A 57,671-nucleotide genomic window follows, 5' to 3' on the forward strand; every position below is an offset into this window, starting at 1 on the left:
TGGGCTCCCGTCAGTAGCTTACTCCAGAACACAAATCGCCGTAAGAGACAGAGACGCGCGACCATGTCGCCAATTGGCCCATCAGCGAAGTGACGGGACACTCATTGAGATCCGCTAGTGGGGGCATAGCGGACTGGATTTGCTCAGGTTGAGCTCTTCGCATTTTGACCCATCTGCGACATTACCCCTCCGGTACTCCTGCCAATCGCATGCCCTCATAAATGCGCTCACGTTTGGCGAGATAAGCTGGATTATCGGTCGACGGGCTGGCGCGGAAGCGGCGGATGCTGAAATTAGGTTGAAGCGCGAGCCCCGCTTGCGCAGCGGCCCGCGCGTCATCGAGTGCTCCAAGCAGTGCTAGGGCAGCGGAGAGCCCAAGATGCGCAAACGGATAATTTCGGTTGGCGTCGATGCTCCTGCGGAGCCAACAGACGGCTTCCCTATCGGCACTAAGTTGCAACTTAGCGAAACCGACATACTGCATCCACATGAAGGCATGAATGTCGCGGGGAGACAGGCGGAGTGCCTCTAAGACATGCGCCTCAGTGTCCCCGCCGCGACCGAGGAAAATCTTGGCTTGACCGATTAACCCGTGCGCATGGGCCAGATTTCGGTCCAACGCCAAAGCGTGTTGTAGTTCGTCAATGCCCTCGGACACGCGGTTCGTGAAAATTTTTGCTGTTCCCAAATGTAGGTGAGCCAAGGCGTGGTTCGGCGCGAGGGTCAGGACATGCATAACGGCCGCTTCCGCTATGGTAAGGTACTTTATCCGATTGTCGGTCATGTAGCCGGCACCAACAATGCCATCAACATGCGCTAAGCCCAGACGCGCTTCGATATTGCCGGGATCAAGCGTCAGGGCGCGCTCGAAAAAGTGGCGCGCCTGCAAGATATATTCGGGAGTCAACCCCATATTGAGCTTAGCTCTGCCCTGGAAGTACAACTCCATTGAATTGGGATGCGCCGAACGTTGTGCTCTCACGGCCTCGGCTGCGACGAGCTGCGCGTCTAAGGAGTTAGCTAGCCTAGATATGATCTCGTCCTGCATATCGAACAGATCGGTGACGGGTTTGTCAAAGCGGTCCGCCCATAAATGCGCGCCGGTTTCAGCGTCTACCAGCTGCACGTTGACGCGAAGTCGGCTTTCGTGGCGCTGTACGGAGCCTTCTAGCACATACCGGATGTTCAACTCGCGACCGATTTGCTTGAGGTCAGCCGCTTTGCCCTTGTAGGTGAATGCGGTGTGTCGCCCGATCACCAATGAGCCGCTGATCCGCGACAAGTCCGTAGTGAGGCTTTCCGTCACACCATCGACGAAATAGTCGTGCTCTGGGTCGCCGCTGAGGTTGGCGAAGGGCAACACAACGATGGAGAGGCGAGGCGGTGAAAGCGACCTTTGTGCCGAGCCGTCGTTCTGCGCCGCCGAACTAGCCGACGCAGTTTCGGGCCTCTGCCCTTCGTGCACTACGCCAACGAAGCGAAAGCCTTTGCGCGGCAACGTTTTGATTAGGCACTGCTTGTCACCATCGTCACCGATTGCGGCGCGAGCGGCATTCAAGCGGGTCGTCAACGCGGCATCTGAGACTATGCGTCCGTTCCAAACCGCGCTGATGACATCGTCCTTGCTGACGACGCGCTCCCTGTGCCGGATCAAATAGTCTAGTAGATCGAAGACCTGCGGCGTGATGGAAACAGGGATGGTCCCGCGATGTAGCTCGCGACGGTCAGTATCGAATGCGTACTCCTCGAAGAAATAGCGCATCTGACGATCCCTTAGGGCCTTCGATTTTCAGGCTTTAACGCCCTCGAACGCAAAGAATAAGCCGCTGGTAAGGAAAATGTAAGCCGGATGTCAGGCGCGGTGGCTCGTCGTACAGCATGTTCGTCCTATGAAAAGTAGACAGGACACACGGCAATGAGCACAGTCCAAGAGATCACCAAGTTGCAGCACAGAGCAACTACCGACCGGCCGGTCTATAGTCCGCTCGAAGCATATTGGAAGGCATTTCAGGAGTGGCGCAAACGCCGGAGGCTGCAAACGGAATTATGCCGCCTGACGGACCGCGAGCTGATGGATATTGGCACGACGCGAGGCGAGATTGACTACGTCGTGTCGAACAGAGATATCGACCCGCGAGGCATACGAGCCGAATGGGTCCAATACCTGCCAACAGTGGACGGCCAAATCCACCCACATTGGGACAAGCACCTCTCAGAAACACGCGTCAAACCTCGCTAGTGCAATGCGCGGAAACCATTGCGGTCTGCTACGCAAGCCGTTATGGCTGCTTCTGGCCCATCTGCGAAGTTGCGCTTCGTCTGCCGAAGGTCCGCAAATTGCGCCCGAGCGGAACGCATTTGCTCAACCTGAGTTCTTCGCATTTTTGACCCCAGCCGGACATCTATTCGGCGTCATAAAACCGACGACCGTCCCGCAACAACTTGTAAGAGGGTTACTTAGTCAGCAGCCTTGACCAACGCGAAGCCGCAAAAATCTGCTAGGCTTGAGAAATCTGGCGTTTGGCCCCTACGGGGGAGGCGATGGTGACGAACTCGGAAGTCTCCAGTGACCTACCGGACAAACCGGCATCCGATAGTGGCCCACTGAAGAAAACGGCATCTGACAACGAGCCACTGGACAAACCGGCATCGACTCTCAAGTTTAAGGGTCGCATCCGGGCGCGATTGCAGGTGATCGGCGGGGCGCTCGCTTCGATTGCCGCTATCGGCGCGATCGCGGGGGGCCTCGTCGGCTACTGGACTGTGTGGAAGACGCTCCGCACCGACGTGTTTCCGGACAAGCAAGAGACGCAGAGGCAGGCTGCGGCCCGGCCCGACATTGCCCCCCGCCTGTCACTGGTGGTCCTGCCGTTCGCAAACCTCAACAACGATCCGGAGCAGGACTATTTCGCCGACGGCATCACGACCGATCTGACGACCGACCTCGCGCAAATGCCCGGCGCGTTCGTTATCGGACGCGGAACGGCGTTTACATACAAGAACAAGCAGGTCGATTTCAGGACGCTCGGCAAGGACCTTGGCATCCGCTGGGCAGTCCAGGGCGCGGTGCGGCGCAACGCGGATCAGGTCCGGGTCAACGTATCACTTACGGATATCGCGAGCGGTCAGGACGTCTGGTCAGATCGTTTCGACGGCGATCGTACGAACCTCGCCGCCTTGCAGGACCAGATCACGGCACGGCTCGCCCGCTCGCTCAACCTTGAACTCATCCAAGCGGAGAGCCGCCGCAGCGAAGCGGACCGATCAAGGAACCCAGACGCTATGGACTTCAGCATGCGCGGCTGGGCAAAGTACTACGAGCCGCAGTCGAAGATACAAACTGCTCAGGCAATGGATCTATTCGATCGTGCGCTGCGGCTTGACCCAGACAATGTTGACGCCATGATCGGGAAAGCGCGGTGTTTAGCCGCTGGTGTGAACAATCAATGGTCTGCTTCCGTTGTTGAAGACAGAAAACAAGCGATCGACCTCGTTGACAGAGTTCTGTCCAAGAACTCGGCAAGCGCGAGTGCTCATACGACCAAGGGAAGCATTCTGCTATTTGGAGACCCTGAGGGGGCATTGGCTGAATACGATGCTGCGCTCGAAATTGATCAAAATAATCCGGCTGTCTACGCTGCAAAAGCAATTGCACTTATCGTCTCCGGGCGGGCGCGCGAAGCCTTCTCGCCTGCCCAGTTGGCTCTCCGTCTCAGTCCCAGAGATCCTTTTGCTTTCCTTTGGCGCTACTGGCTCTGCCATGGACACCTGCACCTGCACCAATATGGAGAGGCCATCGAGGAATGCAGGCGCTCGGTCAATCTGAACAACTTGTACTTCTACGCCTATGTCGATCTGACGTCGGCTTATGGTGCCACGGGGCAATTGGAGCAGGCACAGCAAAGCTTGACTGAATTGAACAAGCTCCGACCAGACTTTACGGTCCAGTGGTACCGTGATCTTGGTTACTCAATCTCAAGCAACCCGCAGTTTCGTCGGGAGTTCGATGGCATTGTCGATGGGCTGAGGAAGGGAGGCGTCCGGGAGCAATGAAGTGCTTGCTGACGCAGACGTCTCCCAATTTCCCTTCGCGACAAATTCCGGTCCACGTCTAGATGTCGGCCGTGAGGGGCAAACCGGACGCCATGTTGCTCCGGCCGAACCGACACCATTGACCCATAGGCGTCGTCAGCCTCCTGAGTTGCGAAAACGCGGCAACATTCCTGCTGTAACCGGCTTTATGGCCTCGTTAGATTAGAGCTTCCAAGAAACAGGAGCTAAGTATGTCACGTCTCGCGCGGATTGCACTTGCGCTCTTGCTGGCGACGGTGCAACTTCCGGCGGCATTTGCGCTGGATAGCGCACCAGCGACCATTTCTCAGGAGCTTGTGCCATTCTCGTCGGATGAGGGGCTTGCGCGGCTGACCCGCTCAACTGCCAAGGTAGACTTTCCGACCCTTGCCAATCAGTTCGAAGCCGAGTCGAACGGCGCGTTCTGTGGACCCGCGTCTGCCGCAATTGTGCTCAACGCCGTTCGAGGTCGGAGCCCTGATCTGCCGCGGGACCGGAGCCGATTACATTCAGAAGACCTTAAATACATTCCGAGCGCCTTCGATCCGACAATCCCTCGCTTCACACAGGACAACGTGATCACCAAAGGCCTGAAGACCCGCGCGCAAGTTCTCGGCGAACCGATGACGATCAATGGAAAACAGATCCAGGACTTCGGCTATCAGATCCGTCAGCTCGATGAGATGCTGAGAGCGAATGGTCTTACGACCCGGCTTGTCATCGTTGATGACAGCAAGCCCGAGCAGGATATTCGGACTGATTTGGTTGAAAACCTTAAGCGTCGGGGTGACTATGTGATCGTCGCCTACCAACGCAAGGCTGTGGGCCAACAGGGTCCCGGACATATCTCGCCGCTTGGCGCATACGACGCTGATTCCGACTCGTTCCTTGTCCTTGACGTCAATCCTGCCAGCGCTGGCTGGGTTTGGATGCCAACTGCGACCCTCGTTAAGGGTATGCGCACGTTCGATACGGTTGAGAATCGCGGGTATATTCTTGTTCAGACCCCTTGAGGCGTTCTTGACTTCGCGTCGATGAAACGGACACTTCCGCACATGGCCCGTGGGCCGGATGGGCAGCGGTAGACGTCCTCGTCAGGCAAGTAGGCGAAGTCCTGTTTGCCGAACCGGCCCTCCGCCTTGGCGTTCGACGTCATGGGCTTGGGCAAGGTGACTGCAACGCCAGCCTCTTCGCAGGCCAATATCTCCTGTCCGTCGAAGTAGCCTGTGCTTCGACATGGAATAAGGACCCCGTTTTCGGGGTGATCGGCATCCAATCGGGACCCCCGGGATAAGGGTCCACAGTGGCTTCCATCGAGTCATGGAAGCCGAGGTTGGGATGCTGGTGGTGGAGACGATTGGTAAGATCCGTCGCGCCTACTTTGTTGATGGTCGTTCGATCAAGGCGATCTGCCGCGAACTTGGAGTATCGCGGAAGGTGGTTCGCAAGGTCATTCGTTCTCAAGCGACGGAGTTCCGGTATGAGCGCGAGACGCAGCCGCTCCCGAAGATGGGTGCCTGGAGTGCCGAGCTTGACCGGTTGCTGGCAGGGAATGAGAGCAAGGCGGCGCGGGAACGGCTGACGCTGATCCGGCTATTCGAAGAGCTTCGCGGCCTGGGTTACGCCGGCGGCTATGATGCGGTTCGTCGATACGCACGACGGTGGAGCAAGGAACGCGGCACCTCGACAGCGTCGGCCTATGTGCCGCTCAGCTTTGCACCAGGCGAAGCCTACCAGTTCGACTGGAGCCACGAGGTCGTCCTGCTGAGCGGCACCACGGTGATGGTGAAGGCTGCTCATGTCCGGCTCTGTCACAGCCGCATGCTGTTCGTGCGGGCCTATCCGCGGGAAACGCAGGAGATGGTGTTCGACGCCCACGACCGGGCGTTCGCCCTGTTCAAAGGCACCTGCACCCGCGGCATCTACGACAACATGAAGACCGCCGTAGAGACGATCTTCGTCGGTAAAGGCCGTCTCTACAATCGCCGCTTCCTGCAGATGTGCAGCCACTATCTGGTCGATCCGGTCGCCTGTACGCCAGCGTCGGGCTGGGAGAAGGGGCAGGTCGAGAACCAGGTCGGGCTGGTCCGGGAACGCTTCTTCACGCCGCGGCTGCGGTTCAAAAACCTCGACGAGTTAAACGCCTGGCTGCTCGACAAGTGCATCGCCTACGCCAAGGCTCATCGCCATCCGGAACTGGCCGATCAGACGATCTGGGACGTGTTCGAAGCCGAACGCCCCAAACTCGTTCCCTATGCCGGCCGCTTCGACGGCTTCCATGCGGTGACGGCATCGGTCTCGAAGACCTGCCTGGTGCGCTTCGACAACAACAAGTACTCGGTCGCAGCCAGCGCAGTCGGACGACCGGTCGAGGTTCAAGCCTATGCCGATCGCATCGTGATCCGTCAGGATGGACGCATCGTTGCCGAGCACCCGCGATCCTTTGGCCGCGGCGCTACCGTCTACGACCCCTGGCATTATGTGCCGGTGCTTGCTCGCAAGCCCGGCGCCTTGCGCAATGGCGCTTCCTTCAAAGACTGGGTGCTGCCGGCTGCACTCGAGCGGATCCGGCGCAGGCTTGCCAGTACCGACGATGGCAATCGGCAGATGGTCGATATCCTCAACGCGGTGCTGACTGACGGTCTACCCGCGGTGGAAGCCGCCTGTGCCGAAGCCCTTGGTCACGGCGTCCACTCCGCCGACGTCGTGCTCAACATCCTGGCCCGGCAACGCGAACCCGCCCCACCGGCAAACATCATGACGCCGGCCGCACTGACGCTCCGCCATGCGCCGATCGCCGATTGTGCCCGCTACGACAACCTCCGGAGGACCATTTGATGGAACGAACCCAAATCTTCGACCTTATGGGCGAACTCAAGCTCTACGGCATGAAGGCCGCCTTCGACGAGATCATGGCGACTGCGGTCAAGCGCCAGCACGAACCCCAGCGCATTGTCGGCGACCTGCTCAACGCCGAGATCAACGAGAAGCAAGCCAGGTCGATCAAATACCAGCTCACCATTGCCAAGCTGCCGCTTGCCAAGGACATCGCCGACTTCCAGTTTGACGGCACGCCGATCAATCAGACGCTCGTCAATGATCTCGCTGGCGGCGGCTTCATCGCCCAGCAACGCAACGTCGTGCTGGTCGGCGGCACCGGCACGGGCAAAACCCACCTGGCCATTGCCATCGCCAGAAGTTGCATCCGCGATGGCTCCAGAGGACGCTTCTACAACGTCGTCGACCTCGTCAACCGGCTCGAGACCGAGACCCGCAACGGTCGGCAGGGACGGCTCGCCGAGCATCTGACCCGCATGGACTTCATCGTTCTCGACGAGCTGGGCTATCTGCCGTTCGCGCAATCCGGCGGTCAGCTCCTGTTCCATCTCATCAGCCGGCTCTACGAGCGCACCTCCATCATTGTCACCACCAATCTTGCGTTCGGCGAATGGCCCAGCGTGTTCGGCGATGCCAAAATGACCACCGCGCTACTCGACCGATTGACCCATCACTGCGACATCGTCGAGACCGGCAACGACAGCTGGCGATTCAAAAGCCGCGACGATGTTCAAACAACCCGCGCTCGCGCCGTCTCCGCAACCCCGACCAGCTCCGACGACCCGAGCGCTACCAGCAGAGCACGCCGATCAAAGGGGTCCCTTTTGGATGCCGATAGGGGGTCCCAGTCGAACGCCGATTGACAGTTTTGTGTATGGCCAAGTGAACAGCCATTGGGAGGTAGCATGTCACTGCGTTTTGGCAGGCGGCTTTCTATATTGCCTGGGGTTCGGCTGAATTTCAGTGGATCAGGCGTTTCCGCGACAATTGGGGTGCCGGGTGCGAGCATCACATTGGGCGGCAAAAATGGACCAACAGCCAATGTTGGCCTCCCGGGAACGGGGTTATCGTTCCGAGCCCCCCTAGGTTCACGTGATCCTAGAGCACAGAACGAACTTCTTCCGTCCCCACCCGTACGACTTCCGGGAGCGGGAGATCGAGCTCAATCGTTGCCGCTGCCTACACCGCCCCCTCTAAAGGACATTCAGTCGGGGGCGATTAGTTCTCTGACTACGACCTCGCTCGCAGAATTTCGCGACCTTATTTTTGAGGCAAGAGAACGCCGAGGATCAGCGGAACGCGAGCTCGCACGCACGATTGCTTCCTTGGCGGACGCAGAGCAAAGCGTGACCGATGCCCAATGCCGCCACGATCTTGCGGAGCAACGGATCGCCAGATTGGAAGCGTCCTTTTTCCGGAGCTTCAGGCGCGGCAGTATCGCCGCGTCAAAAACCGAACTCGTTCAGCTAAGCCGTAGGTGCGACGAGGCGAAAACCCGACTGATTGAGGCTGAAACGCAGAAACGGTTTGCCGAAGATGCTCGTGATGAACTCTGGCTGGACACAGAATTCCAGCTCTCCGGTCCCGCTCATGCCGCGTGGCAGCGGCTTTCAGACGCTTTCTCGACCTTAATGAAATCAGAGTGTGTATGGGACGTTAAAGCAGATAGGAGTAAACGCAGCGGCGAGGAGAGGTCATCGGCAACAAGGGTGGTCGACCGAAGGCCCGTCTCGCTCGTCCGGGCGGGGCTACCAATCATCCAATCCAAATACGAGGCTTTGCGTTGGCAGAATGCTAATGGCGGCGATCTCTTCGTCTACCCCGGCTTCCTCGTTGTGTTTCAGGACGAGAACACGTTCGCTCTGCTGGACCTCAATGAAGCCAAGACGACCCTAGTACCTCAAAAATTCCAAGAAACAGACATCAATCCGCATGACGCTAAACGGGTCGGCACGGCATGGAAGTACTCCAATCGCGATGGCACCCCCGACCGCCGCTATACCAACAACTCCGAGATACCCGTGCTGCTGTATGGCGAAATCCGCTGGCAGAGCGACAGCGGTCTATCGGAAGCATACATGTTTTCGAATGCCGAAGCTGCGGCCGCATTCGTAGACCAACTGGAGGAGTTTCGGCGATCGTTGCCGGTTGCCGATCCCGAGATGGACGAGATCTTTCGTCGGGTTGACTTTCAGACCAGCAACTTCTCCAAAGTCGAAGGCACCGCAAGGTGGGATTTCGATTGCAAATTTGTCTGCCGAGCGTGCGGCGGCAACGTCATCCGTTACGATGGCGATAATCCGTCGGACGCAACGATCGTAACATGTAAGAATTGCGGTCAAGCCCTGGGCAGCTATGGGCAACTGATGGCGGGGGCTAAATATGTAGGAACTCAACAGCTACCAAGAGGATAGACGTGAGCTGCAAGACTGCCCCTGCTAACCTGGACGCAGAGCGCCGCTATACACGCACTGTATCTCTTTGGCTGTCGTTACAATCTGCTGGCTAAAGTCGCAGGCCTTTTTCATGACGTACGTGTAGCCACTTGGGAAGCTGATAAGATCGCCCGATTTGCACTTCAAAGTTATTTCCCTGAGAAAGGTTTCGGGAGCAACGCGCTGACTAAGGGCACTGAGGCTGAGCCCAACGAGATCACAAATCCCACCGGGGGTGGAAGGGGCGGTCAAAGTAGAAGGAAGAGAAGGGGGAACGTTAGTCTGGCTAGACGGTGCAGGCCCGACCGTCTCTTTGACCTCGATCAGCCAGTCCGCCCTGGTCCAGGCGCCGTGCGCGTCCGGCGGCTTTATCACATAGACATAGCCATCCGGCGCCGTTCCCAGCACGTTGAGTCGGGTCCCCTGAGGCAGGGCGACGCAATTCTTCATATCCCTGATCTTCTGGAACGCGCTCTCCCTCAGTAGCGCATCCACCATCTGCGATGCCACCAGCTGGTCACAAAGCACGGCGACGTTGGTCGCCACCTGCATCGGCAGCATCTTGGTCTCGGCCGTGGCGGGTGACGTCAGCACTGTCATCAGGGGTAGCAATACTCTCTTCATATGAGCCTCCTAGGCGCCTCGGTCGATAGCATCCTGCAATACATGATCAAAAAAGCGCACCGGCCGCATTGTGCGTGAATAGCTCCCCGTCCCGTATGTAACGTGCCAGCATCGCGTCCGAAGCGTGCCGTGTCTGCGCCCTAATCTTCCAGGTTGGGACTTCGACCTGCGATGCGCTGGTCGCTAACCCCGCCCGCAGAGAATGCCCTGAGTATCCCAAGGGATCGAGCCCGGCCGCGCTGACGCGCTCGCGTACGATCTCGCCGACCGCTTCTCCGGACAGGCGGCATTGATGGACATGGCTAAACCGGTCCACCGGGCGAAAGATCGGCCCGTCACTGATGCCGGAGATCGCCAGCCAGGCTTCCAGGGCGGCGACAGGACACCACCGCCCACGAGCGTAGGGAATGCCCACCTTCTGCCCCCGAGCCTCTTGGTCGGTTTTCGACCTAAGCAGGTGCAGAATGACACCCTGGCGGACGTGCTCGACATCACCAACGTTCAGTCCAACCAGCTCAGACCTACGGAGAGCACCAGCAAACCCCACCAGGAGGAGAGCGCGATCCCGACGATCCTTCGGCTTCTCGCCGGTGGCCTCCAGCACCCGGATCAGTTCGTCGCGCAGCAGAGGCTTGGCTTGCCTTTGGGTGCAGCTGTGGGTTCGCTTGATGCCTCTCAGGGTCGCTCGGACGAGTGCGGAGTGAGTCGGGTTAGAAAGGCCCCTGACCTCGTGCGCCTTCGAGAGCGAGGCGAGGCGGCGCACCAGCGTGGCGACACTCAGCCTGCCAGCGTTCTGGGTGAGATACTCGGCCACGGTCTCCACCGAAGCAGGTATCGATCCGCCCCCGCGCTCAAATTCGCGCAGATCACTCTCGTACGCGCGGCGGCTATTTTCCGAGACGCTATTTTGAACGAAAAACTGGGTCTCTGAAGAAATTTCAGATGCGAGTGCAAGTAATTGCAGAGGCGGTTCAAAACCGTGAGTTTCGGCCATCGTAGGGCGCGATAAGTGGGTATTATCACGAGTTAGGCTGGTTGACGAAGTCGATGCCGTTGTCGATGTTGATGTCCCTGGCACGTTGTTCTCGTTAAGGTCAGCATTCATGGCTGCGGACCTCATTGAGCTTAGGTAAGTCGAGCCGCATCAACTTGAATATCTCAAGCGGTCCGTAACACTCTTCATCTGCCATTTGCCTCAGTAGCGTACCCGTGCTCCAGCAGAGGCGGCTTTTAACCAGACCGCCTTCGATCCGGAAAACAACATCGCCAAGAAAAGCGACCCAGTCTGACCCTGCGGGGCCTGACCCGGCACGCCATCAGCTGACGACGGCCACAGGAAGCGGCCGCGCTCCAGCCGCTTGGCGTAGAGCGACATGCCCAGTCCATCGTGCCAAAGGATCTTGATTAGCTTGGCGTTTTTGCCACGGAACACATAAAGGTCGCCGCCGTGCGGATCTCGCTTGAAGGCTTCCTGCACCAGCAAGGCGAGCGAGTTCATGCCGCGCCGCATATCGGTGTGGCCGGTCGCAATCCACATGCGAGCACGCGCCGCGTAGCGAGTGGTGCGGCGCGAGCGGGATTTGAGCGAAGCTTCCAGCTTCCAGAGCGGCGTGTCCTTCGGCCGGCGGATGGCGTCTAGAGGAAGGCTCGCGCGAGCCTTGCAGCGGGCGCACTCGACCTCTAGCCAGACAAATGCGATGTCGGAGTCGGACGCCCGAACGATCCTACCAGCATTCGAACCCACCTACTTAGCTTTCGGCTTAGCTCTCGATTTTGGACCGGACACCTTTGCGTTCGTAGTTCGAGCGGGACGGAGCTCGTCGCTCACGCGCTGCAAGAGAACTCGAGATAACTGTCCAAAATTGTCGAATCGCTCAATTCTGCCGGATGCACGTGATGCCTCTGAGAAGCAGAACCGCGCCCCCCGAAACGAAAGCGACGTTGAGGGCATTAGTATGTAATCCAGGATCGTTTCGTTATCTTCGGCGAGCCTAAGCCCCACAATCCATCCCGCCGGCCATCGTTGGCGATGATGCAGCTGCCATTTCGGTGGAATGTTGACGTATTTTCGGCAAGTGGCTACTCGAAAGCAGATGTTGACAGCACCATCGACTTGCAAACAGTCAGTCGGCAAACTGAGGGTGGCGCGCCGACCCGACTTCTTAAACGTCTCCTGAAGACGCGCTGCATTGCTCAGCTGAACTTCCATCATCCTCTTGCGCGTACCGAGCTTATCCCAGTAACTCTGATTTCCGACATAACCGATCATACGGTAGAGATTCCGTATGGGACCGAAGTGTCTTAGATATGTCGCTAGAGACGGCAGGCCCGGGGCAGCATCAATAATTGTCGCACTTAGTTTCCCCTTTTTCATCAGAAGTTTCCGAAGTCGGACGAGCATTTCTTCTTCCGATATGCGCACAAAGCGCTCATCCAAGGCCTTGTTGACGCGCTTGAAAACATCGCGGTCAATTATCGCGTTGATTGCGCCATCGCTTCTAACCCAAAGGTCTGTCGGATTTTTTGTTCTCTTGGCCCCGAGTTTTTCCGACTGACGATTGTATATGAGATTGCCGATATAGACTTCCTGCCGCAGAAGCTTGCCTATCGAGCCTTGGCACCAAGCCCCCCCCTTATTGGTCACGATTCCACGACTATTAAGCTCGCGCGCGATCGCTTCTTGGGGCTTCCCCCGAAGATACTCATCGAAGATCCATCGGACGACTTCGACCTTGTCCCTTGGTCCGGGAACTAGCTTTACTCGATCTGTCGACAGAAATTTATGTTCACCCGCTTGAAGAGTCCCTTTCGGCCGGCATTTGTCGTCCACAACTTGCCGTACCAACCCAAATGGCTCCCGGCCGCCCAGCCGGAAGCCTTTGCTTGCAATGCGCATCGATGCTGCGTGTACCCGCCCAGACAGCTCTCGGCTGAACTCGGCCGCCATAACTCTTTTTATATTTTTCATAATGCTGGAAAGCAGACTACCATCATTGACAAACTGCTCTGCACAATAAGCAACCCTTACTCCAGCCTTTCGACAAACGAACTCATAATGCGCGCTTTCATCGACGTCTTGGAAGCGTCCCCAGCGACTGACATCAAAGATCAGAAGATGACCGAAGTCCGCCTTATCAGTGCAGACGTCATTGATCAGTTCGGTAAGACCTCGCCGATTGTCGATCTTCAATCCGCTCTCGCCCTCGTCGCAATAAGTGCGGACGAGCGTTAGCTTGTGAAGTTCAGCATAGGTGGCGATTACCGCCGCTTGATTTTCGATTGAGTATTGTTGATGGTCTGTAGACATTCGGACATATTGTGCCGCACGGTACATCTTATGCGACTGGGGCAATCGTGTCCCATGTACGACGAGAGCTTGTGACATAGTGCTGCTCGCTGCAAAAGGCAGGAGAGGAGATAATAGCCGCAAGCTACGGTTCGTAGAAATGGGAACGAGCAAAAGGGACGGGTCAGGTATTCTGTCGTAAAGTCGCAAGAGATGCATGCGACAAGCTTTGCTGATGCCCGTATTGATCTGATAGGCCGCCAGTGCTTGTCCCAGTTCGAAGGCAAGCGGCGGCTTCTGAATGCGGAGCCGATGCTATGGCAATTGAAATAGATGCATCATCTGGAGTTCGAGGACGGGCATGCTCAGGCGAGCAAGTGCCGAAAGTAATCTATTTCGGCAACGCCAGAACGAAACTCCGTAGATCTAGACTAGTCACGTGAATCTAAAGTTCGCCACATAAAGGCTGCTGGGCCTTGTGGCAGAAGCGTTTGACGGAAGCCAAGATCTGGTCAGCAGACTTGGTCCATTTGAAGGGCCTCGGGACTTTGTTGTGCAGGTCGATGAAGGTACGGATATCGGCCTCGAGCTGCCTGACGGAAGTGTGAACACCTCGCTGGATTTGCTTTCTAGTGAGTTCAGCAAACCAGCGTTCGACCTGATTGATCCATGACGCCGAAGTCGGTGTAAAGTGGACATGGTAGTGCGGCCGTCGGGCGAGCCACGCCTTGATCTTGGGTGTCTTGTGGGTGGCGTAGTTGTCCATGACGATATGGACATCGAGTCCTTCAGGGATCTGATTGTCGACGAACAGCGGATCACTCGACAGCTTGAATGTCTGGCTCCGGTGAGGCTGCAGACCGAACGCCATCCACATTCGGCGGATCGTGGTGTGGGAATAGCCAGTTTCCTCAGCCATCGAGCGGATCGACCAGTGCGTCGCATCGGCCGGCGTCGTGCGCAACGTCCGCTCGATCACGGCAGCAACCTGATCGTCGTTGATGGTGCGAGGGCGGCCAGGGCGGGCCTAGTCAAGCAGGCCATCACAGCGGTCTTTCAAAAACCGGCGGTGCCATTTGCCAACGGTGTGTTCGTGCATGCCGAGTTCGGCCGCCACAGACTTGCTTGGCAGGCCGTCCGCACATCGCAGGATCGCGCGACACCGCTCAGACAACGACCGGGCGACACGGTGACGACGAACTTGCCCCTCCAAGTACGCCCGTTCCTGCGGACTCAGCACCAACGGCGCGATCGGCCGGCCCCGCACAACTGCATTCGCCACTAGCACTCTCCTCTGTAGAGATTCGAGCTATCAACTAATGTGATGAACTTGCGTTAGTTCTGTGCGTCAAGTTCAGCAAAATCGATCATGGGGTCCGGCCGAGCCATCCCCTTGGTGGGCCTGAGCATCGTCAGGCCGCCTGGCGTAGCGCCTCCTTCTTGTGCTCCTTCAAGAGATCCATGTTGAGATAGCGATGGTCCTCGAGCCAGGCCTCATGGCGCTCGACGGTCAGCGCCCGCACCAGCCTTAAACAGCTCTCGGCATTGGGGAAGATTCGCACCACATAGGTGCGCCGCCGGATCTCCTCGTTGAGGCGTTCGCGCATATTGGTCGACTATGTCGGAACAAGTCGATCCGCCTTCAGAGTTGGCCAAAATAGCCAGGCTCAACGGAGAGTTCCGCAAGAACTACGGAACGCTAGCCGGCCTGATGTCGATCGTCTGCTCAAGCCTAGGGGCTTGGCTGGTGAAAATGGGGGCTTGGCTGGCTCGGGATAGGTTGAGCATGAGTAAGGATTGATTCGCATATGCCTCAATTCAAGGTGCTCTCGTAAGGATATCGTTGAGATCAGGTCTCGCAAGATCGCAGAGTTTGGCATGGACCGCGCTGAGGGCGACTTTGCCAGAGGAACATTCCAGAGTCGTGCAGATGCTGCCCCGGCCGCAGAGAGCGGCGCAGTATGTCCGCATGTCGACCGATCACCAGCAGTATTCGACCGCCAACCAGGCAGACGTCATCGCTGCCTACGCGCGCGATCGCAATATAGATATCGTCCGCACCTATTCCGACGAGGGCCTCAGTGGCCTTGGCATCAACTGGCGCATCGGATTAAAGAGCCTCATTGCTGATGTCGAAAAGGGACAAGCCGATTTTGAATGCGTGCTCGTCTATGATGTCAGCCGGTGGGGGCGTTTCCAGGACGTCGACGAGAGCGCCTACTACGAATTCATTTGCAAGAGGGCCGGTATCACCGTGCACTACTGCGCCGATGAATTCGAGAACGATGGAAGTCTCACCTCGGTCATCCTCAAGAACGTCAAACGTGTCGGTGCCGCCGACTATAGCCGTCAGCTATCCAAAAAAGTCTTTCTCGGCCAATCCCGTATCGTCCAATTGGGCTTTTGGCGCGGCGGCATGCCCGGCTACGGGCTCCGCCGGCAACTGCACGATGCGACTGGTGCGGTTAGAACGATCCTCGAACAGGGGGAACGCAAATATCTCCAGACGGATCGCGTCAAAATCATCCACGGACCCGAGCAAGAGGTCGAGACCGTCCGTCGAATCTTCAAAGCATTTGTGTCCGAAGGCAAATACCTGGGGGAAATCGCCGGTGAGCTCAACGCGTCTCAAGTGCGTACAGGCGCGGGCCTTCGCTGGGACGGAACATCAATACGGAAGATTCTCGTCAACGAGACCTATACTGGAAGCCTTATCTTCAATCGCACCTCCTACAAGCTCCAGCAAAAGCGAGTCGAAAATCCCAGCAGCATGTGGATTCGGCACGATCAAGCATTTCCTCCGGTTGTTACCCAGAAGACGTTTGCAAAAGCGCAGGAAATGATGCGCGTCCGACGCGAGAAGATGTCCGATCGGGAGGCGATTGCCCGCCTAACCGCGCTTGGACGTGAAAAAGGACAGTTGTCGGTCGCCATCATGGCTTCTGCTGACGGCATTCTATCGGCTGAAACATACCGCCGCCGCTTCGGTTCCCTGGTCGCGGCGTTTGAGCTTGCCGGCTACCAACCAGAACTTCACCGGCGACGGATGTTGACGGCTACACAATATCGAGCGCGCTTGAAGCAGCTAGCGGCCGAGCTTGTCGACAGGATCAATGACCTTGGCGGCCGGGCCATGCTTGACCCAACTTGTAAGGGCATCAAAGTCAACGATGAATGTCGTATTGCTCTGGGATCGGCGCGCGCTCAGAACTCCGCACGCGGACAGGTCCGTTGGAGGGTTCATGCCAATCGAAATGTGCAGGCGGAACTGACGCTGATTGCCCGAATGGATGCGTCCAACGCAGAGATCAGGAACTACTATCTGCTTCCGACCGCCGACCTATCTCTTCCGAGCCTCAAAATCCTCAGGATGTCTAATTCGGTCTTCGCCAGGGCCTGTCGATACGACAGTCTTGAAGCATTCTGCCGGATGTGCGCTGGGGAACGGCAATGACGGGGCATCGGCATGAAACGTAGCCGGACCATCGTGCGTGTCCCGGTCGTAGCCGTCAAAGTGCCGAACTCACGTAAGAACGGCAAGAACCGTTCGGCGAAGCTCGTGCGAAGCATACGGAATGTGGGCCTGAAGAAGCCAATCACCGTGAGCCATCGCGGAAAGAGCAATTCGTACGAACTGGTTTGTGGCGAAGGCAGGTTGGATGCGTATTCACAGCTTCGCCAAGCGGAGATCCCCGCAATCGTCACTGATCTCTCGACCGAGGAATGCATCCTTATGAGCCTCGTTGAGAACATCGCGCGCCGCCGACATACCCCGGTGGAGCTTGTGAGTGACATCGGTCGACTGGCCAAGCACTACCGTGTGCCCGATATCGCGGCAAAACTCGATCTCGGCCAAGACTTTGTGAAGGCCATCATCTATCTGCTCAAGCACGGAGAAAATCGTCTCGTTAGCGCCGTCGAGCGTGGCATCGTTCCGCCGACCCTCGCGCTCGAAATCGCTAGAGCCAAGAACCCCGCAGTGCAAGGGGCACTCTTGGAATCGTACGTCAAGGACCGACATACAGCGCGACAGATCATCCTTATACGCCAGCTCGTCGAGCAAAGGCACCGCGCTACTAAGAGAGCCGAGGTTGCGACCGATCAGATGACCCCCGAGGCACTAGCGAGAACCTATCGCCAGGAGATGAATCGCCGACAACTCATTGAGCAAACCGCAAAGCTCGCACACGGGCGCCTCATCTTCATCATCGGTTCCCTGAAGAAACTGCTGGGCGAACGGATGTTCGCGTCGGTGTTGCGGGACCAGGGGCTGGACAAGCTGCCGCTCCCGATTTTGCGGCGGATGTCGGCAGGGCCCTCATGACAGACATCACAATCAAGTCGGCCTTTGAGGCCGATCTGCTAATGCTGCCGCTGAAAGCCCTTCTGCCTGTAAGACACATCACTGACGCCGTAAGAGCTTCGAGAAAATTCAAGACAATCGAACAGTCGGTCGCAGAAGTCGGAACGATCGAGCCGCTTGTCGTCTTCCATAATCCCGATCGGCAAGGCCGTTATCTGCTTCTCGACGGCCATCTGAGGCGAGACATCCTCCTTCGAAACGGTGTCAAAGAGACCGACTGCTTGCTGGCTACCGACGACGAAGCGTTCACCTATAACAAACGAGCGACGCGACTTGGAATCATCCAAGAGCACTTGCTCATCCTGAGAGCCATAGACCGCGGGGTCTCAGAACAGCGGATCGCGAAGGCCTTGGGCGTTGACGTTACCTTCATCAAGCAGCGTCGCAATCTCCTGCGCGGCATCTCTTCCAGAGTTGTCACACTTTTGAAAAACAAGCCCGTCAACCCGAACACGTTTAATGTCCTTCGCAAAATGAAGCCATCGCGGCAGGTTGAAGCATGCGAATTGATGATAGCCGCCTCGAACTACTCCCTGTCCTACGCCAGGGCGATCTTGGCAGGAAGCAGCAACGCAGAGAGGATCAAACCTGCACGGCAGAGCCGCCCGTCCATGGTTACATCAGCAGACCTCGCCCTCATGGACCGAGAACTCCAGGATGTTCGGAAGCAGCTTACGGCGGTCGAGGCATCCTACGGCCGGGACATGCTCGATCTCGTCGTTGCGGCGCGCTACGTCGCGGAATTGCTCAACAATCGGAAGATGGCTCGCTATCTCCACGACAATCACCCGGAGATTGCCCGGGAATTCCGCGCCATCGTCTCAGCAACCTTGCAAGAGGATGCTCCACCTAGCTGCGCCTGAGGTGCGATAAGCTGGAAGAATCGCCGCGAAATCGACGCCCTTCATTAGGGACGACAGCTAGTCAAAAATCGGACGGAACGCCCTTGGATCCCAACCGAAGTCCCGGACGGCGGGCGTGGCATCGAAGGTCATGTCCTTCATCATACGGATACCCATCGCGACATTTGAGCCGGGAAAGAGTGGCTTCGCTAGACCAAAGCCGGCACGCCACAGCCATGGCGGCACGGAGATTAGGCGTCGTGGCAGGTGCAATCCATCGAACACCCGACCGATCATTTCCCGATAGGAAAGGGTTTCAGCCCCCGGCAACGAATAGAACTTGTTCACGGTAACCTGGCTCGCGGCTGCAGCTATGGCCCCGATCGCAACATCTTCGGCGTGCACTGGCTGTCGCAGGCCCGGCGCGCCTCCGACAAGCGGCATGAATCCGAAACGGCGGATCAGCCGGGATAAAGGCGTGATATTGGTGTCACGGCCTTCGGCGTAGACCAGCGTGGGTCGCAGGATCGTCCAGCCAACGTGCCGTTGCTCGCAAACTGCAACGATCCTTCGCTCGGCCTCTGCCAGGTGGCGGATCATCTTCCGCTCCTCGTCGAGCTCGGTGTCCTGCTTTGTTAGCACGCTGGTAGAACTGAATGCGACAAGACGCTTCGCGCCAGAATTGAGAAGATAAGGAAGCGCGTCGGCGAGCAGGACGGCGTCGGCGGTGCAGTAGAGCGTGCTGAATACGGGAAGTACCAGCGTATCCGGCTTCAGCAAATCTGCACGGAGCCACTCCACGCCAGCTCTTTGCCGCTGCGATCGCGACAGTGCGAGGACGCGTTCGCCCCGGCGCACGAGGTGCTCGACAATGTAGCTGCCTACGACTCCCGTACCCCCGATAACTGCACTCGCGACCTGCTCGCTCTCCTCTCCGCCGTCCACTTCTCTTTCCACTTCGCCCAGGCAAAATTTCCGATCGCCGATCAAACGACTTTACAGTGATTACCGGCTCCGCACAACTTCCGGAAGAAGGCACGCCCTGATTCGATGCATCGGCTCAAGCTTGTTCTGATCTGGGCCTGTCGGGCTCTCCGCTCGTATCTGTCGCATATCTCTAATTTCATTCTAGATGCAAATACTCGCGTCGTTGCGCGCTGTATCACTCTAGCGTAAATCTCGCCGGTTATGCGGCAATCAGCGAGCAGGACCACCTTCTTAATAGAGACTGCGTCGGAGGAGAGTAGTGCAACATTGGACTGTGATGATGGCAGTCCGACGCTTGGTGGGTTACAGTTTGCCAGCAGCGTTTGCCATCAGCCTTGTCTTGTTTTAAGAGTGCACCCGCGACGGACGGGAATATTCTCGGTTCGCTTCCGTTGCGTTTTTTATTGCTTCGCATTCACTTCGTTGGCGCTCCTTCTGACCAAGCGGTTCGCTTTCTCGCTTGCACTCATCGTGGCCTTGGGGTCAGCCATCCTTGCGCCGTCGGCCACGAAGTACGACTACCTGCAAACCAAACTCGCTGCGCACGACCTCTACTTCCATTTGACCGACTGGGCTGAAATCGAGTTCTTTCTTGCTCACTACAGTAAGCTGGCAGTGGTCGCAGTTGTCGCCCTCTGTTTTGTTTTAGCTTTCCTGCATCCTGTTTGCGGGCGGTCACGCCGGAAGTTCTCCGGCCCGTTGTTTAGCTCCTAAACTCATGCCGCCTGCGATCCCCACACCGAGTACATATATCCATCCCTCGTGAAAATCGAACAAGTGCGAATTGACCAGCGAGCTTGCTAGATTCTGTACCACCACAAGCAATCCTACCCAGTTCGCGAATCCATCGCCGCGAAACAAGAACAGATGGGACAGCCACATTGCATACAATGCGATAATCCCGATCATGCCCCATTGCACCGCGACGTTGAGCGTCTGATTGTGCGGGTTTCGCGTGACTTCGATAGCAAGTCCAGTTTTTCCGATCGCGTCACGTTCAAACAATCCCTCAATCGAACCAGTCCCGTTGCCGAAAAACGGCGCGGACGCAAAAAAACTGAGTGACTTTCGCCAGTATTCCAGCCGTAGCCCCGTCGAGAACGGGAGATTCTGTTTGTGAGCTTCTTCTATTGGAATATTCTGCTCATAGAATTGGAATTCAATGGAGATGTCCTTAACTCGGCTCCGTAGATTCGGGGAGGTGAACCAGATCGCGACTGCTGTTATTGCAATGGCCGCGAACAACAGCATTGATTGGCGGTGCTCGAGATACTTTAATGCGAAAACGATGAGCAGTACCGGCACATAGATGAGTGCCGATCGCGCCGATACTACGAACGCCATGTTGGCGAGAAAGCCAAGCGCTAGGATGCCGCATGCAACGGCAGCAGCATAGCGGTGACGTTTGTACAAAATGGCGATGCAGGGCGCGATTGCTACCATGCACAACGCGAATTCCTGACTCTGATCAATATAGTTCTTTACCGGCACCCCGGCACTTGCTGTGGTTGCCAATTTCAGGGGGGGCACAAATAGCACGATCCATGACAGCCCCATCAGCAATGCGCAGGAGGCAAGAAACGCGATGAAGACCCAGGCGCCGCGCCGCGAATGCTGAAAGTGATAAAGCAGGAACGGTATCGCGAGCAACTTGGCAACCGGCTTAATGCCTAGAAGTCTTGCTTGCCATGGAACGTCGGCCCAAAGCGTCCCGAGCACCGCTGTCAAGAATATGGCCAGCGGCCATAGGCAAATTGGGCGGGAGAGCAGATGCAGGAATGTGGGTACATCACGTGTTGGCACCAACGGTACCTGCACGACAAACCAAAAGCCGAGTAGAATGTAAAATCCGGTCGTGGACCAAGGCAACATCGCTGCAGTTAGGACCGCGAGTAGATCGGCGTAAAAAATCCACGATTGTGGTTTGAGCCACGGAGTAAGCGGCGAGTGTTTGGAACCCCCTAGTGTGGTTCTCGCGGCCTCAGTCATGCTCGAAAACTGTCCAGTTGATAGTGGGATCGCCAAATCTTAGCTTGGACAGCCGTGGGTCGGCAATCAGCGCGTATGGCACCTAAGGCCCCAAGTCAGCCCCGACTAACCCGATCAACGCCGGGAAGCAAATTAAGATCAAGGCATCATCGCCTCCGGCTTAGGTCGTTATGATAAGCCGTAAAATGGGGAATGTCGCGCGAGATGAGGGCACGACAACATGTGGAGCCGAAAGTGATCAGAAGCAAGCGCACGACCGCTTCGCCTTGGTGATCGCGCGGGACGTGCACTTCTTCCCAGGAGCGCGGGTATACACCTACTACGCAATAGGTCAGCCGCACTATCTGACCGCACTGGCAGTCACGCGTGAGGAGCGGATTCTACTTGTTAGAAAATATCGGCCTGCGATCGAACGTTTCTCGCTCGAATTGCCAGCGGAGTTGCTCGAACAGACGAAGATCCAGCGGAAGCTATGAGCCGTGAAGTGTTGGAGGAGACCGGACATTCGAGTAGATCAATAGAGCTGATCGGTGTGATGACAAGCTGTAGCATGTATTCGTTCTTCATTCATGCCGGAGAACGTCTGGCAGACTTTGTCGAAGAGCCGGGTGTTTCAGTGCGCTCCGTTACTCCTACTGAACTGCGCGATCTGATTCACTCAGGGGAGTTCGCTGAGCAGATGCACCTTGGGATGTTGTCACTTGCAGCTTATAAAGGACTTATAAGAATCTAAAATCGGAACACCTAAAAGCAAACAGCTGCGCGTAACGGTGCGGCGAAAGAGCTCGTCGGAGCTAGGCTGGGTACTGATCTCGCATCACGATCGTCCTCGATGCGGATGATGTCGTCCTCGCCGAGGTAGCTCCCCGTCTGCACCTCGATCAGCTCGAGCTGGATCTCGCCCGGGTTCTCCAGCCGGTGCACCGCGCCGATCGGGATGTAGATCGATTCGTTCTCGTGCACGATCTTGATAAGCTCGTTGACCGTCACCTGAGCGGTGCCGCGCACCACGATCCAGTGCTCGGAGCGGTGATGGTGCTTCTGCAAGCTGAGCCGCCCGGCCCGGCTTGACGATGATGCGTTTGACCTGGTGGCGGTCGCCATTGTCGACCACCTGGTAGGGAATCCCAGGAGCGATGCACTTTGATGTGGCTCTCCGTCACCTCGGGCGCCGTTACCTGCAGCTAGCGACCAGCCGCTTCAGCCCATTTGGCGTCCTTCTGCAGCGACACCAGCACAGCGTCCTGGGTCGCGACCACGAAGAGATCGTCGACGTCTTCGAGCGCGACCGGCGCGGTCGGTCGCGACGCAACGATTGCGGGAGTCCTCGAACACCGCGATGCCTCGCGCCGCATGGCTCTGGCTGTCCTTGTTGGAAAGCTCCCGGACCTGGCGCCACGAGCCGATGTCGGACCAGTCGCAGGCCACCGGCACCACGCGCGCGCGGTCTTCTCCATTACTCCATAGGCGATCGAGATCGCCTTGGCCGCGCCGAACGTCGGCGGGTCGAGCTTGACGCAGCCGAGATCGCACGCGAACTTGGCAACCGACCGCTCGACCGAGACGACACTGTCCGCGTCGACATTGCGATACTCATCGAGCAGCACTGCGGCGCGGAACATGAAGCTGCCGCTGTTCCAGAGATAGCCGGCATCGATACGGCCGGCCGCAATTTCCGCATTTGGCTTCTCGACGAACTTGGCGACCGTCCGCACCTCGCCGGCGACCGTCTCGGCCGGACCGACGTAGCCAAATTAGCGAGTTGCTCCAGCACCATCAAGCGATGGGCCTCGTTGGTGATCACGATCGGCCGCTCGAACAGCACCGCATCCGAGATGCGAAGCAGCGTCTCCTGGAAGGTCGAGCGCGCTCCGAACAGCGACAGGAACTGCTTCGGATGCACCTCGCGCGAGGCGGACCATAGTCGAGTGCCAACACCGCCGCACATAACCAGGGGATTATTCGTTAGGTCGTCGATGCCTTCAGGTTCTGTCGTGATCACGATACTCGTTATGTCCGTTCAGCAAGAGTGCTGCGCCGACAACCGACATCATGCTCGCATCCGACAGATTTCACTCAGACGTCCGCTTAGCTTCGCCCAAAAATGATTGATAAGCGAGCTTGATGCCTTCCTCAAGCGGAGTGGTCGCACCCCAGCCGAGTTTTGCGAGCCGGCTGACATCGAGCAACTTGCGCGGCGTGCCGTCGGGTCGCGAGACGTCGTAGCTGATCTCGCCTGTGTAGCCGACGACGGCTGCCACCAGACGGGCAAATTCGGCGATCGTGATATCCTGGCCAGTGCCGATATTGACCAGCTCCTCGCTGGAATAGGTCTTCATCAGGTGAATGCAGGCGTCGGCGAGATCGTCAACATAGAGGAATTCCCGACGTGGCGTGCCGGTGCCCCATACCACCACCTTCCCGACACCCGAAGCCTTCGCCTCATGGAAGCGGCGGATCAGCGCGGCCACGACGTGGCTGTACTCGGGATGATAGTTGTCGCCGGGGCCGTAGAGATTAGTTGGCATCACATTGATAAAATCGGCGCCATACTGAGCGCGATAGGCTTCAACCATCTTGATGCCCGCAATCTTGGCGATCGCATACGGCTCGTTGGTCGGTTCGAGTGGACCACTAAGCATCGAATTCTCGCGCAGAGGTTGGGACGCGAGTCTTGGATAGATGCAGGACGAGCCGAGAAACATCAACTTCTCCGCGCCATAGAGATGTGCAGCGTGGATAACGTTCGCGGCAATCGCTATGTTGTCGTAAATGAATTCGGCCCGCAGCGTATTGTTGGCAGCGATGCCGCCGACCTTGGCCGCGGCAACAAAGACGCCTTGCGGTCTGCTCTCGTCGAACCAGCGGAATACGGCACCCTGATCGCGCAGATCGATTTCTCCGCGCGCAACCGTGAGCAACTTGACGTTCTCCGGCGCGAGTCTGCGCACCAGCGCCGCGCCGACCATCCCGCGATGCCCGGCAACGAAGATCCTCTTGCCCGCAAGCTCAAACGGCGTTTCTGCCATTGGCAACCTCTCGCTTGGCTGCGCCCAGATCGCTCGCCACCATCTCACGCACGAGCTGCGCAAAACTCCTCTTCGGCTGCCACCCAAGCTTTTGGCGGGCCTTGCTGGGATCCCCGATTAGAAGATCGACTTCGGTCGGCCGAAAATAGACCGGATCGATGCGTATTACCGTCTTGCCAGATTTCCTGTCGATGCCAGTTTCCTCGATACCCTTGCCGCGCCAGTCGATGCTGCGGCCGACTTCGGCGAAGGCCAGCTCGACGAACTCACGCACCGAGCGGGTCTCGCCGGTTGCCAGCACGAAGTCGTCGGGCGCATCCGCCTGAAGGATCCTGTGCATGCCCTCCACATAGTCCTGAGCGTGACCCCAGTCGCGCTTAGCCTCCAAATTTCCGAGGTACAGCGTATCTTCGAGGCCAACCTCAATGCGAGCGATGCCCCGCGTAATCTTGCGGGTCACGAAGGTCTCGCCGCGGATCGGGCTCTCATGGTTGAACAGGATGCCGTTGGAAGCGAACATACCGTAAGCTTCGCGGTAGTTCACCGTGATCCAGTAACCGTAGAGCTTGGCGACGCCATAGGGCGAGCGCGGGTAAAATGGCGTGGTCTCTTTTTGTGGCACCTCCTGCACTAGGCCGTACAGTTCCGAGGTTGACGCCTGATAGAAACGTGTCTCCTTCTCCAAGCCGAGGATCCGAATAGCCTCCAACAGCCGAAGTACGCCAACTGCGTCCGCGTTAGCAGTATATTCGGGACTTTCGAAGCTGACCCCGACATGGCTTTGTGCCGCGAGATTGTAGATCTCGGTCGGGCGGATCTGCTGCATCAGCCGGATCAGGTTGGTCGAATCGGTCATATCGCCGTAGTGCATCAGAAACGGGACATCGCCGACGTGTGGGTCCTGATAGAGGTGATCAACGCGCGCCGTATTGAACGAAGACGATCGCCGCTTGATGCCGTGTACGGTGTAGCCGAGGCCGAGCAGAAATTTGGCCAGATACGCTCCATCTTGCCCAGTTATCCCGGTAATTAGCGCAACTCTCCGTCTAGTATCCTGAACGGTCATGTTCTCTCCAACCAAAGCCAGCTCCGCCGTGGCGAAAGCACGGCCGATGGTCATCTCGATTCTCCGCCAGCTGACCGCAGCCGAAGACGTCCGCAGCACCGCAATAGTCCTTTTTGGTGGAACTAATCTCGCGTGGGTTGCCAGCATGCGGCCGAGCGAGGGCATACCATCCGTGTCCGTAATGTCTAGTGGTGCAGGAAACGGCACGTACGTTCGATCGAACTATCCCGAAAAATGAGCCAGCTCGAAAGACAGTGTTGAAATTGCTAGACAAATATGCGTATGGGTGTCCCCCGGAATAGGACGGCGTCACAATTTATGAGGGCCTCATGCCAGTCCAGTTCGTTAGTTGCATTGACATTATACCACGACCTGCCGACGTGGTACTGATTGGTCGCCGGGAAAAGCGTTGGGATTGGTCAAATGAAGGCCGGATCAGCAAGTAAACAAGGCTTCGCCGACGTTCGCTCGGTTGGTGCCAGGTATCCGTCCCGTGTGCTGTGGGAGCATGGACCACTTATCCGTCGACTTGCGGCGCGCGAGTTGCAATCGCGCTATCGCGCCAGCATGCTCGGGATCGCGTGGACGATCATCGTGCCGCTTGGAATGGTGCTGATGTATACTTTTGTGTTCGGCTCCATTCTCAAGATGCGCTGGTCTGGCATCGATGGGAGCATGGAGAACATGACCGCGTTCTTCCTTGCGGGCCTAATTGTGCATCAACTCTTCAGCGACTGCATAGCTCGAGCTCCCTCGCTGGTCTTAGAAAACAAAACATACGTCACCCGCGTTGTATTTCCGCTGGAGATACTGTCGCTTGTCACGGTCGCTGTGGCTTTGGTGGGTGCGATCGTCGGCCTCGTCCTTCTCCTCAGTTTCATGATGCTGACGTCCGGTATCCCGCCAGCAACGGCTCTGCTTTCGCCCCTGGTACTGCTTGGAATGACTCCCATGCTGCTTGGCCTAATCTGGATTATTTCCGCTCTCGGCGTCTTCGTGCGCGATCTCGGACAAATCATGCCCATCGTACTTAGCGTTCTGTTCTTCCTTGCGCCAGTCATCTATCCGAGATCCTCCGTCCCGGAGCCGCTCCAGGCTTTCGTCGTGTTTAATCCCATTACAATTCCGATCGAAATGATGCGTGCGCTCGTCTTCGGTCATCCGTTTCAGTGGGAGCTCGCTCCGGCCTATCTCGCGATTTCGTTGATCGTCTGCTGGGCCGGCTTCAGTCTGTTCTCGCGCCTTCGTAGGGCATTCGCCGATGTCCTCTGAGCCGATTATCAGCCTACGCGGCGTGGGCAAGTGCTACAATCTGTACGACAAGCCGACTGACCGGCTGAAGCAGATGCTGGCGAACCGCTTGCCCGGCGCTCGTAGGAAATTCTACCGTGAGCACTGGGCCTTGCGGGGCGTAAGCTTAGATATCGCGAGTGGAGAAACCGTCGGCATCATTGGCCAGAACGGGTCGGGAAAATCCACGCTACTGCAGCTGATTTGCGGCACGCTCATGCCGACCGAAGGAGAGGTTCGTGTGAAAGGTCGCATCGCGCCACTGCTCCAGCTGGGTGCCGGCTTCAATCCGGAATTCACCGGCCGTGAGAACGTGGCCCTCAACGCCGCCATCCTTGGCCTCAGCGCGGAGGAAATCGACGCCCGGTTCGATGATATTGTCGCTTTCGCCGACATTGGCGAGATGCTGGAACGGCCGGTTAAACTGTACTCCAGCGGCATGTACGCACGGCTGGCCTTCGCGGTCGCCATCAACGTTGATCCTGAGATTCTGATCGTCGACGAGGCGTTGGCAGTAGGCGACGAGGGATTTCAGGTTAAGTGCTATGGGCGCATCCGTCAGATACGCGACTCCGGGGCGACGGTCCTGTTCGTCAGCCATGCCCGCTCGACCATCGTCGAGCTTTGCGACCGAGCAGTTCTCCTTGATTCAGGCAAGAAGCTCCTGGAAGGTGAACCAAAGCCCGTGATGGCCGCCTATCAGAAATACCTTTTTGCTCCCGAACAAAAAAAGCCAATCATTCGCGCGGCTATCGAGCGTGGTGATAACGTCATGCCCGAGCAACGGCACGCGTCTCATCCCGTTTCGCTCAACAAATTGGCGGAGCCAAGCGAAGATGTTGCTGCCTATGATGTATCTCTCGTCGTTAACCACACGGAAGAGTGGCCGAGCCGAGGCGCCAGGATATCTAACGCATGTATCCGCAGCATGGACGGACGGAAGGTTAACGTTCTTGCTCCAGGTGCGACTTATATTTATGAATACACTGTCGAATTTCAGACTGATGCTTTCGGAGTCTCGTTTGGAATGCTGACCAAGACTTTGACGGGTCTGGAAATCGCCGGGATTGCCTCCCATCCGGCCGGCAGCACTATCGACGAAGTACGCACGGGAGAGCAGTTTCGGGTGAGATTCCATTTCAATACCGCACTCACCCCCGGAACCTATACGTTTAATGCTGGATGCTTCGGCCTTGTCGACGGCGCTGAGGTCTACCTTCATCGCCTGGTCGATGCTGTCGTCTTTCGTGTGATGCCTGCAAGGGATGGCCGCCGTATCAGCGGATATTTCGATATCTGGTCGACAGGAACCGCATGTACAGTCGAAGCTATTACCGAGAGTGTTGAAATGGTGGCCTCGTGACGCGTAGAGTCCGGACATTTGCGCGATCAAACGTTTGCGACCGATTTCTGCAAGGCATAACGCGCGTTGTAAGATCCTTGATCATCGGTTGAATGACACGACATGATGAGCCGCGCCCCCAATCCTTCGCTCCAGGTCGCTTTCCTCCTCGGTCTGCCGCGATCCGGCACGACGCTGCTTGCGCATCTACTTCAGCAACATCCGGATCTTCTGGCGCCGCCTGAGCCATGGTTGATGCTGGCGCTCGCCGCCCTCGGAGAGGTCGACCGTCGCCACCCCGCCGACGCGCGACTCGTTGGCATGGCGACCGGCGAGTTTTTCGACCGGATCGACCGCATAGCAGCTTGCCGCGCTCTAGCCGACGCGGCTTATAACCAATACCTTGCGACGGCTGGCAAGCGCTGCTTCATCGACAAGACGCCGCGCTACTGGATGGCGCTGAATTTCATCGACGCGCTTTATCCGGAAGCTTCGCAGATCATCTTGCTTCGCAACCCTTATTCTATCGCCGCATCGCTTAAATCGACGTGGCACATTTCGCTGCTGCCGGAAAGCTGTCCCGCCGCGCACGCCGCCTATCTAGCGGACCTGGTCCTCGGCCTACCCGTGCTCGCAGCACGGCTTGATCATCCAGAAACTCAAACAGTCCGCTACGAAGCGTTGGTGAGGCAGCCCGCCGAGGAGGTCCGGCGCCTGGTCGCCGCCCTAGGCTACGACCCGGACGGTATCAGATCGACGACGACGGACAATACGGGCTATCTCCGCTCTGGAAATTTCGGCGATCGGAAGATTCTTGACAAGAAGGCGGTCGACGATCGCTCGATCGACGCTTGGCGCAGCGAATTGACTGTTGCGGAAATGCAGTCCGTGACGGACATGGTCGGCACGGAGTTGCTGGTCGCACTCGGTTATGAGCAGGAATTACAGAACGCACAGGATGCAGGTGTTGTCGATAAAGGAAAGGACGCTACCAGGCGGCATCGCGAGGTATTTGAAGCATGGTGGAATGTGCGTGGCGGCGGAAAGGTGACCGCGGTTGGCAGCGAGCGACAAGCTGCCAGACAGATGGACTCAAAGAGTTACCTATCCGCGCGCGATTCATCCGTGTTGCGGGGCGCCAAGACATCTCTTAACCTGCCCTTAAACTTCCATGACGCGTTCGAACTAGCCGAAGTCACCGAGCTTAAGCGCAATCAACAGGCGCTGCTGGACGAGCGCGAGCATATCTTGGAAGTCAATCAACGGTTGGCAAGTGAACTGCGCGAAGTCGAGGCGGACCGCGCGGCCAAGTCTGAGGTAACTGACCGCCTGGCTTCTGAAATCGCCCAGCTTAAGCGCAACCACGAAGCATTGCAGAAAGAGCGCGAGGATGCCTTAGCGGTCAATCAACGGTTAGCGATCGAACTACACGCCGTTGATTTGGACCGCAAAGACAAATCGGCCGTCATCGACCGCCTGTCCGCCAAATTTACCGAGCTCGAACGCGACAGGGACGCCTTGCGGAAAGACCGCGAGCATCTTTTAGAGGTCAATCAAACGCTAGCGACCGAGCTAAGCACGATTGAGTCCGACCGCGCCGACAAATTGCGCAGCATTGATCGCCTGGCGAGCGAGCTGGAGGAAGTCGCTATGCGCGACGCGATCCAACGCCGAAAGCTTGCTGCCAAAGAACATGTAATCGAGTCAATTGCCGCTCGTGAACTTGAAAGGCAGGCCCTGCTCAAGGGGGGCGCAGACCTCTTATACCATTCGCGGCGTGGTCACACGCCACCAGGCTACGGCGATTTCTTTCCACCCGAAAACCCTGCGTCAGGTATGCATGTGGCAATCGACGCCCTCGAAATCGTTTTCGGCGTGTCGGGAGGGGTCGAGACCTACATGAAAATGCTGACCAACGCGCTGCTCAAGGGTGGTCGACGGGTTACGCTCATTTGTCTGCCAGACCAACTGCCGGCAATGCGAAAATTATTTCATGCGCGGGTCGGGTACTTCGTAATGCGCAAAAGTCGCGCTATCGGCTTAGCGATCGAAATTTCGAACCGCTTACTCGGTCAAGAAAGGCGATTGAGCGCTGCGAGCTCCATGGCTACCTTTTCACGGCTGCGCGATGACATCGGTGCAGACGTTCTCCACAGCCCTGTACAGATCTTTTCGAAACCTGACTTCCGGATTCCATCGGTTCTCAATCTACACGACCTCCAGCACCTTCACTTCCCAGAGAACTTCAATCCTTCGGATATCGAGGCGCGCAAACGGCTCTACGGGCTATCAGCCTCTCTTGCCGATGCGATCGTGGTTTCCTCCGACTTTGTTCGTAACGATCTCATCAACCGAATGGAGATCCCAGCGGCCAAGATCTTTACTGTTCCTGTGACCTGGGACCCGATGGTAATCGAGGGCCTTGAGAAGTTCAGTCCGCAGGATGCCATCGCACATTACAAATTGCCGCCGACGTACGTGATTTACCCGGCGCAGTTCTGGCCGCACAAAAACCACGCGCGACTGGTACAGGCGCTGAGGATTGTTCGCGACAAACGGCCCGGCACTGATCTGAAGCTTTTGTTCACTGGCTATCGCGGGCATTCAGGCTGGCCCACGGTAAGGGCAGCGATTCAGGAACTGGGACTAGAACCGGACGTCATTTGCCTCGATCACGTTCCTGTCGACCACCTTGCCGCTCTGTATAAAGGGGCACTCTATTGCGTGATGCCTTCTACTTTCGAGGCTTCGAGCTATCCCGTCATTGAGGCGCAGGTGCTTGGCGTGCCGGCAATGTGCTCGAACGTCACCTCGCTGCCGGAGCTCATGCGCAACGGTGCCGGTCTTCTATTTGATCCTTTTGACGTCGAGGACATCGCGGCCAAGATGATGCACTGGCTCGACGACACCCAAGATCGCCAGGCTCATGCCGAGCGTGGACGATTGAAAGCGTGCCAAGAACATAGCCTGGAAAGGTACATCGCGGGTCTCGCACGCGCCTACGATTACGCCCTTGCAGCGCGGAAATTGCCTGATAGGTCAGGGCTCTCAGAGCCCCCTCCTACAGAGCACCGATTTTGCGTAGCTTCCTAAGCGGGATGAATTCGGAAGTTGGGACTATCACATACGAAAAGAAGTTAACTAATGAAAATCCAATTTCAGGTTTCTAAACCGGTCTTGTGCGGCAACGAGAGACGATACGTAATCGATGCTCTCGATTCAGGCTGGATTTCAAGTAATGGAGCCTACCTGCCGAAATTCGAAAAAGCGATCGCGGAGACTCTGCGCGTCGACGAATGTCTCTCTACCAGCAACGGAACGACCGCACTTCACTTGGCATGCCTTTCATTGGGTTTGAAACCTGGCGACGAAGTGATCGTGCCCTCCCTCACTTACGTAGCTTCAGCAAACGCTATCGCCTATTGTGGAGCGAGGCCCATATTTGCCGATTGCGATCCATTGACCTGGAACGCAACTTCCGAATGTATCGCAAAAGTGTGGACGCCACGTACAGTTGGGGTCCTTGCCGTTCATCTGTATGGAATGCCGACTGACATAGATAAAATCGCCGAGCTGTGTCGTAGCCGAGGAGCATGGTTGCTCGAAGACTGCGCCGAAAGTCTTGGAGCGACGATCTTTGGTAAGCCCACCGGCAGTTTTGGGGACGCATCGACCTTCAGCTTCTACGGCAACAAGACCATCTCTACCGGCGAGGGCGGCGCCCTTTATGTGCAAGATCCCGAGCGCCGGCGTCACGCGCGCATGTTGCGTGGACAGGGTATGGACCTTAATCACCGATATTGGCATCCGATCCTTGGTTACAACTACCGAATGACCAATATCGCGGCCGCTATTGGCCTCGGCCAAATTGAAATGCTCGACTTCCATCTCGCTGAGCGCCGCCGGATCGCGGCATGCTACTTCAAACAGCTTCGTCCCCTCGAAGCTGAGGGCTTACTCAGACTGCCGACGCAAGTCGACGGTTATAGCAGCAGCTATTGGCTTTTCTCCGCCGTACTTACGGGCGGCGGCGACGAGCTGCGCGCCCGCATCATGAATCAGTTGGCAACTGAATATGGAATAGAAACACGCCCCTTCTTCGTGCCGATGCATCGCTTACCGATGTATTTTTCCGAGGAGTCGCTCCCAAAAACTGAGTTCCTGGCGACGCATGGCATGAATTTTCCGACCTATACAGGGTTGAGTGATGCCGATGTTGATGAGATTTGCGGCGCGATCGGGCACGTATTGCGAACGGTTTCGTAGCGGGCGTTCGGATCATACTAGATTTCGGTTGTCACATTAGTTGGCTCCGGCTCGCTGCTGTGGGGAGCCTTCTCCTTCATTCGAGTTAAGATGGATGGAACATCGCAATGAATGAGCTAGAGCGCAGTCTCGCTTTCGTTCCGACTGCAGCGCAGATCTCGCACGTCAGGAGCTTGCCGCGTGCGGAGCTACTCCGTTTCTCAGTCGTCGTGCCGTCGTTCAATCAGTGCAGCTTCCTTAGGCAAACCCTCGACAGCGTGCTCGCGCAGGACTACCCAAATATCGAGATTTTCGTGGCTGACGGCGGGTCAACCGACGGCTCAGTCGCGATCCTCGAAGAATACTCGAGCATTCACCCGCAATTGCTCCGTTACGATAGCCGTCCGGATGGCGGGCACCATCACGGCGTGAACAAGGGTATCGCTAATACGACGGGAGATATCATCGCGTGGATCAATTCCGATGACATCTATTTGCCCGGCGCGTTCTGGAAGGTAGCCACGTTCTTTTACTTCAACCGACTGGCTTTCGTGGTCTACGGTCGTAACCGGTACGTGGACCGCGACCTAAATCCTGTCATCGATTATCCGGTGGACTGGAGTCCGCTGCTTTCGGAACAGCGGCGGCGCATGATGCATTTCTGTTTGATCCCGCAACCATCACTATTTTTCAAACGGACGGCTGTAACGCTCTGCGGTGCTCTCAATTCCAAGATTCTCGACTACGAGCTCTGGATGCGTTGGCAAAAAGACCTGCCATTCTACTTCTGCGATGACTATTTTTCGCTGTCGCGGCTGCACGATGATGCGATCACGGCCAATGCCGACCGCGGGCTACTGCGAGGGATCTGCGAGGCTGTACATCAATACTACGGCATAGTTCCATTCAGTTGGACCTTCAAATACGCCTATACAGCCGAGCACGGAGCTGCCTGGACGCGTGGCGAGGCCCCATCACCTGGACGCAAGGTGCTGCTTATGGCCCACTGGTATTGGGTAATGATGAACCTCCGTTGGTTGCCACGCCTAGCCTTGCGATCAGCCCGTGGCCTTATGTCATGGGCGGCGCAGGCGCTGCGCATTGCCGCTTAGAAGGACGAACAATGGACAACCTGCCGACCCCGATCACCGTCGTCGTCCCGTCCTATAACCAAGGCCGGTTCATTGACGAGACGCTCGCGAGTCTGTTGGAGCAAGCCTACCCTGCCGTCGAGGTCCTTGTAATGGACGGAGGATCGAGCGATGACACGATCGAACGCCTCAAGCGCTACGGGGACCGCATTACGTGGGTCAGCGAAAAGGATCGTGGGCAATCGGATGCGATCGCAAAGGGGTTCGCGCGTGCGCGTCACGACTGGATCACTTGGCTGAACTCGGACGATATTCAGTGCAACCGCGCCCTATGGGCGATCAATGAGGTCGTGGCTCGCAATCCGACCGCTGAAGTCATCGTCGGACGGGGCCATTATATGGATGAAGATGGCGGCAACCCGCGTCCATACCCCACAATCTCCATCGGACGGGGAATCGACGTTGCCCAAGAAATGTTCGAGAAGGGTTATGTCGCCCAACCCTCGGTATTTTTCCGCAAGTCCAGTTATGCGCGCATTGGCGGCATCGATCCTTCGCTGCGCTTCTGTATGGACTATGATCTATGGACGCGCTTCGCGCTTGCCGGCTGCCGTTTCGTCGCGTGTGAAGAGGATATATCCGGAAACCGGTGGTACGCCAGCACAAAGACCGCCGGCCAAACGCTCGAGCTTCTCGCGGAGGTGGCGTCCAACCAGATCAAGCATTTTGGTCGAGTATCGCCGTACTTCGTCCAGGCAATCAGCGACAATCTATATCAGACCTTCCATGGAAATCATCACGGCGATAGCCATCATGTCCTCTATCGCTTGCTTTACTTTAAGACCATCTGGCTTTGGTTCAATGCCCGGCAGCCGCTTTACTGCCTGCGCGGGTTTTTCCTCGAAACGATTGCGAAATCCGGGCCCATTATCGGTGACAAGGTTACGGCCAGCGATCTCTTGCGCGGCCTGCGAAGGGTGATCACTCCACGGAGAGCAGCGCCATGACAGTGATATTGGAAGTGCTGCACCTAAAGCCGGATCATACTCTGTTGCTCACCGAACTCTTCTCGCGCATTGCTGCGGACCCGCTGAGCAACCGCTTTCATCCTCACCCGTTCACCGCAACCGAGGCTGACCGCATCTGCCACTATGGCGGGCGGGACAGATATTTGGCTTTGCGGATCGACGATCAGCTGTCCGCGTATTGTATGCTACGCGGCTGGGACGAAGGCTTCTCTGTCCCGAGCCTTGGAATTTATGTAGCGCCGGAACTCCGCGGGTCAGGTGCGGCACGGCTGATGATGCAGCACTTACATCTGACGGCTCGTCTGTCGGGCGCTGAGCGGATTCGGCTTAAAGTGTATGCCGACAACCTATCGGCTTATAAGCTTTACGCGTCACTCGGCTACTGCTTTTCTGATCCTGCCGATAACACGGGCCAGCTTGTCGGAATTTTTGATCTTTCGAGGTCGGCGTTGATGCGAAGTGGTACCGTGACCGGCCGAGACGGGTGCAGCAGCGTTCACACACTATTATCGGAGAGCGCGGTTGAAGACGATCCTTCGTCAGCTAACAGGCTATAGGTTAGGCCAGCTTGAGGCGTATAGGCCGCGGCCAATTAGCCTCACTCCAGCGGCACAAGCCCCTGCTTACAAAAGTCCGCTCAAATTTTCGCTCGTCACACCCGTGCGAAACCAAGCGAGCTTCATCGGGCAAACGATCGAGAGCGTGATCGAACAACAGTTCTCTCCCCTCGAGTATATCGTCATGGACGGTGGTTCGACGGATGGGACAACTGACGTAATCGAGCGCTACCGCAGTCATTTAACTCATTTCGAGAGCCGAAACGACGAAGGTCAGTCCGACGCGCTCAACAAGGGATTCGCCAAAGCATCAGGAGACATTTTTGGCTGGCTCAATGGTGATGACCTACTTCTCCCCGGCGCTATCGAGTATGTCGCTCGTTTTTTTCTATCGAATCCCGATGTAGACGTCGTCTATGGCGATCGGATCGTTATCAATGCTCATGGCGACGATGTCGGACGCTGGATGTTGCCTAGCCATTCTGACCAGATCTTGTCGTGGGTCGATTACATTCCTCAGGAGACACTATTCTGGCGGCGTAGCCTCTGGGAGCGAGCCGGTTCCTACGTCGACACTTCCTTTAGCTTTGCGATGGATTGGGAGCTGCTCGTACGATTTAGAGATCACGGCGCCCATTTCCGACACCTTCCCCACTATATCGGCGCTTTCCGCGTGCACTCTTTCCAGAAAACGAGCGCCGAGATGGACGGGGTGGGCATAGCGGAGATGAATAGAATACGCACCCGCTGCTTGGGCTACGTCCCGTCCAAGGCCGCGCTGAGAGTCGCAGTGACTCCCTACGTGCTTCGGCACCTTGCACGGGTATGGCGTTCGCGGGTGCTCCGAGTTGTTATGCGAAAAGACAGCTCGCGGTGAGCCGGTTGCGGTTGTGCACGCCAAGTTTCACGAACGCGAAAACTACATTGCGACGCTTGGCAGGTCTTAGTCGAGCGTCTCGTCCGGTCTACCTATCCTTTTGATTCGCAACGTTCCTGACCTTTGAGATCTGTCTGCTTCATTGAAAGCAAGCGCCGCTGCGATGGTGTCAATCTCTAATCATACTGTCGGCCTAACGTCTCCCCACTCTAGAGCGCGATTTGCTTTATCACATGCGCAACGACCTGGTCGGCCAGGTCCTGTGGACTGGTGTCGCGGGCCACCAGACGCAGTTCGGGATGTTCGGGCGGTTCATACGCCTGATCGACACCAGTGAAATTTCGGATCTCGCCGGCCATCGCGCGGCGATAAAGGCCCTTCGGGTCGCGCGCGATGCAGGTCTCGAGCGGCGTATCGACAAAGACCTCAATGAACATGCCTCCCGCGACCAGTTCGCGGACCATCCGACGCTCCGCGCGGAACGGCGAGATGAAAGAGCACAGCACGACTAGCCCCGCCTCGGTCATCAATTTGGCGACTTCGCCCACTCGCCGGATATTTTCCACGCGGTCGGGCTCGGTGAAGCCGAGATCCCTGTTTAGCGCCAGCCGAACATTATCCCCATCAAGCGTCGTCGTGTGAACGCCGAGAGCATGGAGCCGCGTCTCAACGAGATTGGCAATCGTGGACTTTCCCGCACCGGATAGACCAGTAAACCACAGCACCAGCGGCTTGTGACCCATCAGCTGTGATCGCTCCGCCCCAGTTACCGCGATATGCTGATGACGGATATTGCCAGCTCGCCACAACGCAAAGTCAATCATCCCGGCGGCGATCGTTTCATTCGTGTAACGGTCGATCAGGATGAAGGAGCCGGTATCGCGGTTCTCCCGGTAGGCATCGAACGCGATCTTGCGAGAGAGCGAGAGATTGCACACACCAATGTCGTTCAACGATAGCGTCTTTGCCGCGATTTTTGACAGCGTGTTGATGTCAATCCGGTGTTTGAGCGCGGTCACGGTTGCCGCGACTGCGCCGTGATTGATCTTCATCAGATATGAGCGGCCGGGCAGAAGCTTCTCCTCAGACATCCACACCAGATGCGCGGCCAAATGGTCCGCCACCTGAGCGCGCTGGTGCGGCTGGACCAACACATCACCGCGCGCGACGTCGATCTCATCTGACAGCGTCAGCGTGACGGCATCATCAGCCCCAGCGGCCTCGCATTCGCCTCCCGGACCAAGAATCTGCTTGACCCTGCTAGTTCCGCCAGAGGGCAATACCATCACCTCATCGCCGACGCGAATGCTACCGTTCGCTACGGTCCCGCCGAAGCCACGGAATTCCATATCGGGCCGGCTGATCAGTTGCACAGGCATGCGGAACGGCTGGTTCACCCGGTCGTCGTCCACCTCGATCTCTTCAAGATAGGGCAAGAGCGCCGGCCCGCGGTACCAGGCCATACTGGCGCTTGACGCCGAAACGTTGTCGCCATGCCTCGCTGAGACTGGGATCGCCCGGATGGTCCCGAATCCGAGATTTGCGGCAAACGTCCTAAAGTCGTCCTCAATACGTTTGAACTTCTCTTCGTCGAATGCCACAAGATCCATCTTGTTGACGGCCAGCACTAGGTGCCGCAGGCCAAGCATGTCAGCGATAATCGCATGACGCCGCGTCTGATCGAGCAACCCCTTGCGGGCGTCTACCAGCAGTAAGGCGAGATCGGCATTAGAGGCGCCCGTCGCCATGTTGCGAGTGTACTGCTCATGTCCTGGCGTGTCAGCGACGACGAAGGAGCGTCGCCTTGTGGAGAAATAGCGATACCCGACATCGATAGTTATGCCCTGCTCGCGCTCGGCTTCGAGACCATCCAAAAGCAGTGCAAAATCCATCGCGCCGGTGGTGCCGTGCTTCTTGGAGTCGCGCTCTAGCGCAGCAAGATGATCATCGAAGACGAGATGGTTCTCGTAGAGCAGCCTGCCGATCAGCGTGGATTTTCCGTCATCTACGGAGCCGCAAGTCAGAAAGCGCAACGGTAAACGCGTCTCGGCATCGAGCAGTGTCGGTTGTGCGGCAGGCGTCGCGCCCAGTCGTTTCTCCATCAGAAATAACCTTCGCGCTTCTTCTTCTCCATAGAGCCGCTGTCATCGTGATCGATGATGCGTCCCTGGCGCTCGGAGACGCCGGAGGACTGAATCTCAGCTATGATGTCGTCGACGGATGTGGCCTCAGAGGGAATGGCTCCGGTGAGCGGGTAACAACCTAACGTGCGGAAGCGCACCTGCCTGATTTGAGATACTTCTCCCGCCATAAGGGGTAGGCGCTCGTCATCCACCATGATCAGGGCTCCATCCCGTGCCACGACGGGACGGGATTTGGCGAAGTAAAGCGGGACTATGGGAATTTGCTCTGCGCGAATATATCGCCAAACGTCGAGTTCGGCCCAATTGGACAGTGGAAACACTCGCATCGTTTCGCCGGCTGACATTCGTGTATTGAACAACCGACGAAATTCGGGCCGTTGATTGCGCGGGTCCCATCCGTGGCCAGCCGAACGCAACGAAAAGATGCGTTCCTTGGCACGGCTTCTTTCCTCATCACGGCGAGCACCACCGAAGGCGGCATCAAAGCGCCACTTCTCGAGCGCCTGGCGCAAGGCCTCAGTCTTCATCACATGAGTGTGTAGCGCCGAGCCGCTCGCGACGGGGGAAATTCCGCGCGCCCTCCCGTCTTCATTCATGTAGACAAGCAGTTCGATATCGGATTCCGCCGCAAGTTCGTCGCGGAACTTGATCATCTCGCCAAACTTCCAGCCAGTATCGACATGGAGAAGCGGGAACGGCAGCTTGGCCGGGGCGAACGCCTTCCGAGCGAGATGGAGCATCACACTCGAATCTTTACCGATCGAATATAAGAGAACCGGGTTACGCAGCTCAGCAGCCGCTTCTCGAAAAATATGAATTGCCTCCGCCTCCAGACGGCGCAGACGAATCTGATGGTGGCGCCAATTCATGCAGGCCAGCTTTCTTGCCCGTCCTTCTATGATGCGATGTCAATCGTCGCAAGCGGGCTATCTTTGGCGGGAACGGGCCCCATGCACAAGGCAAGGTTGCCATCCGTTCCCCATGCCGTTAAGTTGTTACAATAAATTACAGTATGTTTCGGTCGTCGGCTCGACTTTTGGAACGAAAATTGGTGAAACTCCGAACCCAACGCGCACTTCTTGACAGGGCAGGAGCCGCGGTTCCTGGAGCACAGGTTACTGTGGTTGTGCCATCCTTCAATCAGGGCCGCTATTTAGAGGCCACTCTGTGCTCGATCGCCGCCCAGGATATTCGGGCCGAAATCATTGTAATGGACGGCGGTTCGACCGACAACTCCATTGCCATCCTTGAACGCTGGAGCGGACGACTGGCCTATTGGCAGAGTGGCGCCGATGGCGGGCAGGCTGCCGCGATCAATGATGGAATGAGGCGCGGCAGAGCCCCGTACGTCTGCTGGCTTAACAGCGACGACATGCTGGAACGCGGTGGTCTGCGTTTGCTAATCGAGGCACTTGAAGCAAACCCGGCTGCACCGGCCGCTTATGGAGATGTCCTCAATCTCAAACCAAACGGTGCCCACAGCGAGGTCTGGGTGCAATCATTCAGCGAGCGGAAAATGACGCTCCGCTGCATCATTTCGCAACCAGGAACGCTCATCCGGCGCGCCTCATGGGAGGCGGTCGGAGGCGTTGATTCGAAGCTATCGTTTGCGATGGACTACGACTTATGGTGGAGGCTCTATCGCAGTTTCGGGCCCCTTGTCCACGTGCCGCAGGTGACGGCGATCAATCGCATGCATTCTCAAACGAAGACGCGCAACAACCGCGTTGCACACTATGCGGAAGCAATTACTGTGGTCCGCCGCCATCACAACCGCGTGCCGATGAAGTGGTGGTTGGCGCAGCCCTACGCTGTGTGGTGGAAGGCGTTGACGGCAGCCGTCGGGGGCCTGAAGGCACCCGAATGAGCTTTATCGAAGAGATAGACCGTCGGGAATCTGGCTCTTGTCACTCCGTTCGACTGTCGCCGAGCATCTCTTCGTAGAGATCGAGATATTTCGAGACCATTATATCCGCTGTGAACAACTCCTCATAACGCAGCCGCGCGTTCTGACCCATGCGCTTAGCCTCTGCGGGGTGCTCGACAAGATAGGTCATCGCGCTTCGCAAAGCATGCGGATCCGAGGGCGGGACCACGAGCCCTGTCTCGCCATGGATGTTGACGTAAGTTGTTCCAGTACCGATCTCACTCGATATCATCGGTTTTTCGAACATCGCCCCTTCCAACAGAGAAATTCCGAATGCCTCTGATCGAAGATGGGACGGAAACACGACGGCTAAACACAAGGTGAGAAGAGCAACTTTGTCTTCTTCTGAAAGCTCTCCGAGAAATATGACATTGGATAGATTAAGTCTCAGAGCCTGTTCTCGCAATTGCTGCTCGATCGGACCAGCTCCAACTATAACGATAGCGAGATTAGTACTCTTTACTGCATCCAAGAGAATGTGCAGGCCTTTATAGTATCGCAACATCCCGACAAAGAGGAAAAACCGGTCTCCTACGAGAGATCGCCACCGATCGAGCGCAGCGTCCGATGGACTTGGATAGAGTGAGCGGTCGATTCCAATCGGGATTACTCTGGTTTTTGACGCAAATTGCTGCAAGACTCTACTGGTGGCAAGATAGTTTGGTGACGTTGCAACGATACGGTCGACGCTTGCGAGAAAGCGGTTCTTTAAGGGACGATAGACTTTGAGTGCATAGCGCTGACGAACAACATCCGAGTGGTAGGTCACAACGGACGGCGTAGATGCACGCGTCGCAAAATGAACGACATCCATAAAAGGCCATGGAAAGTGATAGTGAATGATGTCTGCCTGGCGGACCAGGCCTCTAAATCTCTTGAAGGCTGCAATCGAAAAGCCGGTGGAAGCCAGCTCGAATGTCAAACGCACCGGATGGATCGTGTGATTTCCGAGCGTTTGAGGGCGCGAGGGTAACTCACGACTTAGAAACAGAACGTCGACAGTGTGACCTCGCTTTGCAGTGCCTTCCGCGAGCTGATAGATGAACGATTGCGTCCCCCCCCATGAATCCGGGAAATAAGTTTTGAAAAAATGAAGAATCCTCATTGAGCAATTCCACGATTCGAACGCAACCGCACGGTGGGTTCGAATAGCGAGCCGTCCTGCTTCATCTCACACAGAAGGCCGTCCTGACCTCGAATAGAGGCTTCTCCTTTAGCAGTCACTGGTCACCCGACGAGAGGGTTGATCAAGAGCTGCAGGCGCGCCGGTCAAAATCTGAGTAGAGTTCCCCCTGGTTGAACTAAAGTTGCGTCGTCCAACCCTTGGTTGGTCTAGACGATCCTTTTTTACTTTGCAAGCTATCGGGTACGGAACACAGCAGGATCGGCGCTTTGATGCGATCCTCGGAGCTCGGTATGGTGACTACAGCCGGAATTCCTCGCCAAGATAAAACCGGCGAACATCCGGATCGTTGACGATCTCATCTGGAGTCCGTCGGTCAAGATTTCTCCCGCGTAGACGATGCAGGCACGGCCGGTGAGGCCCAGCGTCTCCCGCGTATCGTGGTCGGTGATGAGCACGCCGATGCCGCGGTTGGTGAGATGGCGGACGAGATCCTGGATGTCGCCGACCGCGATCAGATCGATGCCGGCGAAGGGCTCGTCGAGCAGCATGTAGTTGGGACGCGTCGCCAGCGCGCGCGATCTCGACGCGACGGCGCTCACCACCGGACGGGGCGATCGAGGGCGACTTGCGCAGCCGCGTGATGTTGAATTCGTCAAGCTGGGCCTCGCGCTTCTTGCGCGAGGGCTCGAGCACTTCGAGCACGGTGCCGACGTTCTGCTCGCCCGTGTGGCCGCGGAAGATCGAGGCTTCCTGCGGCAGATAGCCGATGCCGAGCCGCGCGCGCTGATACATCGGGAGTTTCGTGACGTCGTGCCCGTCGAGCTCGATCGCGCCACCATCGGCCTTGATCAGGCCGGTGATCATGTAAAACACCGTGGTCTTGCCGGCGCCATTCGGGCCGAGACCGACGGCCTCGCCGGGTGCACATAGATGCTGACGCCGCGCACCACCTGGCGGCTGCCAAAGCTTTTTTCCACGCCATGCACAGCCAGGAAGCAGGGCCGCCGCAGGAGCTGCGGCCCGCCCGAACCATTGGTTCTGGAACTGGCGTTGGCGAGTCTCGCGGCTAGAGGTCGCGCCCGAGGCGGATCCGTGGCCGGCACCGGCTGGTCGCGCGCGACCGGCAGGGCATCCCGGACTGGGCTGGCCAGCAGGCTGTCGCCGATCGCCGTGATGTCCCCGCGCGGCCGCGTGAATCCAAGCCGGCCGCGTTTGGCCGGGCGCCGACGGAACATGCTGAATAAATCGACCATCCCGGCTGTCCCAAGCCTTCACGCGATCACGCGATCTGCGGCACCGACACGATTCGCCGGCGCAACATGAGTGAAAGAGTATCCCTCCGGCGGCGGCCGCCTTGTTCGGTTCGACGAGCTGCCTGAGGGTGTGGCGTTCTAACCTTAAGGTCACGTGGCGAATGAAGGTGAAGGTATTGGGCGTTGAAGGTCGGCGGCGCGGAAGTTACAACGAGAAGGCTCGTCTCGTCGCAGTGCCTTCCGCCAGCTGATAAATGAACGATTGAGTTCCACCCCCGGCGAATAAGTCTTGAAAAAGCGAAGAACCTTCATTCGGCAATTCCGCGCTCCTGACAGACGACAGGCCAGGTTTGCGCGGTTGAATCAAACAGCAAGCCCTCATGCCCACGTTCAATCAAAGGCTAAGCCCCCATTTTAAAAGCTACGGCCGACCGCCCGCAACTACACTCGAGCTGCGCCGCACTGTCGCGCTCGTTGCACTTACCTGATCACCCAACTCGAGGTTTAAACGATCTTGCCTAGACTTGCAACTTATCTGATGAAACAGACCAACCTCTCTTCTACCTCGCCGCAACTAGTCGAGCACGATCTGCGAAAAATTAGAGCCGGCTTGAGAGCCGAAGCTAAGCGGGTGTTCCGCCACTTTGCGTCAACTCGACCTTGGCTTCCAGCCAATTAATCGTCCGCCGCCGCCCGTGAGATCTCCGCCCCCAATGGCTGTCTGCAACTGGCGGCCGGCCAATAGTGGGGCTATTTCCAGATGCCGCGCATATCGTCCCATCAATTTGCATTCAGCCCTGCTTTCCGTGCAGGCAGACCTCGAACGAGCGCTCCAGAGTGGCGCATCATGATCGGTCGGCAGCGGCGCTGGTTCACTAAACGCTATTGTGGACCGCCATTCTTTCCGTTTCCTGGATAGTCCAAGCTCTGGTCAACGCCTCGGATCGGAGGGCGCTTTTCCCACCACCGGTCACGCTCACGATCTGGAAGGACCAGATGAGTTCCTGCCCCAGGTGCAGGCCGATGCCCTGTTGGCCGATAAGCCTTTGACGCGACCAGCGCGTCATCGAGAAGCTCATCTCGACTGGAAAAGAATTTGTCATTCCGCCCAGAGGGCAACCGCAAGGTAAAGCGGACACTTGAGAGGAGATTTAGAGGACAGACCCTAGCTAGTCGAGCGATATTGCGTTATGAGCGCAAAAGGGCGCATTGTCCTAGGGCGAGCGTAATTTCATATGGCGGCGATGTTCAGAACACCCAAACCGGCATCGATAACTTGCCGCTACAGAGGAGGCGATTGTTTTTTGTGGCATCGCTAGCATGCTTATCGCGCTCACCCCCATTGCCCTAGCTGTTGGGGTCTTCGCTTTCAGTGACATCGCCGCCAACGTGTTCGGCTATATGATCGCCCTTGCATTTGGTTTTGCTTTGAATCGACATTTGGACCTCCTGCTCACAGACGGATGCCATGCACGTGCAATGCTCGGTAAAGTTTTGGCTTTTGCTACGCTCTACATGTTCAACCTCTCGTTGCGGCTACGTTCCGCCAAGCAGCTGCGGCAATCGCGTTCTCGCGCAAGCTCTTAGGTGTGCCCGGCTACGGCGCAGCTCTTCCTTTATGTAGCGCTTCATAGTGTTCGGACATGTCAGACATACATTTTAGTCCATCATCCTCCCACAAAGCGACGCACCAATGGACTCAGTTTGAACGTGCGGTAGTGGTCCTCTTTGGAGTCCTGGTACTGTTCCATTTCGTGGCCATGCTCAGCTTTTCAGCTCGACATGGACGCCTTGCGATGGTGCCCTTCTACGATGATGTCAGTTATCTCAACGATGGCCTGACCCGTCTCAATGCCTTCGATATGCAGGGCTTCGCCGGCCTCGCAAGATCGTTCCTCGATGACGCGCCTCACGCACCTTATTCTTCGCTGTTGGCGACAATTGGATTCGCTCTGACCCCTAAGTCAATGCTGGGCGCTTACGCATTAAATGCGATTTGGGTGATCGTCTTCTTGCTGTTGGTGCGATACCTAGTGCAGGGGTTGCCACGCCTCTCGCAAGTAGGCGTTATGGTCGCAAGCCTCGCGATCCCGATGCTGGCGACGGTAGTGGGATCGTTCAGACCTGATACCTATTGGGGCCTGATTACCGGCCAGGTCGCGATCATCCTGGCAAATATGGATTTCGCCAAGGCAACCGGCCGGCAGATGATTCTTACCGGCGTACTAGTCGGCGCCACAGCTCTATCGAAGCCGACCGGCCTGCCGGCCGGTTGTGTCGTGATGGGAATTGGTTACCTAGGTGCGGTCGTGGTCAGCTTGGCCGTTGGTTCGGTACCGTTAAAGCAGATCGCGACTAGAACCTCGCTCATGCTCGTTGGAGCGGCGATACTCGTAGTGCCCTACCTGATTGTCGGCGGGCGCGACCTGCTACATTACATCCTCGCCGTCATGAGCGACAACGTGTCCGTTTGGCGGACCGAAGGCTCATTTAGCACGCATTTGGTTTATTATCTGAAGCCCAACCTTGCCGCTTCGTGCGTTGGTTGGATGCTGTATGTCGGACCGTTTTTCTTACTGCTTTGGCTTGTGACCGCCGGCCGTTCACGGAATCGAGGAGTTTTTGTACGGACGCTGGCGGTATGGGCGAGCTTGTTTACGGCGTACGCGATTCCAACCGTCAGTCCAGTCAAGTCCGATTTTATCGGCAGCCTCTTCTACGGTACCTTTATCGCCGGTGCTCTCTGGAGTTTGGCACAGCTCCTGCGCGCGAAACCCGTTCCTGGAGTCGTGGTCCTTGCCGCCGGAACTGCGATCTTTCTTGTTTCTTGGCGACCTAGCGTGCCGATGGTCAAGCATGATTCCTCATACTATGCCGCCATCGACAAAGCTAATCGTGCGGTGACGCCCGCGATTCTTGAGGTGCTTGCGGACGGTTCTGCGCAGGGCGAAATATTGAGCGTGTACACTGCGAGTCCTGGGCCTGTGCTTGACGCGACGCTTCGGTACGAGGCTCTGCTCAGAGGAATCCCATCCACCTTTTGGGGCGACTACACGAGCCGTAATTGGTCGTCGATTTTGGCAAAGGCGCAAATGGCCGACGTTGTTGTTGCCACCAACGCGGGTGCCCTCGGCCAGGGCGGCAACTTTTCTTATCCAGGGATCCAATACCAAGACCGTCTGATCGCGGAGCTCGCGACCGATCGGTCCTGGCGGACCTTGACGATCTATATTGATGATGCCGGATACAAAACAATCGTATTCACGAAGCGGCCGCCGCCTAGCCCGATCAAGCTTTTTTTTGGCGACGGCTTTCGCGATCAGGAAGGCCCGTTACCGGATCAGGGTTTGCCGACCTTCCGCTGGATGCTCGGCGACAGCGCGACTTTGATTGTGCGCAACACGGCTGTCGCTGCTCCAACCGGGACTTTCGGTTTGCGATGTCAGAGCATTGCTGACGTTAACCTCAGCATCCTTGATGCTGCTGGCCGCCAGCTCACTTCGACGGAACTCCGCGCGCGCGCGGGCTCGGGGCGTTTTGACGTTATTGATGTGCCGTTGGATCCCCAATCCAATTCCGCCACAGTCCTTTCACTCAGGCTAAAAGCTCCCAACGTTCCCCTCGGCCCTTGGCCAGGGTACGTGTTATGCGCGACAATTACTTCCGTACATCCGCCGTATTCCAATGTCCGTTGAACCGCGATAATCGGCCTACGCGGGCATACGATGAAGGGTTTTCGCACACGTCCCGATGGACCGATTGATCTCACTGAGTCTGATACTTTTAGCGCGGGCGCAGGCTTCGCCGGCGGCCGCAACACGCCAGCGCCTCCGTCGCAGATAGTTCTGCAAGGCGCATTGAGCACGGCTGCGTTTCCGGATGGAGTTGCTTCCGGCGATGTCACTCAGACGTCGGCGGTCCTGTGGGCGCGGGCGATCGAGACCGGCGAGCTGATCTTTCAGATCTCGACCGATTCCTCGTTTCACCATGTGAAGAGCCAGCACCTCACGGTGACTAACCCGTTGGTGCCTGTGAAGGTCGAATTCGACCATCTCAAAGCGGGTCAACACTACTTCTATCGTGTGATCGACGCGTCCGGCGATATGCTCGAGGGCAGCTTTACAACCGCCAGTGAACTTGGCACCCATAACGGATTCAACTTCGCCCTCGTCGCCGATCTGCACGGCGAACTCGCCCCGTTTGTCTCGATCAAGAATGCCGCGGCGGCAGACCTAGATCTCGTGGTGAAGCTCGGCGACACGACGTACGCCGATATACCGCCGCCAGCGGCCACCACGCTGGACGAGTTCCGGCTAGCGCATGACGAGATCTACAGCAGCCATGTCGGCTTCAACTACTGGGCGGACTTGCAAGTCAATACGCCGATCCTCGCCATGATCGACGATCACGAGGTCACCAACAACTTTGCCGGTGGCGCGTCACCGAGCAGCGATCCGCGGTTCGCCGGTCAGCCAGGCGATTTCATCAATGAAACGCCCCTGTATTCGAACGGTGTGCAGGCCTTCACTGAATACAACGCAATCGAGAACCGGATCTACAGCGGCACCAGCGAAGATCGCTTTGACAGGTGCGCCCGATCTCTATCGTTACAACACTTATGGCTCCGATGCGGCGATCATTCTGACCGATGAGCGCAGTTTCCGGGATGCAGGGCTGCCGGGGCCGACAAATCCGCTCGACCCCACCCAGATTTCGCAATTCCTGACCGCTTCGTTCGATCCAAGCCGCACCATCCTGGGCGACGTCCAGTTCGCGCGCGTGGAGCACGACCTTCTCGATGCCCGCGACAACGGCGTCACCTGGAAGTTCGTCATGGTGCCGGAGCCGATCCAGAATTTCGGTCCCGTCCTCGGCCCTGGCGACCGCTTCGAAGCCTATGCGGCCGAGCGCGACGCGCTCTTGAAGTTCATCGCCGACAATCACATCGAGAACGTGGTGTTCGTATCCGCAGACCAGCATTGGACCTCGCCTGACCTATCAAGAGACGCTTGGCGGTCCACAGGTCAAGAGCGGCGCGTTCGAGGTCGTGGCCATGGCTGCGGCTGCCGGCTCGTTCGCTCCACTTCTGCCCGCGGCCGCGCTTCAGCTCGGCCTGATCACCCCACAGCAGTTCGCGTTGTATAACAGCCTACCGAACGCGCCGGATACCGACAGCATTCCCAATGACAAGGACGACTTCGACAAGGCGATCCTCAACGGATACATGACCAAGCTGGGCTACGATCCGATCGGGCTGGAGAGCGGCGGCCCGATCCATGCCACGCTGTTGCAGGGCGATTATTTCGTCGGACACGACTATGGCTGGACCGATTTCAACATCGATCCTGCAACCGGACAGCTGCTCGTTACGACCTGGGGGATACCGACCTACACGGCCGCCGACCTCGCCGCCCATCCGGATCAGATCCTGGCGCGGACGCCGGCGATCGTCAGCCAGTTCAGCGGGACGCCGACATCAGACTCGATCATTGGCACCGACAAGAGCGACGCGCTGAGCGCGACTGATGGGGCTGATGTCATCATCGGCGCCGGCGGCAATGACGTTATCGACGGCAAAGGCGGCAACGACTACCTGGACGGTGGACAAGGCAACGACGTCGTCTACGGCGGTGACGGAAATGAATCAGCGCCCACATGAAGCTCCCGCTGCCACTGAGATGACAGAAGGTCGATTCCACCGAATTAGAAGCGCCGCGGCCGCAATTTGGGCTGAAATGGTGTGAACGTAGTCAGCAATACTGACCATTGATCCAAGACTAGTGGCCCGTATTCCCGACATTACATCGATCCCCGAGGCTACTATCAGCCGCCAGGAACCGGCCCTGCCGGCGAGATCTGCGGCTCCTGCAAGCACATCGCCCGCGGCCGGCATTGGGCGAAGTGCGAGCTGTCCCGCGGGAAGTGGACGCACAGCCGCGGCACGGACATCCTCGTCAAAGCACCAGCCTGCCGCAAATGGGAGAAAGCAAAATGACCGACTTCACCGCAACCCGCTCCATGCTGAAGAAGCTGACGATGGAACATGGAGCCGAGACGCCGGTCGGCCGCGCCTGTCACAACCTGCTCGAGATGACGGAGAACTTCCAGAAGAGCACGGACGCCGATCAGTAGATCCAACTCAAGGCGAACATCAACCGGGAGACCGCCCGGCTGAACGATCTGATGAAATCCGTCAGTCAGTGACGGTGTGCGGGGGCAAGTGATGCAGATGAACCAACCAAAGGACCCGAGAGACGTGATGCTCGATCTGGTCCGTCATTAAGCGTCACGGCCTTCTTGGCTGCACCCCATTTGATGGCGAGTGCGCTGCCCCACATGGCGCCGGGATTCTTGTAGCGGATCGATGCTGGTTCGGTCATGGCTGAAGGCCCTAGGATTGAGGCCCTAACCTTCGCCTTAGTTGTGGCAATCACCCAACGCACGGGACTTGCAACAACCAGCGATTGATTCTATCGGTTGCAGAGTGGAGGCCCTTGGCCCCGTGAAGTTCCACCGAGCCGATTTAAGCAATGCTGTTCAACTCGGACGTATTCCTCTTTGCCTTTCTCCCAGTCACGCTCGCTGCCACCTACATTTCCATCAAGCTAGGCGGGAACCTCGCTGGCGTTTACTGCCTCATCCTAGCGTCTGCTTTTTTCTACGGATGGTGGGACATTCGCGGCATAGCGACCATCAGCCTATCGATCACGACTAACTTCGCATGTGCCAGCGTTCTGTACCGGAGGAAAGAGCATCGCACCCGTATAACGGCACTATGGCTCGGCATCGCCTGCAACCTCGGGGCATTGGCTTATTTCAAGTACACCAATTTTTTTCTGAGCAATCTCGGGTTTGCGACCAGCGCGATCGTCATGCCGCTTGCTATCTCCTTCTACTCTTTTCAGCAGATCGCATTTCTAGTTGACACATACCGCTATGAAATCCGCTCACTCCGAATAAAGGACTACGTCGTTACGGTGCTATTTTTCCCGCACCTCATCGCTGGTCCGCTAATCCACTACAATCGCATCATGGAGCAATTCGAGCGCTCATTCATGGTCTCTGGCGGCACGATCCTCGCTGGCCTTCCTATCTTCTGCATTGGCCTTTCGAAGAAAGTGGCAATTGCAGACCCGATCGCCGCTATCGTCAGTCCTCTTTTCGCCAAGGCGCAGGTCAGTCCGCTAGAACCTGTGTCAGCGTGGATGGCTGCCCTCGGCTATACAGCACAGCTCTATTTCGACTTTTCCGGCTACTCCGACATGGCTGTTGGCATCGGCCTAATGTTTGGCATCACCCTGCCCGCCAATTTCAATGCGCCATATCGCTCGACATCGATCATTGACTTCTGGCGCCGTTGGCACATGACGCTTTCGGAGTTTCTGCGAACCTATCTCTATATTCCGCTAGGCGGCGGCCGTGTTGGGCCAGTGCGCAGATACTCAAACCTGTTCATCGTCATGTTGCTCGGCGGCTTGTGGCACGGCGCAGGATGGACCTACGTCCTGTGGGGCGCGTTACACGGTAGCTATCTGATCATCAACCACCTGTGGCGATCGATCTCGGATAGTGCTCCACGTGTTTTCCGACTTGCCGTCTCTGTCCTGTCGTGGCCCCTCACCTTTATAGCCGTCGTTGTGGCCTGGGTTTTCTTCAGGGCTCCAGACTTCTCTACGGCGCTCAATGTCCTTCAAGGAATGGCCGGTCAGTTGCCAACGTCAGTTCCTGGTGAGATTGCCTACATATTCTCGCTCAAGAAAGCAGAGTTTTTCGGCATCAATCTCACCGGTCTCGGCATGCCATTTGGAGACTTCATGGTCGGTGCAACCATGCTCGTCATCTCCTATTTGTTGATCTTCTTTGCCAGGAGCATTCGCAATCAAGCCTCATTGGCCCCTGTCAAGACTGGTGTCCCGGTAGGTATACTTGCGTGGATATCGCTCTTTGCGGTAGTTGGATCGGCTCCATCCGAATTCATCTATTTCCAGTTCTGATGAAAAAATTCGTCATATCCCTCGCGTCAGCCGTCGTTATCTGCGCTTTCGCGTGGTGCCTCTTCGTCCGCGAATTAGCGCCGCCATCGACGCAGGCGAGATGGGTCGAAGGTCTTTACGCTAGAAAAGAGGCTGCCGCGCGCCTCGCATCAAACAAGCCGAAGGTGCTGATCATAGGAGGATCTGGCGTCCACTACGGATATTCCGCCGAAGAGATCACGAAGCTCACCGGCAACACAACGCTAAACTTCGGCATCCATGCCGGCCTCGGAGCCAGTTATATTCTGCACCGAGCCAAGGACTCCTTGCGTCCGGGCGACACTGCGGTTCTCGCATTAGAGCCGCACCTGTACGTGCCAACTGTGCCATCGGACGTTCTGTCGGAGTACGTTCTACATTATGACTGGAGTTATCTGCTACAGGTCGATTTCATTACCGCTGTTCGGATCATCTTTGGATTTGGCCCGACCAATGTGCTGCGGATCGCGTACCTAGCATCAGTGCCGTGGAATTCTCCGCTAGCTCGGCCAGAGACGGTATCTGCGACCGGCGACGAAACGGTGAAAGTTTCCGCTCTTTCTACAGAAGCAACCCGGGCCGTTCTATCAAAGGCGCCTCCCATGCAGCCGAACGCGCCACCAGAAATCCCTCCGTATCTGGGGGACTTCCTGAAGTGGGCTCATGAAAACTCCATCCGCGTTGTTCAGGCGTGGACGCCCATGCTAGGGAAGCCGACCTACACAAGCGACAGGTACAAGGCCTACTACGCGACCATTGCGAACTGGTATCGAGACAACGGCGCTGCGGCATTGGACGATCCGTCAATCTTCTTCCTGTCGATCGATGATATGTTCGACTATTGGCTTCACGCCAACGAGCGCGGCAGAGACAAGGCGTCCACTATACTTTCCGAGCGGTTGCTCAAGACTGGCTGAGACGGCCAACTCTCTACTGCTCAATTCTGAATATGAAGGACGGCCCAACGGTATAAGTCACCGCAATAGTACTGCCGGGAGGCATAGGGAATGTCCCGGACGTAGCTCCAATTATGCCAACTCCATCAAGCGTGATGCCCGCTACTGTACCTCCATACACCATGCAATGGGTGAAGTGACTGGTTTTGTTTGTGAAAGTAACGCCTGTGGCAGGTATAGCCCATACGCCGCCACTGAAGATTCCGGCATAGGACGCGCCTGGATTGTTGCGGATCAAACGGCTCGTGCTGCCGCCCGAGTTAAGAGAGAGAGAGAGAGAGACTATAATCACCCGTCGCCCCGGAAGCGCTGTTTCCCTCGATCAAGAGATTGCTGCAATCTGCTCCAACCGCGATGCCATATGTCGCTCGATACGGCAGACCTAGCGCAGTGGTATTGGTACCGACCTTGTTTTGAACAATCTCGACGATGCAGCTCCGTCGGGGGTCGATGGCCGCATCACGTATGGAAGGTAATCATCGGAACATGAGAGGCCCGACCGGGTCCGCTGGATTGGTCTCCAGCGGGGGACAGCGGCAAGGCACTGCCAGAGCCGTTGTCCAAGCCGAGGTCGGGAGTCGGACTGGTTCTGTGAAGTCGTCGAAGGTAACGAGACGCATGGAGGGAATGGACCGGCCCGAGGGGAGCCTGCGCGAGGAGGCCAGGGTCCGGACACAGAGCCGGGTTACCTTGCCGCCGAACCTCAAGCGGGTGAACGCGGTAGCCAAGCAAGCTGCCCAAACCCGGTTCACGGCCCTGCTGCATCACGTCGACGAAGCCGCTCTGCTTCGGGCGTTTCGGCGACAAAAGCGGCAGGCCAGCGCGGGGGTCGATGGGGTGACGGTGGCGAAGTACGAAGAGAGGCTGACGGATAAGCGCCTTGATCGCTAACTCGTTGCTCTCTGTTCGCAGGAAGTATCTCAGGCGCTTGCACGAAGTACTTCCGAACGTCTGCCGCGGTGATTGCCTCCTTTTTCTCCGCATCAGGCGCAGCGTGGGAGAGATAGTAGGCCCAGCGGCTTGACACGCGACAGGTCAAGGCCGGGATAGTTGATGCGGTTGATTGCGTCTAACAGTCCTGCGGCCGTGAAGCGAGCAAGCATTGCAGGCGCGCCATAGCCCCAGCTCACCGTGCCTTGCTGAGCATGACCGATTAGCGCTTCCCGTGCTTCGTGATCCGCGCGGCCCCGACGGAGAGCATCTTTCACGGTGTGCCTGAAGCTGTGAAACACCTTCGCTTTGTTGGTGACACCTGCAGTACGAAGATAGCGGCCGAACCACTGAGACCACGCGGGGATGCCCGCGCGCCCCTTGTCAGGTGAGACAGACGGGAATAGCCAAGCGTCTTGCCCATCGGCTTCCCCCCTTGCCGCAACGTAGCTCATGAAGCCCAGTCGCATCACCTCGGGGTGTACTGGCACCACCCGCTCGGAGGCCTCTGTCTTGAGCCGCTTGCCGCGTGCTCGTTCACTGATGAAGTAGATCAAGGGCACGTTGGTCTCAGCATCCACTTGCACGTTATTCGCAGCGAGGCTTCCCAATTCCGCTTGTCTCGCTCCAGTGAAGAGGGCGAGCACGGGCAGCCAGAAACCAGCGGCCCCATGTGCGCCAAGAGGGAAGCGATGCTCCGTGAACAGCGGCCCGCTGAACAAGAGCTGCAGCTCGGCCATCTCAAACGAAGTGCGCTCTGAGCGCTCCTCTGGCAGCCTGAGCCTGCTGAAAGGATCGGTCCACTGGATGTCATCTGGCACAAGGCCATTTTCGTTCGCCCATATGCAAATCGACTGGACACCTCCCAGCTGCTTATTGATGGTCGCTGCGGCTCCTCTGGATGCTCGCGCCCCCAGTCCGCTTGGGCGGGAAGTGTGGCACGCAGCAAATCGCCTGTGCGGTGGCGGGGCATATCCTGAAGCGCTCTTCGATACTCCAGCGCATGTGCCTTCTTGATCAACGCTACGGGCATGTTGCCGTGGAGCTGATTGAACATCTCTACGCTGCGGCTGAACTCATCTACTGTCCGCTTGGGCCGGGCTCGGTGACGCTTCCATCCGTCCAGTGCATCCTGCAGCGTCCGTCCATCCGCGATTGGCGCCGCAGCACGTGACAACGCAGTCGGGGTCTCAACGGTGATCCCTGCATCGCGCTTCTGTATGTCCTCAAGGGCTCTCAGGTACGAATGCAGACACGCGGTGCTTAGCTTGACGTAGGCGGGGCTGCGCTCATCCAACTCGATATTGAAGGCCCACATAGCTTCCAGTACGTGATCCTGAACAGACGACCCATAGCGGCGGCCTCCCGCAATTCACCCAGGGTGTCCAACAGCTCAGCCTTGTTCTCTTCATAGACTTGGCGAGGCACACCGCGTTGCGGCCAGTTCTCATGTGGGATAAGCGGCGGCTCTACGGTGCCTTCCAATCGTGCGACCTCCGCCTCGATACGCCTTGCCTCATCGCGACCACCGAACCGGATACGCTCGTCCCAAGCGAGCGCCTTGGCGTGGACGTACTCAGCCATGCGCTTGATTTCGGTGTCGTTCAGGCTGGAGCGCTTGGCCGGAGGGACCGTGGTTGCCTTAAGGCTTGCCTTGGCCCTCGCGATAATCCGGTCGAACTCCGCCAAGACCGGCTTCGCCCGTATGTTGGCTTCGCGTAGGTCTTTGGTCCCCAAGGACCGCTTCAAGTGCTTCTGCACGTCCTGCCGTTGTTCAGCGCGCGCGCAACGGCGGCCTGCAGGCCCTTCGGCTTCTCTGGCACTGTCTTCCGGGCACACCACGTCCCGTGTCTGTCCTTGATGACACCCATTAACACGCGCACGATTTGACCTACCGCTTGTGACCACCACGCGGCGGCAGCTAAGCGCTTGTATCTGCGCTACTAATTGATTTTCAATAGGAACTCGTGCAAGTGGCGCGCCCGGAACGATTCGAACGTCCGGGTATCCACTTTAGGTCGCAATCAGCATCAAGGACAAATGTGATCGAGAACACCCGGCAAGCCTTCGATAAAATCCGCCCTGCAGGTACGCTCGTCCAGGTCAGCCCCTTCACGCCGGCCTCCGCACGGGTCGAGATCGAAGCAACGGCGAGCATCTGTGACTGACTGGCCAAACCGGCTTGGCGATACGAACTGATAGCGCGAGCGCTGCGGGCGATTCTGTCAGAGCCGCTCGGCCACTACGATCTGATATACATCCCACCGAACCGCGTGCGTTTGCGCCAGCGAAATCCAGCGCCGGTCGAGCCGGCGAGATCATGAACCTCACGTCGCCACATGCTTGGCGCAAACGGCTCCAGCCAGTTGAAGATCCTCCACATCAGCGGCTTCAGCGGATGGAAACGATGCGGCCTGTGATAATCGACGAACACCGCCCTGCCGCCTGGAGCGACCAGATTCAGCATCGACCACGTGATGCGCACCTTCACGTCGTCGGGCACCTCGTGCAGGAGAAAGAAGCAGGCTACAACATCTGCCGCCTCCTCATTCGGATCTGCCGCATCGCCGCGCGAGACTGCGCCTGCGGCAGATCGGCGAGCTTACGGCGGGTCAGGTCGACCTGAAGCGGCGCGATATCGCGCACTTCGAGCTGTCCGTTCCCGCCGATCTTCACCGCGACCTGGCGCGAGAAATCGCCATAGACCGCCGCTGGCTGGAACACCCGGTCGCCCGCTTTCACTTCGGCCAGCACGTCGCTGATCAGGCGCTGCGCATTGCCCCAGAGAATGGCCTGCACCACGACCTGGCGATCGAGCCAGTCGGCAAGCCAGGGCGTCAGATAGGCCCAGCTGTAGATATCCCGCAAATACGCCGGCACCGGCCTTGCGTCCGAAGTTATGTCGAGCACGTGAGATCACCCGGATTGGGAAGGAAGATGCTTGGGCGGGATTCAGGAGCCGATCATGAGCAGCAGGATGATGACGATCACGGTCAGCAGGGCAGCAACGCCGTAAGTCAACCAGCGCAGCACCGGCACCGGGCCAGCGCGCATGTCGTGCAGGGTCAGGAATAGCCGTTCTGCAGCATGCCAGAACAACAATGCAATCACAGCCAGCAGCACCAGCTTGCCGATCGGATTGCGCGCAAAGGCGAGCACGGTCGCATAGCCCCCAGACTTTCAGGTATGCCCCAGCCATGCGGGATCATGATGCCCGTGATCAGGATCAGCGCCGGGCCGAACAATGCAGACAACATGCCGCCCGCGCCGAACATCAGCCAGAACAATGGCGCGATCGTGCGCTTCGGCAATGGCGAATCCTTCGGCCGGCTCATGACCACGCTCCCACGATAACAGCCAGCGCCAACAAGGCGGCCGAACAGACGACCGCAACCAACGTGGCCACATTGGTCATCAGATCCTGCCGAACCAGCTTTCCGCGCCAGACCATCTTGGGCATGGTCTTCGGCAGGATCTGAAACCAGGTCAGCATGTGCCAAAGCGTCGCCGCGAGCAGCGACAGATGGATCAACAAAGACAGTGGACTTGCCAGGAAATTCCGGTAGGCCTCGAACGCCTGGGAGCCGCGCAGCAGGCAGATCAACCCCGCCAGCAAGATCGCGGCATAGACCGCAAGCAAGACGCCGCACGATTCGCGGATCGTGTAGGCCCGATATGGCGGCTGAGCCCACCAATATCGCCGCTGCGGTCGGAGATAGGGACGACGTTCGCTCATGCCACGTTTTCCTTGCGCAGGCGGCTCAGGAAGAAATCGAGCGCGCTCTTGCTCTTGTTCTGATTGACCGCATTGGCCGGATCGACCTGCTTTGGGCAGACTTCGGAGCAGATGCCGACCGCGGTGTAGGACCACACGCCGTCCTCGCCGCGGATGCGCTCAAGCCGCGCAACCTGTCCGCCGTCGCGCGAATCGCTGCTGTAGCGCTGCAGCAAAGCCATTGCGCCCGGGCCGATGAAGTCGGGATTGGCGCCGAATTGCGGACAGGCCGCATAGCACAGCATGCAGTTGATGCAGTCGGCGAACGAGGCGTATTCCTCCATCTGCCCCGGCGTCTGCAGATAGGTGCCCACCTCCACCGTTTTCGGCACCTTCGGCATGATGTAGGGATAGATGCTCTCGATCTTCCTGACGAAGTCGCCGACGGTGACGACCAGATCGCGCTCGATCGGGAAGTTCTGCAGCGGCTCGATCGAGACCAGACCCGGCGCGAGATCGCGCAGGAAAGGGACAAGGCGGGCGATCCAATCCTTTTGCTCGACCAGGATCGCAGCCGATGGGATTGGTCGCTTATCCGGCGGGGTCTCGGCAGTTTGGACCGCGCGATGATCCTGACGCCACCCCCTGGCCCCTACTTGCTGCAGGCGATGATCGCCGCCTGCCATGCCCGTGCTGTCGCGGCCGCTGACACGGACTGGATTGCGATCGCCGCCTACTATCAGGCGCTCGCGTTGGCTGCCCCGTCGCCCATCGTGGAAGTCAATCGCGCGGTCGCGGTTGGCATGGCTTTTGGGCCGGCGCAGGGTCTCGCCATCGTCGAAACATTGAGAGACGAGCCCCGCTTGAAGGGATCACATCTGCTGCCCACCGTACGCGGCGATCTTCTGGAGAAGGTAGGACGTATGGCGGAAGCCCGTGCCGAATCCTCCGGGCCGCCGAATTGACCGGCAATGACAAGGAGCGCGCCTTGATGCTCGCCCGCGCCAACTCCTCCAACGCGGCCGTCGAGCTATTAAGCAACAATTCGCCAAGTTCTTGACCAGAACGAGCGAACGCCACTTCGATCGCAGTCACCTTTTTTCAACATCGAATTGGTATGTGTCCACACTCGCGAATGAGACCGCCGACCTCCGTCGCCGAAATCAACAGAGCCTGATAGCGGATGTTCGGCCCCTTGCGATCCTTGGACATCATCGAGATGGCGGCCGTCATGTTTCCACCGGCCGAATTGCCGGCCGCGGCGATGCGGCTGCCGTCGGCACGGCATGAGTGGCGACCCATTTCGGAGCAGCATAGGACTCCTCACGATCCCTCGGCTCGCCTCCCCGGCGTTCGCTCGCCTCTCCTTGCAACGCCCCAGACATTCGCGGGCCACGGTCGGTCCTGCGACGGCCGGTTCACGGCGACGCGTCGGCGATGATCCGCTCGACTTCGTAGCCGTCGATCCGGCCCCGTACGCGCAGGCGTGCCGCGACCTCGCGTAGCGCGGCGCGATGTTCGCCCAGTAGACGTTTTGCCTCATCGAACGCGGCGGTGAGTTCCTGGTGCACGGCGGCGCGAAGATATGCGTGGTCCACGATCTCGTGAGTACGGGAGCGATCGGCGAGAAAGAGGAGCGGGTGCGGGC

General features: G+C 57.7%; 51 protein-coding genes and 8 pseudogenes (1 of these 59 running past the window's edge). 31 read left to right on the forward strand and 28 right to left on the reverse strand.

What is annotated here, in order from left to right; genetic code table 11:
* Window positions 1–181 precede the first annotated feature (181 nt).
* Window positions 182–1,762: a winged helix-turn-helix domain-containing protein gene (locus JQ592_RS33555; protein ID WP_211407006.1), complete on the reverse strand. Its 1,581-nt coding sequence runs from the start codon at window positions 1,760–1,762 to the stop codon at window positions 182–184.
* A 153-nt stretch (window positions 1,763–1,915) separates the two neighbouring features.
* Between JQ592_RS33555 and JQ592_RS33560 the strand changes: the two genes are divergently transcribed.
* The 3 genes from JQ592_RS33560 (at window position 1,916) to JQ592_RS33570 (ending at window position 5,084) form a co-directional block, all read left to right on the forward strand.
* Window positions 1,916–2,239, forward strand: coding sequence for a DUF1127 domain-containing protein (locus JQ592_RS33560; protein ID WP_211407007.1), 324 nt, complete (start codon window positions 1,916–1,918; stop codon window positions 2,237–2,239).
* A 302-nt stretch (window positions 2,240–2,541) separates the two neighbouring features.
* Window positions 2,542–4,053: a tetratricopeptide repeat protein gene (locus JQ592_RS33565; protein ID WP_246820874.1), complete on the forward strand. Its 1,512-nt coding sequence runs from the start codon at window positions 2,542–2,544 to the stop codon at window positions 4,051–4,053.
* 230 nt (window positions 4,054–4,283) lie between these two features.
* Entirely contained in the window at window positions 4,284–5,084 is an 801-nt protein-coding gene (locus JQ592_RS33570) for a phytochelatin synthase family protein (RefSeq protein WP_211407009.1), read from the forward strand.
* 53 nt (window positions 5,085–5,137) lie between these two features.
* Here JQ592_RS33570 and JQ592_RS33575 read toward each other — a convergent pair.
* Window positions 5,138–5,296, reverse strand: a pseudogene (locus JQ592_RS33575) (IS5/IS1182 family transposase); the annotation flags it as partial.
* 113 nt (window positions 5,297–5,409) lie between these two features.
* On the opposite strand from JQ592_RS33575, the pseudogene istA reads away from it, so the two are divergent.
* From istA to JQ592_RS33590, 4 genes and pseudogenes are all read left to right on the forward strand, one after another.
* Window positions 5,410–6,900, forward strand: a pseudogene (istA, locus tag JQ592_RS33580) (IS21 family transposase); the annotation flags it as partial.
* 8 nt (window positions 6,901–6,908) lie between these two features.
* On the forward strand, window positions 6,909–7,772 hold the full coding sequence (gene istB / locus JQ592_RS33585) for an IS21-like element helper ATPase IstB (protein ID WP_211407089.1): 864 nt from the start codon (window positions 6,909–6,911) through the stop codon (window positions 7,770–7,772).
* 42 nt (window positions 7,773–7,814) lie between these two features.
* Window positions 7,815–7,973: pseudogene (locus JQ592_RS38865) on the forward strand (DUF4236 domain-containing protein); the annotation flags it as partial.
* 282 nt (window positions 7,974–8,255) lie between these two features.
* The gene (locus JQ592_RS33590; protein ID WP_246820876.1) at window positions 8,256–9,323 is read left to right on the forward strand and encodes a hypothetical protein; all 1,068 of its coding nucleotides are present in this window, start codon (window positions 8,256–8,258) and stop codon (window positions 9,321–9,323) included.
* 24 nt (window positions 9,324–9,347) lie between these two features.
* On the opposite strand, the gene JQ592_RS33595 is transcribed toward JQ592_RS33590, so the two are convergent.
* From JQ592_RS33595 to JQ592_RS33620, 6 genes and pseudogenes are all read right to left on the reverse strand, one after another.
* On the reverse strand, window positions 9,348–9,968 hold the full coding sequence (locus JQ592_RS33595; RefSeq protein WP_211407012.1) for a hypothetical protein: 621 nt from the start codon (window positions 9,966–9,968) through the stop codon (window positions 9,348–9,350).
* 46 nt (window positions 9,969–10,014) lie between these two features.
* The gene (locus JQ592_RS33600; protein WP_211407013.1) at window positions 10,015–10,962 is read right to left on the reverse strand and encodes a site-specific integrase; all 948 of its coding nucleotides are present in this window, start codon (window positions 10,960–10,962) and stop codon (window positions 10,015–10,017) included.
* Between the two features lie 201 nt (window positions 10,963–11,163).
* On the reverse strand, window positions 11,164–11,505 hold the full coding sequence (tnpB, locus tag JQ592_RS33605) for an IS66 family insertion sequence element accessory protein TnpB (RefSeq protein ID WP_211407014.1): 342 nt from the start codon (window positions 11,503–11,505) through the stop codon (window positions 11,164–11,166).
* Window positions 11,506–11,712: 207 nt separating this feature from the next.
* Window positions 11,713–13,353, reverse strand: coding sequence for a recombinase family protein (locus tag JQ592_RS33610; RefSeq protein ID WP_211407015.1), 1,641 nt, complete (start codon window positions 13,351–13,353; stop codon window positions 11,713–11,715).
* Window positions 13,354–13,699: 346 nt separating this feature from the next.
* Window positions 13,700–14,536 (reverse strand): annotated as a pseudogene (locus tag JQ592_RS33615) (helix-turn-helix domain-containing protein).
* A 130-nt stretch (window positions 14,537–14,666) separates the two neighbouring features.
* Window positions 14,667–14,870: pseudogene (locus JQ592_RS33620) on the reverse strand (transposase); the annotation flags it as partial.
* Between the two features lie 314 nt (window positions 14,871–15,184).
* On the opposite strand from JQ592_RS33620, the gene JQ592_RS33625 reads away from it, so the two are divergent.
* Genes JQ592_RS33625 through JQ592_RS33635 form a run of 3 tightly spaced genes read left to right on the forward strand, consistent with a single transcriptional unit; the run spans window position 15,185 to window position 18,480 of the window.
* Window positions 15,185–16,708 carry a recombinase family protein gene (locus JQ592_RS33625; RefSeq protein ID WP_246820898.1) on the forward strand — a complete coding sequence of 508 codons (1,524 nt, stop codon included), beginning with the start codon at window positions 15,185–15,187 and terminating at the stop codon, window positions 16,706–16,708.
* Window positions 16,709–16,720: 12 nt separating this feature from the next.
* Complete coding sequence (locus JQ592_RS33630; RefSeq protein ID WP_211407017.1) at window positions 16,721–17,578, forward strand: ParB/RepB/Spo0J family partition protein; 858 nt, start codon at window positions 16,721–16,723, stop codon at window positions 17,576–17,578.
* Complete coding sequence (locus JQ592_RS33635; RefSeq protein ID WP_211407018.1) at window positions 17,575–18,480, forward strand: plasmid partitioning protein RepB C-terminal domain-containing protein; 906 nt, start codon at window positions 17,575–17,577, stop codon at window positions 18,478–18,480. The genes JQ592_RS33630 and JQ592_RS33635 overlap by 4 nt, the downstream gene beginning before the upstream one ends.
* Window positions 18,481–18,537: 57 nt before the next feature.
* Here JQ592_RS33635 and JQ592_RS33640 read toward each other — a convergent pair whose 3' ends face one another.
* Complete coding sequence (locus JQ592_RS33640; RefSeq protein ID WP_211407019.1) at window positions 18,538–19,404, reverse strand: NAD-dependent epimerase/dehydratase family protein; 867 nt, start codon at window positions 19,402–19,404, stop codon at window positions 18,538–18,540.
* Between the two features lie 717 nt (window positions 19,405–20,121).
* Window positions 20,122–21,435: an O-antigen ligase family protein gene (locus JQ592_RS33645; RefSeq protein ID WP_211407020.1), complete on the reverse strand. Its 1,314-nt coding sequence runs from the start codon at window positions 21,433–21,435 to the stop codon at window positions 20,122–20,124.
* A 185-nt stretch (window positions 21,436–21,620) separates the two neighbouring features.
* Between JQ592_RS33645 and JQ592_RS33650 the strand changes: the two genes are divergently transcribed.
* Together JQ592_RS33650 and JQ592_RS38450 are read left to right on the forward strand one after the other, a co-directional pair.
* Window positions 21,621–21,911 carry a hypothetical protein gene (locus tag JQ592_RS33650; protein WP_211407021.1) on the forward strand — a complete coding sequence of 97 codons (291 nt, stop codon included), beginning with the start codon at window positions 21,621–21,623 and terminating at the stop codon, window positions 21,909–21,911.
* Window positions 21,912–21,985: 74 nt separating this feature from the next.
* Window positions 21,986–22,168, forward strand: coding sequence for a hypothetical protein (locus JQ592_RS38450; protein ID WP_246820879.1), 183 nt, complete (start codon window positions 21,986–21,988; stop codon window positions 22,166–22,168).
* 11 nt (window positions 22,169–22,179) lie between these two features.
* On the opposite strand, the pseudogene JQ592_RS33660 reads toward JQ592_RS38450, so the two are convergent.
* From JQ592_RS33660 to gmd, 3 genes and pseudogenes are all read right to left on the reverse strand, one after another.
* Window positions 22,180–23,383 (reverse strand): annotated as a pseudogene (locus tag JQ592_RS33660) (sugar phosphate nucleotidyltransferase).
* A gap of 124 nt (window positions 23,384–23,507) precedes the next feature.
* Entirely contained in the window at window positions 23,508–24,464 is a 957-nt protein-coding gene (locus tag JQ592_RS33665) for a GDP-L-fucose synthase family protein (RefSeq protein ID WP_211407022.1), read from the reverse strand.
* Entirely contained in the window at window positions 24,445–25,530 is a 1,086-nt protein-coding gene (gene gmd / locus JQ592_RS33670) for a GDP-mannose 4,6-dehydratase (RefSeq protein ID WP_211407091.1), read from the reverse strand. The genes JQ592_RS33665 and gmd overlap by 20 nt, the downstream gene beginning before the upstream one ends.
* Window positions 25,531–25,953: 423 nt before the next feature.
* On the opposite strand from gmd, the gene JQ592_RS33675 reads away from it, so the two are divergent.
* The 8 genes from JQ592_RS33675 (at window position 25,954) to JQ592_RS33710 (ending at window position 35,960) form a co-directional block, all read left to right on the forward strand.
* The gene (locus tag JQ592_RS33675; protein ID WP_211407023.1) at window positions 25,954–26,802 is read left to right on the forward strand and encodes an ABC transporter permease; all 849 of its coding nucleotides are present in this window, start codon (window positions 25,954–25,956) and stop codon (window positions 26,800–26,802) included.
* Window positions 26,792–28,183: an ABC transporter ATP-binding protein gene (locus tag JQ592_RS33680; protein ID WP_211407024.1), complete on the forward strand. Its 1,392-nt coding sequence runs from the start codon at window positions 26,792–26,794 to the stop codon at window positions 28,181–28,183. The genes JQ592_RS33675 and JQ592_RS33680 overlap by 11 nt, the downstream gene beginning before the upstream one ends.
* A gap of 102 nt (window positions 28,184–28,285) precedes the next feature.
* On the forward strand, window positions 28,286–31,255 hold the full coding sequence (locus JQ592_RS38670; RefSeq protein ID WP_211407025.1) for a sulfotransferase: 2,970 nt from the start codon (window positions 28,286–28,288) through the stop codon (window positions 31,253–31,255).
* A gap of 51 nt (window positions 31,256–31,306) precedes the next feature.
* Window positions 31,307–32,428, forward strand: coding sequence for a DegT/DnrJ/EryC1/StrS family aminotransferase (locus JQ592_RS33690; protein ID WP_211407026.1), 1,122 nt, complete (start codon window positions 31,307–31,309; stop codon window positions 32,426–32,428).
* A gap of 107 nt (window positions 32,429–32,535) precedes the next feature.
* Window positions 32,536–33,519 (forward strand): glycosyltransferase family 2 protein, encoded by a 984-nt coding sequence (locus tag JQ592_RS33695; protein ID WP_211407027.1) that lies wholly within the window; start codon window positions 32,536–32,538, stop codon window positions 33,517–33,519.
* Window positions 33,520–33,530: 11 nt separating this feature from the next.
* The gene (locus JQ592_RS33700; protein ID WP_211407028.1) at window positions 33,531–34,505 is read left to right on the forward strand and encodes a glycosyltransferase family 2 protein; all 975 of its coding nucleotides are present in this window, start codon (window positions 33,531–33,533) and stop codon (window positions 34,503–34,505) included.
* Window positions 34,502–35,083 (forward strand): GNAT family N-acetyltransferase, encoded by a 582-nt coding sequence (locus JQ592_RS33705; RefSeq protein ID WP_211407029.1) that lies wholly within the window; start codon window positions 34,502–34,504, stop codon window positions 35,081–35,083. The genes JQ592_RS33700 and JQ592_RS33705 overlap by 4 nt, the downstream gene beginning before the upstream one ends.
* Complete coding sequence (locus JQ592_RS33710) at window positions 35,049–35,960, forward strand: glycosyltransferase family 2 protein (protein ID WP_211407030.1); 912 nt, start codon at window positions 35,049–35,051, stop codon at window positions 35,958–35,960. The genes JQ592_RS33705 and JQ592_RS33710 overlap by 35 nt, the downstream gene beginning before the upstream one ends.
* A 209-nt stretch (window positions 35,961–36,169) precedes the next feature.
* On the opposite strand, the gene cysN is transcribed toward JQ592_RS33710, so the two are convergent.
* Window positions 36,170–38,062 (reverse strand): sulfate adenylyltransferase subunit CysN, encoded by a 1,893-nt coding sequence (gene cysN / locus JQ592_RS33715; RefSeq protein WP_211407031.1) that lies wholly within the window; start codon window positions 38,060–38,062, stop codon window positions 36,170–36,172.
* Window positions 38,062–38,973, reverse strand: a complete 912-nt coding sequence (gene cysD, locus JQ592_RS33720) for a sulfate adenylyltransferase subunit CysD (protein WP_211407032.1) — start codon at window positions 38,971–38,973, stop codon at window positions 38,062–38,064. The genes cysN and cysD overlap by 1 nt, the downstream gene beginning before the upstream one ends.
* A gap of 251 nt (window positions 38,974–39,224) precedes the next feature.
* Between cysD and JQ592_RS33725 the strand changes: the two genes are divergently transcribed.
* On the forward strand, window positions 39,225–39,971 hold the full coding sequence (locus JQ592_RS33725) for a glycosyltransferase family 2 protein (RefSeq protein ID WP_433996447.1): 747 nt from the start codon (window positions 39,225–39,227) through the stop codon (window positions 39,969–39,971).
* Between the two features lie 40 nt (window positions 39,972–40,011).
* On the opposite strand, the gene JQ592_RS33730 is transcribed toward JQ592_RS33725, so the two are convergent.
* The gene (locus JQ592_RS33730) at window positions 40,012–41,136 is read right to left on the reverse strand and encodes a glycosyltransferase family 4 protein (protein WP_211407034.1); all 1,125 of its coding nucleotides are present in this window, start codon (window positions 41,134–41,136) and stop codon (window positions 40,012–40,014) included.
* 318 nt (window positions 41,137–41,454) lie between these two features.
* Window positions 41,455–42,410 (reverse strand): annotated as a pseudogene (gene lptB / locus JQ592_RS33735) (LPS export ABC transporter ATP-binding protein).
* A 1,320-nt stretch (window positions 42,411–43,730) separates the two neighbouring features.
* Between lptB and JQ592_RS33740 the strand changes: the two are divergent.
* The 9 genes from JQ592_RS33740 (at window position 43,731) to JQ592_RS33780 (ending at window position 52,269) form a co-directional block, all read left to right on the forward strand.
* Complete coding sequence (locus JQ592_RS33740; RefSeq protein WP_211407035.1) at window positions 43,731–43,997, forward strand: hypothetical protein; 267 nt, start codon at window positions 43,731–43,733, stop codon at window positions 43,995–43,997.
* Window positions 43,998–44,053: 56 nt separating this feature from the next.
* Window positions 44,054–46,105, forward strand: a complete 2,052-nt coding sequence (locus tag JQ592_RS33745; RefSeq protein ID WP_211407036.1) for a hypothetical protein — start codon at window positions 44,054–44,056, stop codon at window positions 46,103–46,105.
* A 30-nt stretch (window positions 46,106–46,135) separates the two neighbouring features.
* A complete protein-coding gene (locus tag JQ592_RS33750) occupies window positions 46,136–47,062 on the forward strand; it encodes an alkaline phosphatase D family protein (protein WP_211407037.1) in 927 nt (308 codons plus the stop codon).
* Window positions 46,992–47,555 (forward strand): alkaline phosphatase D family protein, encoded by a 564-nt coding sequence (locus tag JQ592_RS38675; protein WP_211407038.1) that lies wholly within the window; start codon window positions 46,992–46,994, stop codon window positions 47,553–47,555. The genes JQ592_RS33750 and JQ592_RS38675 overlap by 71 nt, the downstream gene beginning before the upstream one ends.
* The gene (locus JQ592_RS33760; RefSeq protein WP_211407039.1) at window positions 47,464–48,069 is read left to right on the forward strand and encodes a calcium-binding protein; all 606 of its coding nucleotides are present in this window, start codon (window positions 47,464–47,466) and stop codon (window positions 48,067–48,069) included. The genes JQ592_RS38675 and JQ592_RS33760 overlap by 92 nt, the downstream gene beginning before the upstream one ends.
* Window positions 48,070–48,401: 332 nt before the next feature.
* Window positions 48,402–48,542 (forward strand): hypothetical protein, encoded by a 141-nt coding sequence (locus tag JQ592_RS33765; protein ID WP_211407040.1) that lies wholly within the window; start codon window positions 48,402–48,404, stop codon window positions 48,540–48,542.
* A 398-nt stretch (window positions 48,543–48,940) separates the two neighbouring features.
* A complete protein-coding gene (locus tag JQ592_RS33770) occupies window positions 48,941–50,404 on the forward strand; it encodes an MBOAT family O-acyltransferase (protein ID WP_211407041.1) in 1,464 nt (487 codons plus the stop codon).
* Window positions 50,404–51,339: a hypothetical protein gene (locus tag JQ592_RS33775; protein WP_211407042.1), complete on the forward strand. Its 936-nt coding sequence runs from the start codon at window positions 50,404–50,406 to the stop codon at window positions 51,337–51,339. Before JQ592_RS33770 ends, JQ592_RS33775 begins: the two co-directional genes overlap by 1 nt.
* Before the next feature lie 666 nt (window positions 51,340–52,005).
* Window positions 52,006–52,269, forward strand: a complete 264-nt coding sequence (locus JQ592_RS33780; protein ID WP_246820882.1) for a hypothetical protein — start codon at window positions 52,006–52,008, stop codon at window positions 52,267–52,269.
* Between the two features lie 92 nt (window positions 52,270–52,361).
* On the opposite strand, the gene JQ592_RS33785 is transcribed toward JQ592_RS33780, so the two are convergent.
* From JQ592_RS33785 to JQ592_RS33810, 9 genes and pseudogenes are all read right to left on the reverse strand, one after another.
* Window positions 52,362–53,129 (reverse strand): site-specific integrase, encoded by a 768-nt coding sequence (locus tag JQ592_RS33785; RefSeq protein ID WP_211407043.1) that lies wholly within the window; start codon window positions 53,127–53,129, stop codon window positions 52,362–52,364.
* Between the two features lie 442 nt (window positions 53,130–53,571).
* Window positions 53,572–53,997, reverse strand: a complete 426-nt coding sequence (locus JQ592_RS33790; protein WP_211407044.1) for a hypothetical protein — start codon at window positions 53,995–53,997, stop codon at window positions 53,572–53,574.
* Window positions 53,974–54,219 (reverse strand): annotated as a pseudogene (locus JQ592_RS38870) (DUF6538 domain-containing protein); the annotation flags it as partial. The pseudogene JQ592_RS38870 and the gene JQ592_RS33790, both read right to left, overlap by 24 nt.
* Window positions 54,220–54,550: 331 nt before the next feature.
* Entirely contained in the window at window positions 54,551–54,799 is a 249-nt protein-coding gene (locus tag JQ592_RS38465) for a hypothetical protein (protein ID WP_246820884.1), read from the reverse strand.
* 35 nt (window positions 54,800–54,834) lie between these two features.
* Window positions 54,835–55,218 carry a hypothetical protein gene (locus JQ592_RS38470; RefSeq protein ID WP_246820886.1) on the reverse strand — a complete coding sequence of 128 codons (384 nt, stop codon included), beginning with the start codon at window positions 55,216–55,218 and terminating at the stop codon, window positions 54,835–54,837.
* 42 nt (window positions 55,219–55,260) lie between these two features.
* Window positions 55,261–55,467 (reverse strand): hypothetical protein, encoded by a 207-nt coding sequence (locus JQ592_RS38680; protein ID WP_349630518.1) that lies wholly within the window; start codon window positions 55,465–55,467, stop codon window positions 55,261–55,263.
* On the reverse strand, window positions 55,416–55,619 hold the full coding sequence (locus JQ592_RS38685) for a hypothetical protein (RefSeq protein WP_283816224.1): 204 nt from the start codon (window positions 55,617–55,619) through the stop codon (window positions 55,416–55,418). The genes JQ592_RS38680 and JQ592_RS38685 overlap by 52 nt, the downstream gene beginning before the upstream one ends.
* 20 nt (window positions 55,620–55,639) lie before the next feature.
* Window positions 55,640–56,044 carry a fumarate reductase subunit C gene (locus JQ592_RS33805; protein ID WP_211407045.1) on the reverse strand — a complete coding sequence of 135 codons (405 nt, stop codon included), beginning with the start codon at window positions 56,042–56,044 and terminating at the stop codon, window positions 55,640–55,642.
* Window positions 56,041–56,709: a 4Fe-4S dicluster domain-containing protein gene (locus JQ592_RS33810; RefSeq protein ID WP_246820888.1), complete on the reverse strand. Its 669-nt coding sequence runs from the start codon at window positions 56,707–56,709 to the stop codon at window positions 56,041–56,043. The genes JQ592_RS33805 and JQ592_RS33810 overlap by 4 nt, the downstream gene beginning before the upstream one ends.
* Here JQ592_RS33810 and JQ592_RS38475 point away from each other — a divergent pair.
* Window positions 56,680–56,988: a hypothetical protein gene (locus JQ592_RS38475; RefSeq protein ID WP_246820890.1), complete on the forward strand. Its 309-nt coding sequence runs from the start codon at window positions 56,680–56,682 to the stop codon at window positions 56,986–56,988. The genes JQ592_RS33810 and JQ592_RS38475 overlap by 30 nt on opposite strands.
* A gap of 136 nt (window positions 56,989–57,124) precedes the next feature.
* On the opposite strand, the gene JQ592_RS38480 is transcribed toward JQ592_RS38475, so the two are convergent.
* A complete protein-coding gene (locus tag JQ592_RS38480; protein WP_349630519.1) occupies window positions 57,125–57,325 on the reverse strand; it encodes an alpha/beta hydrolase fold domain-containing protein in 201 nt (66 codons plus the stop codon).
* Window positions 57,326–57,441: 116 nt separating this feature from the next.
* Window positions 57,442–57,671: the final stretch of an AAA family ATPase gene (locus JQ592_RS33825; protein WP_211407046.1), read on the reverse strand. Its footprint extends 2,032 nt past the window's final position; 230 of the gene's 2,262 nt are visible here — the last part of the coding sequence; the start codon falls outside the window, past its right edge; its stop codon occupies window positions 57,442–57,444.

The sequence above is a fragment of the Bradyrhizobium iriomotense genome, assembly GCF_018129405.1.
GTDB lineage: Bacteria > Pseudomonadota > Alphaproteobacteria > Rhizobiales > Xanthobacteraceae > Bradyrhizobium > Bradyrhizobium iriomotense_B.

Bases quoted from the DNA above. Each gene is read 5' to 3' on its own strand.
- JQ592_RS33555 (WP_211407006.1), bottom strand. From the start codon at position 1,762: ATGCGCTATTTCTTCGAGGAGTACGCATTCGATACTGACCGTCGCGAG.
- JQ592_RS33560 (WP_211407007.1), top strand. From the start codon at position 1,916: ATGAGCACAGTCCAAGAGATCACCAAGTTGCAGCACAGAGCAACTACC.
- JQ592_RS33565 (WP_246820874.1), top strand. From the start codon at position 2,542: ATGGTGACGAACTCGGAAGTCTCCAGTGACCTACCGGACAAACCGGCA.
- JQ592_RS33570 (WP_211407009.1), top strand. From the start codon at position 4,284: ATGTCACGTCTCGCGCGGATTGCACTTGCGCTCTTGCTGGCGACGGTG.
- istB (WP_211407089.1), top strand. From the start codon at position 6,909: ATGGAACGAACCCAAATCTTCGACCTTATGGGCGAACTCAAGCTCTAC.
- JQ592_RS33595 (WP_211407012.1), bottom strand. From the start codon at position 9,968: ATGAAGAGAGTATTGCTACCCCTGATGACAGTGCTGACGTCACCCGCC.
- JQ592_RS33600 (WP_211407013.1), bottom strand. From the start codon at position 10,962: ATGGCCGAAACTCACGGTTTTGAACCGCCTCTGCAATTACTTGCACTC.
- tnpB (WP_211407014.1), bottom strand. From the start codon at position 11,505: ATGTGGATTGCGACCGGCCACACCGATATGCGGCGCGGCATGAACTCG.
- JQ592_RS33610 (WP_211407015.1), bottom strand. From the start codon at position 13,353: ATGTCACAAGCTCTCGTCGTACATGGGACACGATTGCCCCAGTCGCAT.
- JQ592_RS33625 (WP_246820898.1), top strand. From the start codon at position 15,185: ATGCTGCCCCGGCCGCAGAGAGCGGCGCAGTATGTCCGCATGTCGACC.
- JQ592_RS33630 (WP_211407017.1), top strand. From the start codon at position 16,721: ATGAAACGTAGCCGGACCATCGTGCGTGTCCCGGTCGTAGCCGTCAAA.
- JQ592_RS33635 (WP_211407018.1), top strand. From the start codon at position 17,575: ATGACAGACATCACAATCAAGTCGGCCTTTGAGGCCGATCTGCTAATG.
- JQ592_RS33645 (WP_211407020.1), bottom strand. From the start codon at position 21,435: ATGACTGAGGCCGCGAGAACCACACTAGGGGGTTCCAAACACTCGCCG.
- JQ592_RS33650 (WP_211407021.1), top strand. From the start codon at position 21,621: ATGGGGAATGTCGCGCGAGATGAGGGCACGACAACATGTGGAGCCGAA.
- JQ592_RS38450 (WP_246820879.1), top strand. From the start codon at position 21,986: ATGTATTCGTTCTTCATTCATGCCGGAGAACGTCTGGCAGACTTTGTC.
- JQ592_RS33665 (WP_211407022.1), bottom strand. From the start codon at position 24,464: ATGGCAGAAACGCCGTTTGAGCTTGCGGGCAAGAGGATCTTCGTTGCC.
- gmd (WP_211407091.1), bottom strand. From the start codon at position 25,530: ATGACCGTTCAGGATACTAGACGGAGAGTTGCGCTAATTACCGGGATA.
- JQ592_RS33675 (WP_211407023.1), top strand. From the start codon at position 25,954: ATGAAGGCCGGATCAGCAAGTAAACAAGGCTTCGCCGACGTTCGCTCG.
- JQ592_RS33680 (WP_211407024.1), top strand. From the start codon at position 26,792: ATGTCCTCTGAGCCGATTATCAGCCTACGCGGCGTGGGCAAGTGCTAC.
- JQ592_RS38670 (WP_211407025.1), top strand. From the start codon at position 28,286: ATGATGAGCCGCGCCCCCAATCCTTCGCTCCAGGTCGCTTTCCTCCTC.
- JQ592_RS33690 (WP_211407026.1), top strand. From the start codon at position 31,307: ATGAAAATCCAATTTCAGGTTTCTAAACCGGTCTTGTGCGGCAACGAG.
- JQ592_RS33695 (WP_211407027.1), top strand. From the start codon at position 32,536: ATGAATGAGCTAGAGCGCAGTCTCGCTTTCGTTCCGACTGCAGCGCAG.
- JQ592_RS33700 (WP_211407028.1), top strand. From the start codon at position 33,531: ATGGACAACCTGCCGACCCCGATCACCGTCGTCGTCCCGTCCTATAAC.
- JQ592_RS33705 (WP_211407029.1), top strand. From the start codon at position 34,502: ATGACAGTGATATTGGAAGTGCTGCACCTAAAGCCGGATCATACTCTG.
- cysN (WP_211407031.1), bottom strand. From the start codon at position 38,062: ATGGAGAAACGACTGGGCGCGACGCCTGCCGCACAACCGACACTGCTC.
- cysD (WP_211407032.1), bottom strand. From the start codon at position 38,973: ATGAATTGGCGCCACCATCAGATTCGTCTGCGCCGTCTGGAGGCGGAG.
- JQ592_RS33730 (WP_211407034.1), bottom strand. From the start codon at position 41,136: ATGAGGATTCTTCATTTTTTCAAAACTTATTTCCCGGATTCATGGGGG.
- JQ592_RS33740 (WP_211407035.1), top strand. From the start codon at position 43,731: ATGCTTATCGCGCTCACCCCCATTGCCCTAGCTGTTGGGGTCTTCGCT.
- JQ592_RS33745 (WP_211407036.1), top strand. From the start codon at position 44,054: ATGTCAGACATACATTTTAGTCCATCATCCTCCCACAAAGCGACGCAC.
- JQ592_RS33750 (WP_211407037.1), top strand. From the start codon at position 46,136: ATGAAGGGTTTTCGCACACGTCCCGATGGACCGATTGATCTCACTGAG.
- JQ592_RS33760 (WP_211407039.1), top strand. From the start codon at position 47,464: ATGGCTGCGGCTGCCGGCTCGTTCGCTCCACTTCTGCCCGCGGCCGCG.
- JQ592_RS33765 (WP_211407040.1), top strand. From the start codon at position 48,402: ATGACCGACTTCACCGCAACCCGCTCCATGCTGAAGAAGCTGACGATG.
- JQ592_RS33770 (WP_211407041.1), top strand. From the start codon at position 48,941: ATGCTGTTCAACTCGGACGTATTCCTCTTTGCCTTTCTCCCAGTCACG.
- JQ592_RS33775 (WP_211407042.1), top strand. From the start codon at position 50,404: ATGAAAAAATTCGTCATATCCCTCGCGTCAGCCGTCGTTATCTGCGCT.
- JQ592_RS33780 (WP_246820882.1), top strand. From the start codon at position 52,006: ATGGACCGGCCCGAGGGGAGCCTGCGCGAGGAGGCCAGGGTCCGGACA.
- JQ592_RS33805 (WP_211407045.1), bottom strand. From the start codon at position 56,044: ATGAGCGAACGTCGTCCCTATCTCCGACCGCAGCGGCGATATTGGTGG.
- JQ592_RS33810 (WP_246820888.1), bottom strand. From the start codon at position 56,709: ATGGCAGGCGGCGATCATCGCCTGCAGCAAGTAGGGGCCAGGGGGTGG.
- JQ592_RS38480 (WP_349630519.1), bottom strand. From the start codon at position 57,325: ATGGGTCGCCACTCATGCCGTGCCGACGGCAGCCGCATCGCCGCGGCC.